A 56,395-nucleotide genomic window follows, 5' to 3' on the forward strand; every position below is an offset into this window, starting at 1 on the left:
TGCCGCCGTCGAGGAGGCCTGGCAGGAGACCAGCGAGAAGCTGACGGCGGCCGAGAAGCGCCGCGCCGGGCTGGAGCGAGAGGTCGCCCTCCTCTCGCGCCTGCGCGACGCACTGGAAGCGGCCCGGACCACGGCGCGCGACCACTACTTCCGCCCGGTGATGGCCGAATTGAAGCCCCTGCTCGGGCTGCTCTTCGAGGATGCCTCGGTCACCTTCGACGAGGAAACCCTGCTGCCGCGCACGGTCCGCCGCAACGGCCTCGAGGAGCCGGTCGGCGTGCTCAGCGGCGGCATGCGCGAACAACTCGCCGTGCTCACCCGCCTCGCCTTCGCCCGGCTGCTCGCCAAGGACGGCCAGCCGGCGCCGGTCATTCTCGACGACGCGCTGGTCTATTCCGACGACGACCGCATCGAGCGGATGTTCGATGCCCTCCACCGCCAGGCAAGCGACCAGCAGATCATCGTCTTCTCCTGCCGTCAGCGCGCCTTCTCCCAGCTCGGCGGCAACATCCTGCGGATGAAGCCGTGGATCCCGGAAGCTTGACGGCTTTCTCGCCGACAAGCTTGGAAACCATCTAAACTACTGATTTATTTTACATTTTATCCTGCACCGGGTATCACCGACCTATCTCCCCGAGGTCGTGATGTCACTTGGTCCTGTTTCCGAACCTTCGTCCGGCGGAATGCTGAAGCTGTTTTCGGACAGCCTTTCGCTCAAGGCCGGAACCTTCTTCATCGCCGAAGGCGAAAGCGTGACCGGCCCGATGCGCTCGGGGCTCAAGGTCGGCGTGATGCTGGACGGGCGCCAGACGCTGGAGCTCGACGACCGGCCGCCGGTGATGATCGAAGGCCCAGCCCTGCTCGTCGCCGCCAATGGCGGCGAGCATATTCAGCAGCGCACCGGCCTGACGGGCGGCGCGGTACGCTGCGCGCTGATGCAGTTCGAGCTGGACTTCGTCGCGCGTGAATTCGGCGCCGAACTCTCGCGACTTTTGCTGCTGTCCGGCCCTGACGATGCCGGCCTCTGGGTCCGCCCAGCGAGCGCCGAACTGCGCGCTCTTGCGCTTCAAATGGCGGAATGCCGCGTCGGCGACTCGCTCCGCAGCTTCTATCTCGCCGGCAAGGCGCTCGAACTCGGGGCGCTCGCCGTCAACGAGATCATCGGCGAGCGGCCGGTTCGGCCGGCGAAGCTCGATGCGCGCACGCGCGAGCAGATCCAGGCGGTGCGCGAGATCCTGGAGCAATCCCTGCAGGAACCGCCGAGCCTCTCGGAGCTGGCGCGTCGCACCGGCCTCAATCCGAGCAAGCTGACCTCGGCCTTCCGTGCCCAGTTCGGCACCAGCGTCTTCGGCTACCTGCAGGAATATCGGCTCCAGCAGGCGCATGAACTGATCGCCAGCGGCGAGGCCAGCATCGCCGTCGCCGCCTTCCGCGTCGGCTACAGCCCGGCGCATTTCTCGAGCGCCTTCCGCAAGCGTTTCGGCATTTCGCCGAGCGCCTTGCGTTGATCGCCGGCGGTTCCGCGCCTCGTTTTCTCTCGTTGAAGCGGTTCGAAACTGCAGCGAAAGAATTACTGCCGCGATCGAAAGCCGACTTCGTTGCCCCCAGTGCGGCGTTCCTGAAACAACCCGCACGGGTAATCCACCGCAAGGTGGCGGGGCAAAGGTCGGGTTCATGAACTTCATCATCGGCAATCGCACTGCGGCCAAGGCCTCGGTCGCGCTCGCGGCAATCATCGTCGGCTGGTCGGGCTCCGGCCAGGCCCAGAACGCGCCGGCGATCGGCCTCGACACGATCGAGGTCCAGGGCGAACGGGCGAACGGGCCGGTCGACGGCTATGTCGCGCGGCGCAGCGCGACCGCGACCAAAACCGACACGCCGCTGATCGAGACGCCGCAATCGGTCAGCGTCGTGCCGCGCGCGCAGATGGACGACCAGGGCGTGCAGAGCGTCAGCCAGGCGCTGCGCTACAGCGCGAGCGTTCTGGGTGAAACCCGACTCTCCTCAGGACGTTACGACAGCGTCTTCATCCGCGGATTCGGCGGCAGCGGCGGCAGCGCCGGCTTCATCAACAATCTCGATGGCCTGCGCCTGCAGCGCGGCGTCAACTTCCTCGTGCCGATCGCCGAGCCCTGGGGGCTGGAGCGAGTCGAGGTGCTGCGCGGTCCGTCCTCGGTGACCTTCGGCCAGGTCAAGCCGGGCGGCCTGATCAACATGGTCAGCAAGCGCCCGCAGGAGCAGGCGCATGTCGAGGTCCAGGTCCAGGTCGGCAGCTATCAGCGCCGCCAGCTCGCCTTCGACATCGGCGGGCCGGTGACGGAGGACAAGACGATCCTCTACCGCCTCGTCGGCCTCGGACGCGCCGCCGACACGCAGGTCGACTTCACCAAGGAAGAGCGGCTCTACATCGCGCCGTCGCTGACCTTCCAGCCGAATGCAGCGACCAGCCTGACCCTGCTGACCTCGTTCCAGCGCGACCCCGAAACCGGCTTCTACGGCTTCATCCCCTCGGTCGGCACGGCATTGCCGAACCGGAACGGGCGCATCCGCAGCAATCTCTTCCCGGGCGAGCCGGACTATGAGGGCTACAGCCGCAACGCGCTCAACCTCGGCTATGCCTTCGAGCACCGCTTCAACGACGTCTTCACCTTCCGCCAGAACCTGCGCTACAGCGACCTCGAATCGCGCAACCGCACCGTCGCCGTCGCCTCGCTCGCTGCCAACCAGCGCACCCTCAACCGGCGCGTCACCGCCTCGAACGAGAAGGCCCAGACCTTCGGCGTCGACAACCAGCTCCAGGCCGATTTCCGCACCGGCCCGCTGACGCACAAGCTGCTGTTCGGTGTCGACGGCTACTGGGTGGACGGCACCGCCTTCACAGGCGCCGGCGGCGTCGTGCAGCCGCTCGACGCCTTCGTCCCGGTCTATGGCCGCCGGCCCTTCGCGGTCCCGGCCATTCCCGGCACGACGCAGCTGACCGAGCAGTACGGCGTCTATCTGCAGGACCAGATCAAGCTCGACCGGCTCTCGCTCCTGGTCGGCGGCCGCTTCGACCGCGCCATGGCCCGGACGCGCAACATGACCAACGGCGCCCTCACCAAGCAGGACGACACCGCCAATACCGGGCGCGTCGCGCTGATGTACAATTTCGACAATGGCTTTGCGCCCTATGCGAGCTATTCGACCTCGTTCGAGCCGATGGCGGGAACGAGCTTCGGCGGCAGCCCGTTCAAGCCGAGCGAGGGCGAGCAGTTCGAAGTCGGCCTGAAATACGAACCGCCCGGCTACAACGCCTTCTTCCAGGCGGCGCTCTACGACCTGACTCAGACCAATGTTCCGACCGCCGACCTGAACAATGTCGGGTTCCAGATCCAGACCGGCGAGATCCGGGCTCGCGGCTTCGAATTCGAGGCGCGCGCCACGGTGCTCGAGAATCTCGATCTCGTCGCCGCCTATGCCTATACCGACGCCGAGGTGACCAAGAGCAACGGCGCCGATCTCGGCAAGCGGCCGCCGGTCGTGCCGCGCCACATGGCCTCGCTCTGGGCGCACTACACCTTCAAGACCGGCCTGTTCTCCGGCCTCGGGCTCGGCGCCGGCGTGCGCTATGTCGGCAAGGGCGCGGGCGATCCCGGGAATACCTTCTTCACCGACGACTACGCCCTGGTCGATGCCGCGATCAGCTACGATCTCAGCGCCGCCAATGCCGCGATGAAGGGCTGGAAGATCCAGGTCAACGCCCAGAACCTGTTCGACAAGGAGTATGTTGCCGGCTGCTACGGCGCCGTGCAGTGCTCCTTCGGCCTGCGCAGGACGGTGCTGGCGACGCTGTCCTATCGCTGGTGAGGACGGACGGCGTGCGCACGGCATCCGCCAGCAACAGCCCGGGCGAGCTTTCGCCCGGCACCGCGGTCGCGCTGCCGCATGCACGCCAGTTCGAGATCCACTCGGCGCAAGGGCTGCCCTATCGCCTGTTGGTCGCGGTGCCTCCCGAGGCGCCCCCCGCCGCAGGCTTCCCGGTCCTGGTGCTGGTCGATGGCGACGCGCTGTTCGCGACGGCGTTGACCAACGCCCGCCTGCAGGGTGGCCGGCCCGAAGTGAGCGGCGTTGGCCCGGCGGTGATCGTCGGGATCGGCTATCCCGGCGCAGCCCCGTTCGATGCCGAGCGGCGGCGGCAGGACCTGCTGCCGGACGTCGGCGGTGCCGACCGCTTCCTCGATCTGATCGAGACGCAATTGCTCCCGATGGTGGCAGATCTCGCGCCGATCGATCGGGCGCGGCTCGCGCTCGCCGGACATTCCTTCGGCGGGCTTTTCACCCTGCACGCCCTGTTCAACAGGCCGGGGCTGTTCCGCAGCCTCGTCGCGGGCAGCCCTTCGATCTGGTGGAACGAGCGCGCCATCCTCGCCGCTCGGGCGCAGTTCCTGCGCAGCCCGGCGCCGATCCTGCGGCCAAGGCTGTTGATCACCGTCGGCGGCGAAGAACAGAAGACCGATCCACTCCGGTTCCCCGACCGCGCGACCCGGCTGGAGAAGGCCCGCATGGTCGAGAATGCCGCCGAGATGGCAAACAGCCTCGCCGCCTCCGGCCGGCTCGACTGCGAGCATGTCGTCTTCACCGGCGAGAACCATGTCTCCGTCATTCCCGCCATGCTCTCGCGCGCCGTGGCCTTCACGCTCGCCGAGCCATCCGTTCGAGGGGATAGCGCCCGATGATCGCCCGGCTGACACGGATCGCGACGAGGCTCGTCGCTCCCCTTCTCGCGCTTGGCATGATCGCCACCCCGGCGGCGGCTCAGCCGGTGACGGTGACGGACCTCGCCGGGCGCACGGTGGCGCTGCCGGGGCCGGCGAAACGCATCGTGCTCGCCCAGGGACGCCAGCTTAACGGGCTCGGCCTCCTGCATCCCGATCCGATCAGCCTGCTCGCCGGCTGGGGCAGCGACCATAAGCGCCAGAACCCGGACGCCTATGCCCGCTATGCCGCGAAATTCCCGGCGATCGAGACCCTGCCGACGGTCGGCGATGGCGGCACGCAGGACGGCTTCTCCTTCGAGAAAGCCGTCTCGCTGGCGCCCGATCTCGTCATCCTCAGCCAGTCGCTGGCCGGCTCGCGGCACGGCCCCGGCGATCTGGTCTCGCGTTTCGAGGCGGCCGGCATCACCGTCGCCGTGGTCGACTTCTACCTGCAGCCGCTGCGCGACACGGTGCCGAGCCTGCGCGTGCTCGGCAAGCTGATCGGCCGCGAGGAGCAGGCCGAGGCCTATATCCGCTTCTATGAGGAGCGCCGCGAACGGCTGGCCAGCCGCGTTCGCGGCATCGAGCGGCCGAGCGTCTTCATGCATGCCCATGCCGGCGGCTTCGACTGCTGCCAGTCGCCCGGCAAGGGCACCTTCGATGACTTCATCACGCTCGCCGGCGGCCGCAACATTGCAGCTTCCATCCTGCCAGGCGCCACCGGCCAGATCAGCCTCGAGCAACTGCTCGCCGCCGACCCCGCGGTCTATGTCGCAACGGGCGGCGTGCATCTCGCCCGTCGGGGCGGGCTCGTGCTCGGGCTCGGCGTCTCGCCGGAGGAAGGCGCGCGCAGCTTCGCCACCCTCATTGCCAGCCCCGGCATCAGCGCGCTCAGCGCCGTCCGCAACGGCCGGGCCTATGGCCTCTGGCAGCTTTTCAACGACACCCCGCTGCACATCGTGGCGATCGAGGCGCTGGCGAAATGGATCCATCCCGAGCGCTTCGCCGATCTCGACCCGCAGGCGACGCTGAACGAGATCCAGGCGCGCTTCTCGGCGATTCCGCTCGACGGCACGCTCTGGATCGACGGGACCGCCAGAATCCGGCCTTGAGCGGCCGTCTTCGCAGGAGCAGGAAGGTTTTCCGACCATGACGATCCTTTGTGCCGAAGCGCGCTTCAGCCTCGCTGACCCCGACGCCCTGCTGCGGGCGCTCCGCGAGCACCTCGTCGAACATCATGCGACGGTGAGTGAGCGGGACGGCGCGACGCTGATCGCCCTCGATGGCAGCGAGGCTGCGCTGCGCCTGATGGCGGGCGAGCTTCTCGCCCGTGTCGAGGCGCCGAGCCTCGCCGGCCTGCAGGCGATGAAGCTTGCGATCGCGAGCCATGTCGTCGAACTCGCGCCTGCCGGCAGCGCGCCCGCGATCAGTTGGCAGGGCGATGGCAGCGGCCCCTCGCTCCTGCCCGATTTCCGGATTCTGACAGTGACCGGAACCGAGCGGCTGACGCCGCATATGCGCCGCATCCGCTTCCGCGGCGAGGATCTCGCACGCTTCGACTCGCTGGAGGCGCTGCATGTGCGCCTGTTCATCCCGCCGGCGGGCCTCGCCGAGCCGATCTGGCCGATGGTTGGCGAAGATGGGCTCGTCAACCAGCCACCGGCCGAGCAGCGCCCGGCCGTCCGCAAATACACGATCCGCGAAATCGACGCCGCCGCCGGCACACTCGCGATCGATTTCGTTCTGCACGGCGATGTCGGGCCGGGCTCGGCCTTTGCCGAGCGCGCCGCCGCCGGCGACCGGATCGGCATGGCGGGCCCCGGCGGGCGCGGCCTGCGCGAAGCCGAACGCTATCTCTTCCTCGCCGACGAGACCGGCCTGCCCGCCGTCGCCCGCATGCTGGCGAACCTGCCCGGCGATGCGCAAGGGCTCGCCTTGATCGAGGTCGCGGATGCGCAGGAGCAGCAGGCGCTCGAGGCCCCGGCCGGCGTCACCATCCGCTGGCTACATCGCGACCGGGCCAAGGCCGATGCGGCGCCGCAGCTGCTGGAGGAATTCGAGGCCCTGGACTGGGAGCAGGACGGACCGGGGACCTATGTCTGGGCCGCGATGGAGCACGACACGTTCCGGCTGCTGCGCGCCGCCGCGCGCCAGCGGCTGCGCCCGAACCTCGACCAGCACCTGATCGTAAGCTACTGGCGCAACGGCCTTTCCGAGGAGCAGCACGCCCTGGAGAAGAAGGCGGCCGCCCGCGCCGCCTGAGCGCAAGCGTTGCCGACCGACACCCGCCTCAGAACGGGTTGACGTAGTTGGTGATCGCGATCTGCCGCAGCAGGACCTTGCGGATGACATGGGCGGGCTTGACGTGCTCCGTGAAGATCGCAGCGTCGCCGGCCGCACCTGCCGGCAAGGCGCTGGCGAAGCCCTGATCGTCGAGCCGAACGCGCACGATGAACGGCGCCGCATGCACTGCCGTCGGTGAGACGGCGAGGCCCGAGGTCTGCACCTGCCCGGTCGAGATCGCCTGCAGCACGCTCTCGACCTTGCCGGTCTGGACGGTGCCCGGCGTCCGCTTGAAGGTCAGCTCGACGGGCTGGCCCACGGCGAGATAGCGCGCATCGATCTGGTTGATCTCGACGCCGATGATGGTCGCCGAAGTGTCGATGAAGGCCATGACGGGCGACAAGGGCAGACTTGAGACCCGAGCCCCCTTGCGCAAGGCCAGATTGGTGACATAGCCATCCGCCGGCGCACGCACCGTGGTCTTGTCGAGGTTCCATCTGGCGCCTTCGAGCTGCGCCCTCAGCTGATCGACCGAGGCCTGACGTTCTTCGACGTCGAAGGTCCTCCCCGTGCCATGCGTCTGCAGCTGGGTCATCTCGGCGAGACGGGTCTCCTGGAATCTGAGCTGTGCCTCGATGGCCTGGACCTGAGCCTCGAAAGGAACGGGGTCGATGCGGAACAGCACGTCACCGGCCTTGACCGGGCTGTTGGCCTGGACCGGGACGTCGATCACCTCGCCGGCGACACTGGGGACGATCGCGACCGAGTTCCTGACGACGAGCGCAGGCCCCTGCGGCGCGCCCCAGTTCATCGGGATGAACAGGCCGATCAGCAGGAGCAGCAGGACGAGAACCGGCGAGACCTTCCAGAACAGGTTGAACGGAACGATTTTCAACTTCACCAGGATGAAGAGCAGCGCGAGATAGACGTTCAGCAGGACGACGATCATCGGGCCGCCTCCACCTTCCCGGTCGCGCGATCGGCCGGCTGTGGCACGTCGACATAGGCCCAGATCAGCACGATCGGCCACAGCACGAAGCCGAGGAACAGGGTCACCCAGCCGCCGATGCTCACCGCCTCGGCCCAGGGATGGCCCCGCCGCCTTGCAACCATGCCAGGCCACATCGCCATGAAGACGATGACGAAGACCGTGCTGGCGACCAGCACGATCAGGACGATCCAGGCGAAGATGTCTAGCCCACTCATCAGGGCCTCCTACGAACGGGTCAGGCGGGATAAACGGGATTGAGTGGCGGGAGCGGCGCGCGCGCCGGTCCTAGAGGTGCAGTCTGCTGCGCGAAGGCGCTCAGCGCCTGCGCCAACTCCTCGCCCTTCTTCGGCTCCCAGCCGCTGCCGCCGCCGAACAGCGAGCTTTCAACCTCGCTGATGAAGGGAGCCAGCCTAGGATCGACACGCGCCCGTCCACGCTCGCCGGGCGACAGGCGCTCCAGCCAGACGCCGAGCGCGCGATAGGTCGCGGCCGGATCGCCGATCCGCGCTTCCTGCACCAGAGCACGGCGTGCGAAGGCTTCCGAACCCTGCCGGCGCTGCTGCCAGCCATGCCAGGCGGCGACCAGCCGGTGCCGGATGAAGATCGACGCCAGAACGATCAGCGCAACGGCAGCAGCTGCAGCGGCAATCAGCCCGAGACGCGGCGCTTTCGCTCCGCCGGCAGCATGGCTCGCCGGAGCTGCTACCGAAACCGTAAGACCCGGCAGGCTTTCGACCCGGGCCCGCTTGTCGGCGAGGCTCCACCAGGGCTGGGACAGGTCCGGCAGGACATAGCTGCCACCGCGCTCGAAGACATAGGTCGCCTTGTCGACGCGCTCTCCGTCGACGACGCCGCGATTGCTCCGGTCCTCGACGGTCGGCGGGTCGACATAGACGCGCGCGCCATCGGGCGCCGTGAAATGGAATTCGGCCATGCCAAGGGCCGGCACGCCCGCTGCCTGCCGCCGGATCGTCCGGGTGACCGCGTCCCCCGCCTTGAAACGCGTACTGCCGGGATCGGGCGTCCAGCTCTCGCTGGCCGTCACCTTGTCGGCCGCGAGCACGGGGCCGGAAACATCGAGGCCGGCAGGGACGCCAACATCGATCCGTGTCGCCTCGCCCTTGGCCGAGCCCACCGGGTCGCCGCTGCGGTCGAGCAGCGTCACCTCGGGCGCCGGGATGGCGATCTGCCCGCCGCGCCGCGGAAAGACGGTGAACGCGAAGCTCTGGCCGACATAATCCTGGTCGGAGATGCGATCGCGCATCGTCGTCGCCTGCGTTTCGAAGCGCAGAATCTGGGCGCCGGCCGCTTCCGGCACCCGAACCAGCGGGGGATGCGGCATCTCGCCCGGGAACAGCACGTCGACATTGAGCTGCACGGGCTGGCCGATCACGATGCCCTCGGCCGGCGCGACACGGGTCCGCACCAGCGGTTGGCTCGCCGGCTGCTGCGCCATGGCAGGCCCAAAGATGGCGAGGGCGAACAGAGCGACGAGCCACCTCATGGCGCCTTCTCCGCCGGCGCTGCCTGGAGCTGATAGGCGAACTTGGCGCGCAGGAAGTCGGCAGGCCTGGTCTGCACCCGCTTGAGCCAGAGCGCGCGCACCGCCTCGTCCGACATCGACTGGGCGGCCTCGACCGTCGTGTCCTCGCCGCCCTTCTTGTTCTTGTCGAACACCACCTCGTCGGGCTTGTCGTCGGTGTTGCCGGTCTCGCCGCCCTCGGTCTTCTTGCGCTCGCCGCGAATGCGGGCGATCTCGCGGTTGTTCAGCGCCGCCTCCCAGCCGGGGCGCAGCGCCAGCGCCCGATCATAGCGCTTCAGGGCGTCGTCATACTGGCCGAGCATGACCAGCGCATTGCCCTGGTCGAACGCGCCCACTGCCGTATCGCGCGCGGCGAAGGCCTGCGCGGCCTCCTTGAATTCGCCGGCCCGAAACAGCGCGACGCCGCGCCAGAGCGGGTCGCGGAACGCCTTTGCCGCGTCAGTCGCCCGGCCCTCGTCGATCAGGACGCGCCCGCGCTGGTCCGGCGTCAGCCAGAGCGCCTGCCAGCCCAGGCGATGGAAGGCGAAAAGCAGCGCCAGGGCCGCTATGCCCGCGATCACCGCATAGGGCGAACTTGCGAGCCTGCGCCTCATGGCAGCACCCATCCGCGCCTGAACCAGAGCAGGGCCAGGAGTGCGATCAGCGGCGTCAGCCAGTAGCCGGCCTCGCGCCAGTGCTGGCCCTCGCCCGCGACGCTTCCCAGCTGATCGGCGCGGTCGAGCCGCCGCACGATCTCGGTGACGTCGGCCTGATCGACCGTCGTCTCGATCAGGGTCGCATCCAAGGCCTTGGCGATCTCGGGCAGGCCACCGGCTTCCGACCCCGGCGCCAGCAGAGACAGGATCGTCACCGCGCTCCCGCCGCCGGAGTGCCCCGGCGCGGCCTGCGGCGTTGCCGTATCCGCCATGATCAGCACCGAGCCGGCGTCGTCCATACCTGCGAGCACCCGCCTTGCCAGCGCCAGCGCCCCGGCGAGATCATCGCCCTCGAGGGGCATGATCTCCGGCGAGAGGGATTTTGCGAGATCGAGCACGACCGCGCTGTCCGCCGTCGGCGGCAGGACGAGGTGGGACGAGCCGGAATAGGCGATCAGGCTCGCCGCCGCCCCTTCGCGCGCGGCCAGAATGTCGGCCAGCTTCTGGCGGGCGCGGTCGAGCCTCGTCGGCGCGAGATCTTGCGTCAGCATGGACGGCGTGACCTTGAGGACGATGGTGACCGGCGGCTTCGCCTGCGCGAAGGGCGATGGCTCGCGCTGCCAGGCAGGGCCAGCGACGGCGATCGTCACCAGCAGCCAAGCCAGCGCGAGTGCATTGGCCGGGGAGACGATCGCCGGCCGGGTCTCTCCGTCCACGAGATGCGGCAGCAAGGCCGGGTCGATGACGCGGCGCCACTTCACCAGCATGTCGGCACTGCGATGCGTGAGGAGCCAGAGCGCCGCCGCGGGGATGAGCGCCAGCAGCCAGAGCGGGCGCTCGAAATGGAACGGGGCGAGCGCCGCGATCACGACGACCTCTCCACGATCGCAGGAGCGCGGGCGGACGCATGGTCGCGCCGGTGGCGCCATGCCAGCTGCAGCCCCTGCGCGAGCAGCGTCAGGACGAGGCCGCCGGCGAGCGGGATCCAGTAGATGTCGCGCCGTGGCCGGAAGCTGACCGTGTCGATCCGGCGCGTCTCGATCTCGTCGAGGCGCTGGTAGATCTGCGCGAGCTGCGCGCGGTCGAGCGCCCGGAAGAAACCGCCGCCGGTGGTGCTCGCGACCTCCTTGAGCGCGGCCTCGTCGAGCTTGTCCTCGCCCGCGGCCGTTGGATCGCCGACCGCGACGGTGTGGATGACGATGCCCTTGTCCTTGGCGACGCGCGCCGCCTCGGCCGGCGGCACCTTGCTGACCGTATCGTTGCCGTCGGTCAGGGCAATGATCGTCCTCGCCTTGACGGTGCTGCGCGCGAACAGGCCGATGCCGAGACCGATCGCATCGCCGAAGGCGGTGCGCGGGCCGGCCATGCCGACGGCGGTGTCGCGCAGCATCGCCCGACTCAGCTCGAGGTCGGTGGTGAAGGGCACCAGGGCGAAGGGCGCATCGCCGAAGACGACGACGCCGACGCGGTCGCCTTTCCGGCGCGAGAGGAAATCGTCGAGCACCTGCTTGACCGCCGTCAGCCGGTCGACGGTCTGCCCGGACTGATCGACGAAGTCCTTGGTGTCCATCGAGCCGGAAAGGTCGACCAGCAGAAGCAGGTCGCGCGTCGGCAGATCGCGATGCAGCGGCGGGTCGATCCATTGCGGCCGCGCCAGCGCCGCCAGCGCGAGCAACCAGACCAGGGTGAGCACGGCAAACCGCGCAGCACCTCGTCGCGCGACCACGCCCCCCTCGAATGGTTTCTGCCCGCTCAGGCGCGCCAGCTGGTCGAAGAACGGCACGCGTAGGCCGGCGCGACGCTCCGCATGGGCCGGCAAGCCGAGCCAGATCAACGGCAGCGGGGCGAGCAAGGCGAGCCAGGGATAAGCGAAGGCGAGCATGGTCAGGCCTCCGCGGTCAGGCGGCCGCGCTGGCCGTGAAGCCAGGACCTCGCCTGTGCGAGTGCTTCCGCCGCAGCCGCCGGTTCGAGGGCCGTCGTCGCCGTGGCGGCGCCCTCGATCGCCGAAGCGAGGGCCGCGACCTGCCGATCACCAGGCGCCGTCTCGGCAAGAAAAGCGCCCCAGGCCCGGCCGGTCAGAGCGGCGACCCGCTCCCGGCCATGGGCGACGAGGGCAGCACGTTTCAGCACGGCCGAGATGGCTTCCGCCGTAACCGGAGCGGCGCCGAGCCCGTCGAGCTCGGCGGTCGCGGCGCGCAGATAGGCATCGGCGCGATAGCGTGACCAGCGCCGCCAGCCGAACGCGAAGAGAGCTGCCAACATGGCGCAGCCGACGATCGCGGTTCCGGCGGCCGGTGGCCAGAACGAGACCGGCGGCGGCAGGGCCAGATCGGCGAGCCTGTTGAGATCGCCGGGGTCGCTCATGGCGCGCTCCGCCCGGTCGCGCCCGCCATCTGCTGCGCGCGCCGCTTGCCGATGAGTTCCCGCAGCTGTTCGCCAGCATCGCGCTCCGTCGAGATCGGCAGGACGGGGATGGCCCGACTGCGCGAGAGCTGCGCCAGTCGCGCACGCCACTCGGTGCGCTCCCGAGAAAACTCCCGCCGGAGCGATGCGGCCGATGAATCGATCTCGATCTGGGAACCGCCCGCACTGAAGGTCGCCGGCCCGATATCGGGCAGATCCTGCTCCAGCGGATCATGGATGAAGATCGCCAGCACATCGTTATGGGCGCAAAGCCGCGTGACGAGCCGCGCCGTCTCTTCATTCTCGCCGGCGACATCCGAGATCAGGCAGATCAACCAGTCATGGGTCGCGATCCGGGCTGCCGCCCGCAAGGCCTCGTTCAGCCGGCCCGGCCCTGCGTCCCGATCGCCCGGTCTCGCGAGGGCCGCGTTCTGCCGGGCGACTTCCGAGAGCACGCGGACCGCGCCATGATCGCGCGCCTGCGGCCGCACCGTGACAAGGCCGCTATCGCCGAAGACGACGGCGCCGACCCGGTCGCCGAGCGAGGTCACCCGCCAGGCGGCGAGCGCCGCGGCTTCGGCCGCCGCCACCGATTTCATCGCCCGCCGGCTGCCGAAGAACATCGAGCTGCGCTGGTCGACCAGCAGCAGCACCGGCCGGTCGCGCTCCTCGGAATAGACCCGGACATGCGGGCTGCCGAGCCGCGCCGTCGCCAGCCAGTCGATGGTGCGGGTGTCGTCGCCCTCGAAATAGTGGCGCAGTTCCTCGAAATTCAGGCCGCGCCCACGCAAACGCGAGGCATGGCGCCCGGCGAGGAGGCTGTGCACCGGCTGGCGCGGCAGGAAGCTGAAGCCGCTGGCGCGATGCTTGAGGCGCAGGAGTTCGTCCAGGCTCACGAAGGCGCGCGCGCCGTCCGCGGCAGCGCTGCCTGCCACCCTCGCTTTCTCCCGCATCAGCGCCATGGCTTCCCGCCCTACACTGCGACCGCGACCTGCCTGACCACCTCGTCGAGAACCGTGTCCGCGTTCATGCCGTCCGCTCCGGCCTCATAGGACAGCGAGACCCGGTGCCGTAGGCAGTCATGCACCACGGCCTGAACATCCTCCGGCGTGACGAAATCGCGGCCCTGCAGCCAGGCATAGGTGCGCGAACAGCGATCGAGCGCCAGCGAGCCGCGCGGGCTGGCCCCGACCGCGATCCAATTCTTCAGCTTGTCGCCGAACTCGGCAGGACGGCGCGTCGCGGCGATCAGCGCGACCATGTAGTTCTCGACGACGTCCTTCGTCACGACGCGGTCGATCTCGGCGCGTGCGTCGAAGATCACTTGCTGCGGGATCTTGGCGGGCTCGGCTTCGGCTGCGTGCGCGGCGCTCTCGCTGCGGACCAACCGCATCACCTTCACCTCGTCGGCATCGGTCGGGTAGTCGATGCGGATATGCATCAGGAAGCGGTCCATCTGCGCTTCCGGCAGCGGATATGTGCCTTCCTGCTCGATCGGGTTCTGGGTCGCGAGCACCATGAAGAGCGGCGGCAATTCATAGCGCTTGCCGGCGACGGTGACGTGACGCTCCTCCATCGCCTCGAGCAGGGCGGACTGGACCTTGGGCGGAGCGCGGTTGATCTCGTCGGCGAGGACGAGATTGCCGAAAATCGGCCCCTTGCGGAATTCGAAGGTGCCGTCGGGGCGCAGGATCTCGCCGCCGGTCACGTCGGAGGGCAGCAGATCCGGCGTGAACTGGATGCGGCTGAAGTCCGATTCGAGATTCTTCGACAGGCTCTTGATCGCGCGGGTCTTGGCGAGGCCGGGCAGGCCCTCGAGCAGGACGTTGCCATTGGCGAGCAGCGCGACGACGATGCGTTCGACGACGCGCTCCTGGCCGATGATGTCCCGGTTGATCCGGCTCTGGAGGTCCCCGACGGCACTGCGTACGCTCGGTCCGGTTCCGTCCATCGCCCGTTCCCTTCGGCCAGCATCGGAAGATTCTGCCGAGCGAGCCGGGCAAGTCACTGCTGTAACCGTTACAGCCCCAGTTCGCGCACCCCCTCGCCTGCTCGCCCAAGCGCGGCGAGCATGAGCCGGCCCACGGCTCGGCAGTACGTCGAGCGGCCGCAGCCGGACCGCTCGACGTGCATCGGCGTCATGGGTTCTGTGGGAGCAGGTCGTTCCCGAAGAAGTCGGTCTGCCGCGTCGAACTGTTCTGATTGGCCCGGACATAGGCCGGCCCGCCGGTACGCGCCGGGTTGGGGCCGGGGTCGAGATAGCTGCGCTGCGGCGGTTGGACAGAGGCAGGCGAAGGCGCTGGCGCCAAGACCGGCGGCGCCTGCTCGGCGGTCGTGGTGCAAGCGACCAGGGGCAAGCAACACAAAAGGGCAGCCGGCAGGCGGAAGGACTTCAGCGCGTATTTCATCCGATCCTCGACAATTTAAAGACAAACCCTGGCCATGCGGCGCTGTGAGGATGCGGCCCCTTCGCCGCGAGAGCAAGGGGCCGCGTTGGTCAGCTCAGCGAACGGAACGCAGCTGTTCCTCGATCTTGGTCAGGTTGAAGGAGCCGGGCGTCTGGCTCGGCGGATAGTCCTTCATCGTTTGCAGGAACTTCGCCGCAAGCGCCTGGATCGGAACAATGACGAAGACGCGCTCCAGGAACCAGTCATTGTAGACGTTGGCATTGTGCTGCGCCTTCTCGAACGGGTCGCGGCGGAGATGGAACAGCAAGGGCACGCGCAGTTCGGTGAAGGGCTCGCGCCAGACGCCGAAGGCCTGTCCGCGGTTCTCCAGGAACACGACCTTCCAGTCCTCATAGCGGGCCGCCACGACCTGGCTGTCGTCATTGACGTACCAGAACTCCTTGCGCGGCGACTCCTTGGTCTTGCCGGTGAGATAGTCGAGCTGGTTGTAGCCATCGATGTAATTCTTGTAGGGCCGGCCGTTGAGCGTGACGCCCTTGAGAAGCTGTTCCGCGATGTCCGGCGCGCCGGCTGCGGCCGCGAAGGTCGGCAGCCAGTCCTCATGAGCGACGATGCCGTTCAGCGTCGTACCTGCCGGGAACTTTCCCGGCCAGCGAACGAAGGCCGGCACGCGATAGGCGCCTTCCCAGTTCGAGTTCTTCTCGCTGCGGAAGGGTGTGGTCGCAGCATCCGGCCAAGTGTTGTAGTGCGGGCCGTTGTCCGTCGAATACATCACGATCGTATCGTTGGCGATGCCGAGATCGTCGATGAGCTTGAGCAACTCCCCGACCATGCCGTCATGTTCGACCATGCCATCCGAATAGTCGTCCTGTCCGGACTTGCCTTTGCTCGCCGGCTTGATGTGGGTGCGGAAATGCATCCGGGTCGCATTCCACCAGGTGAAGAACGGCTTGTTGGCGCGGACCTGGCGCTGGATGAAATCCTTCGCGGCAGCCAGCGTCTCCTCGTCGATCGTCTCCATCCGCTTCTTGGTCAGCGGCCCGGTATCCTCGATTTTGCCATCGGCCGAGGCCTTGATCACGCCGCGCGGGCCGAACTTTTTGCGGAATTCGGGATCCTTCGGATAGTCGGGGTTTTCCGGCTCCTCCTCGGCATTCAGATGGTAGAGGTTGCCGAGGAACTCGTCGAAGCCATGCTGGGTCGGCAGGTGCTCGTCACGGTCGCCCTGGTGGTTCTTGCCGAACTGACCCGTGGCGTAGCCGCGTGACTTCATAACCGTCGCCATCGTGACGTCGGTCTTCTGCCAGCCCTCCTTGGCGCCCGGCAGACCGACCTTGGTCATGCCGGTCCGCACCGGGACATTCCCGCCGATGAAGGCCGCACGGCCCGCGGTGCAGCTCTGCTGACCGTAATAGTCGGTGAAAGCGATACCTTCCCGGGCGATCCGGTCGATGTTCGGCGTCATGTAGCCCATCATGCCGCGATTATTGTGGCTGATGTTCCAGGTGCCGATATCGTCGCCCCAGATAACGAGGATATTCGGCGGCCGGCCTGAGCCGCTGCTCGCCTGCGGCGTCGCAGCCGGCTGCTGCGCCTGGGCCTGGGTGCCGGCCGCGGCGGCGGCCACGAAGGCCGTTCCCGACAACAGGATCCGGCGGCGATTGAGGTCGATGTCGTCCCTTGCAGTCGCAGTCTGGTCGGTTTTGTTCGGGTCTGCTGTCATCGAACATCCTCCTTAGGCGTACGGGGCTGGACTAGTTAGGTTTCCTTCCTCACGACGCAGCGGAAGCCGACATGACTTGTCGATGTGTCGACGGGCTCGGCGTGCCGGGCGGCGGGGCGGTAGCGGCGGCAATAGCTCGGCGCGCAGAGGTGCGAGCCGCCTTTCAGAACCTTGCGCGGGATAAGGATCTCCGGCTGGCGCGGGTCGTAGCTGTCGGCCTCGGGCCCGCCGCGCGGGTTCTGCGGCACGCAGCAGGCCTTCGGCGCATCGGCCTGATGGCGCACCGACCAGAAGTCGGAGGTCCATTCCCAGACATTGCCGATCATGTCGTAGAGCCCGTAGCCGTTGGGCGGGTAGCTGCGGACGGGCGAGGTCCGTGCCCAGCCATCGTCCTTGGTGTTTTCGTGCGGGAAGCTGCCTTGCCAGGTGTTGGCCATGTGGCGGCCATCGGGGACGAGCTCGTCGCCCCAGACGAATTCGCTACCTTCGCGTCCGCCCCAGGCAGCGAACTCCCATTCTGCTTCGGTCGGCAGCGATTTTCCGACCCAGGCGGCATAGGCCTCGGCATCGCGATAGGCGACGTGGACGACTGGGTGATGGTCGAGCCCCTTGATCGAGGAGCCCGCGCCATAGGGCTTGCGCCAGGTCGCGCCGAACTTGAAGGTCCACCATTGCGACCAGTCGCGCAGGTCGACGGGATGCGTCGGCGGGTTGAACATCAGCGATCCCGCCCGCAGCATATGCGGCAAGGCGCCAGGGTAATCCTTTGGGTCCGGCGCGATCTCGGCAAAGGTCACATGCCCGGTCGCCTCGACGAAGGCCCGGAACTGGGCGTTGGTAACCGGCGTCTCATCGATCCAGAACCCGTCGACGCTGACCTGGTGGCTCGGCGCCTCCTCGGCATAGTGGACGTCGGAGCCCATGCGGAAGGTGCCGCCTTCGACGCGCCGCATGCCATTGGTGAGAACCGGCTTGTCGAGCATTTTTGGTCCCTGCCCTAGCGGCTTTCCGGAAATACTGTCTTCCAGTCCTGCTTCATATCGATGACCGTCCAGCCCTTGGCCGCGGCCTCGTCGAGCGCCTTGTCGAGCTTGCCGATCTGGGATTTGCGATCATAGGACCATTCGCGCTCGGCGTCGGTATGATGGACGATCAGCGCCAGCCGCGGACCGCTGCCGCCGGCCGTGTATTGCAGCATCTGGAGATCTCCGTCGGAATTGCCGAAGGCGAGGATCGGGCGCCGGCCGATGAAGCGGTTGATGCCGACCGGCTTACCCGGCCCGTCATCGATAAATTCGACCTTGCCTTCCTTGAACAGCTGAGGCTTTCCAGCCGCATCCATGCGGAATTTGACCACGCCCGACGAGCCGACGACCTGTTCGGGCGGGATGCCATAGACCTTCTCGGCAAAGACCCGCATGAACTCGACGCCGCCTCCTGAGACGATGAAGGTCTTGAAGCCATTGGCGCGGAGATAGGCGAGCAGTTCGAGCTGCGGCTGATAGACCATCTCGGTGTAGGGGCGCTGCTTGGTGGGATGCCGCGCCGTGGCCAGCCAGTTGGCGACCGAAGCCTCGAACGCCTCGGTGGTCATGCCGGAATGGGTCAGGGCCACGACCTGAAGCAGACCCTTGTTTCCTTCGGCCGCCAGTGCCTTGAGGTCGCGCGCCAGCACGGAACGATAAGGCTCCTTTCCCTTCAACTCGGGCTTCTCCGCCACCTGCCGCTTGATCTCGTCAAAGGCGAAAAGCAGCTGGAAGTAAGCCGGTTGCTCGGCCCAGAGCGTGCCGTCATTGTCGAAGGTGGCGATGCGCTCGGCCGGTTTGACGAAGTCCGGACCGCCCTCGCGCGTCACCTTGCCGACGAAATCGAGGATCGCCTGCTTGGCCTTGCCGTCGTTCCAGGACGGCAGCGGGTCGCTCTGGGCGAGAACGCCGCCGCCCCAGCCCAATAGTCCCGCGATCAGAAGGGCTGTGCAGAAGGCTCGTCGGTTCAACATCCACCTCTCCTTCTGAAACACACCCTGTCGAGCCGCGGCTCACGAAACCGGCTGCGGCCGCGGGAAATTCCATTTGCCGTTCAGGATCTCGGCCTTCGGGCGATAGAGCCGCACGGTGTAGTTCCAGCCGGGCATGATCGGCAGGCAATTGGCGATCTTGCCGTCGCAGCCGCCGAACTGGATGGCGATCGAGCCGTCAGGGCTCTTCGCAGCGGTGAGGTTGTTGAGCGCGTAGGCGTCGTACGGGTTCTTCTGGTAGTAGCCCTCGGCATTGTAGAGGCTGACCGACCAGAAGCCGTTCACCGGCACATCCTTGACGACGAGCTTGTAGACGGTCTTTCCGTCATTCCCGGGCGGCGTGACGTTGAGATAGACCGCATCCTTGTCCGGATTGCCGCCCCAGCCCAGCGCGGTTCCGATCAGATGCCGGATCGGGTCCACCTCCTTCTTGGTGCCAAACGCCTTCTTGAAATCCGGAATCGTCGAGCCGAGAACGAGCAGCGCGTCGCGGACCTTCTTCTGACTGGCGTGATCCCAGTTCGGCACCTCGAACTTGCCAGGGCTCTTCTGGCTGACCTTGATCGCGTCCTGCAGGGCGTGGACCTGCTGCAGGTCCTTCGGGTCCTTGGGATCGACGAGGGTACGAATGCCAACGACGGCGTAGCGCGTACCGACCCCGGACCGGGTCAGGGTATGGCTGCCGGCTCCGTAGTAGACGGCCGGCACATAGTGATCCTGATTGATCACCTGCATCGACATGAAACGCTTGCCCGCGTCGGGCAGCGAAATCGTCACCGAGCCGGCATCGAGATCGAACACGGCCGACGAATAGAGGGTATCGCGGTTGAGCCGGATGACCGTCTGGTCATCGATCGAAGCCGGCTCACGGCGATGCAGGAATTTCCCGAGGCTGCCGTCCTTGTTCAAGTTGCTCATGTAGAGGTCGGATTCGGCGCGGACGAAGTTGTCGACGCCGACCGGCGCGGCGGCTCCGCCGGCGGACTGGGCGCGAGCCGCCCCCGTCGCAGCAAGCATGATGGCGAAAGCGTTGATTACCGGCCTGATCGTCATCGAACGTCTCCTCGAAGTCAGGTTACGCGCGCCAGTTCGCCTCCCGGTACTTCACCCGGGAGACTGCCGGACGCGGATCGTGACGCTGCCATCCGCCCATGCCGGCGCCGCCGAGGCGCGCGCCGGCTCGATCTACGCGACTACTTCGTCGCCCTGCTGGCGGCCTGGTCGAGGTTGCGCATCAGCGCATCGACCATCTGGTCGACGCTGAAGCTCGCAGGCCGCTGGCTCGGCGGGTACTCCTTGAAGGTCTGCAGGAACGGCGCGACCTTCCAGACGCCGTACTGGATCAGATAGGCGTTCTTGGCGAGCCAGTCGTAATACTGGTCGGAAACGACATCCGCCCGCTCCATCGGGTCCATGCGCAGGTTGAAGACCTTGGGCGCCCGCAGGCAGGTGAACGGATTGGCCCAGACGACGAAGCCACCCGGCGCGCGCTGCTCGCAGAAGACGATCTTCCAGTCATTGTAGCGATAGGCGACGAGCTCGCCGTCGTCGTTGAAATAGTGGAACTCGTTGCGCGCGGATTTCGGCTGCTGGCCGGTGATATACGGCAGCTGGTTGTAGCCATCGAGATGGACCTTGGCCTGCTTGCCGTCGAGCGGCGTGCCCTTGGCCAGCTTGTCCTTGATCTCGGCATCGCCGGCCGCCGCGACCAGGGTCGGGAACCAGTCGAGCCCCGAGATCATCTCGTTCGAGACCTCCCCCGCCTTGACCTTGCCCGGCCAGCGGATCATCGCCGGGACGCGGAAGGCGCCCTCCCAGTTGGTGTCCTTCTCGCTGCGGAACTGGGTGGTAGCGGCGTCTGGCCAGGACCACTGGTTCGGGCCGTTGTCGGTCGTGTAGATGACGATGGTGTTGTTGGCGACACCGAGATCGTCGATTGCCTTCAAGAGCTTGCCGACATCGCCGTCATGCTCGATCATGCCGTCGGCGTAGTCATTGCCGGGCATACCGCTGATGCCCTTGTTGGCCTCGCGGATATGGGTGAACACATGCATGCGCGTCGTGTTCATCCAGGTGAAGAACGGCTTGTTGGCCCGGACCTGGCGCTGCATGAAATCGATCGCGCCGGCCGTCGTCTCGTCGTCGATCGTTTCCATCCGCTTGCGCGTCAGCGGCCCGGTATCTTCGATCTTGCCGTCGGCCGAAGTCTTCAGCACGCCTCGCGGCGAGTTCGACTTGACGAAGGCGGTATCGTTCTTCGGGTAGTAGATCCGCTCCGGCTCCTCCTCGGCGTTGAGGTGATAGAGATTGCCGAAGAACTCGTCGAAGCCGTGCCGGGTCGGCAGATATTCGTCGCGATCGCCGAGATGGTTCTTGCCGAACTGCCCCGTGGCATAGCCGAGAGGCTTCAGTGCCTGGGCGATTGTGACGTCGCGATCCTGCAGACCGACCGTCGCGCCGGGGATGCCGACCTTGCAAAGACCGGTGCGCAGGCAGGCCTGGCCGGTGATGAAGGTCGAGCGGCCGGCCGTACAGCTGTTCTCCGCATAATAGTCGGTGAACATCATGCCTTCCTTGGCGATCCGGTCGATATTGGGCGTGCGGTAGCCCATGAGACCGTGCGAATAGGCGCTGATGTTCGACTGGCCAATGTCGTCGCCGAAGATCACCAGGATGTTCGGTCTGGCGGTGTTCTGGCTCGGCGCCGGCTGGGCTTGCGCCGGCATCGCCGACAGTCCTAACCCAACCACGAGCCCCACTGCGGCGAGAAATTTCTGGCGTCCCATGAGACACTCCCGGTTCCGGATCGGCGCCAGGCGCTGGGCGTCTTCAAGACCGCAAACCTGGGCACGCGCCGCGAGAGGCTCGCATGGGGGTGGGCCCGGCATAAGCGTGTAACTGTATCAGCCTTGCTTGGGGGCGGCCGACGTCACCGAACCGCAAGGACTGCCGTGATCGATCTCGCCGCGTCCTGGGCCAGTTCATCGATCAACTCGAAACCCGCCACTGCCCTGGCGAAGTAATCGCGAAAGTCCGAAGCCAGAACCTCGCCGTTGCGCAGATCGCTGAAGCGCCAGGAATAGCGGCGGCGCTCGGCCAGCGGACGCACCGCGATGTCGAGCAGGTAGGACTCGCCGGGCTTCTCGAACAGGGCCTGGATCGAGCCCGAGGCGGCCGCCCTCTCGGCGGGCGGCACGACGAGTGTCTTAAAACGCGCCTTGCGCAGCAGCACGAGCAGCGCGTCGGTGAAGAGTTCGCCACGCAATTCGGCCTCGGGATCGGCATGACCGGAATGGTCGTGGATCACCACGGTGGCCGCCGGCGCGGCGTTGACCTCATCCGCTGTCGCAGCCTTGGCTGCGACCACGCTATCCGCGACGTCGGGCGCCCAGGCGAAGCTCGGCACATACCCCCCGCGCGGCATGGCGATCCTGATACGATCCCCTGCCCCGGCGCCCTCGTAATAGGCCGTCAGAGCCGAGCGCAGCCGCGTCGCTTCGATGCGGACGATAGGATCGACCGTCGGATCGAAACTGTCATCCCGGCCGAACACGTCAACACCAATCGAATACGCCTTGATCCGTTCGGAGCGACCTTCGATGGTCTGCGTTACGACGAATGACAGAAATCGCCGGTTGCGCTCGGACAATCGCAAAGAATCGTTCGCCAGTAGAGTTTGGAGCGATTCAAATATCTCACTAGTCGGCGGCTCAGCGCCGTGGGCCGAAACACTTTCGTCCATTGCTCCGCCTCCAAAGCCTGGACTGAAAAATCACCTTCGCCGATCCGTGTAACAATGGCGCAACGATGGCGCGATTGGCAACCCGCACCACGCGCATGAGCTCGCTGCCGGAAGCGAGGAAGTTAGGAAATCCTCTCCAGAATATCTTGCTCTGTCGCGGATGCGAGCGCGTTGTATTCCTCTGCCCGCTGCTTGCCGACCGCCGCCGCTGATTTCGCCCAGTAGGCGGCGGCTTCGCAGGCGGCCTCATAGGCCTCGCAAAGTTCCACGAGACGCTGATCGCGGGCAAATTTCTCACGTAGCTCCGTGCGCCTGTTCGGCCAGCGAAGCATGAGGCGTGCAAGCCCGCGTCTTTGCGCCTGTTCCATAGCCACGCGTTCACCATTTCGTGAGGCGTAGAGGGGGAGCATATCGGTGAAGCGCCTTCGGGTGCAGCCGTAACAGTTGCACTGCGATCTGGCTTTCAAACCCGGCCCGCTTGCGCCCTCGGCTTGACGGTTACGGCCAAAGCACCTCAGGCTTCGCCACGGCGCATGGGAGGCCGATTATGAAGCGACTCAGGGCCGCTCTGCTTGGCACATCTGCCTGCCTTCTGGGCAACCTGCTTCACACCCCGCTGGCCGCTACCGAAGGTGGGGCGAGCCTCTACGTGCCCGGATTTCACGGGCCCGGCGCCGGCATCGTTCCGCCACCGGGCTTCTACTTCGAGAATGACTTCTACTCCTATTCCGGCCGTCTTTCGGCCCGCACACAGACCCAGTTCGGCGGCGCCGTTCTCTCCAATGTCGAAGTCGAAGCGAGGATCAACTTCGCCACCCCGACCTGGGTGACCCCGTTCGAGATCTTCGGCGGCAACCTCGGCTTCGCGATCGCGATCCCGTTCGGAACCCCGAGAGTAAGCGCTGGCGCCTTGGTCGCGGCACCGCGCTTCGGTCGTGCCTTAGGCCTTAGCTTGCGCGACGCCACCTTCAACATCGGCGACCCGGTGGTGACCAGCTTCGTCGGCTGGCATGCCGGCAACTTTCACTGGCAGGTCGGCGGTGCCGTCAGCATTCCCGCGGGCGCCTATCAGGATGGCCAACTCTCCAACGTCGCATTCAATCGCTGGATTGGCGACGTCTACGCCTCCGCGACCTGGCTCGATCCCAAGATCGGCCTCGACATCTCGACGACCGTCGGCTTCGAGATCAACGGCACGAACCAGGCTACCGATTACCGGAGCGGCAACGCCTTCCATGCGGATCTGGCGATCACCCAGTATCTGACCAAGGAATTCTCGATCGGCGTCATCGCCTCGCACTACCAGCAGGTCAGCGGCGATGGCGGCGCCGGCGCCTCGCTCGGTCCCTATAAGGGCCGTGTCACGGCGGTCGGCGGAACGATCGGCTACAATATCGATGTTGCGGGAACGCCGGTCTCCACCCGCCTGAGAATCATGCGCGAAGTCAGTGTCGAAAACCGCGCGCAGGGTACAGGCGTGATGGTGAGCGTCGCCTTCCCGCTCGGGCCTGCGCCATCGCCCAAGGCCGCGCCCGAGCCAAAAATCGTCAAGCACTAGATCCGGCGGGACCAGGCAAGGGTCCGGCGCCGCTAGCGCCGGAAACCGCCGCCGTGGAAACCTCCTCCATGGAATCCCCCGCCATGGAAGCCGCCTCCGAAGCCCCCTCCACCGTGGAAGCCACCGCCGCGAAAGCCGCCGCCGGCGAAGCCTCCACCGCCGAAACCGCCGCCGCCACGGAAGTGCTCCAGGCCCTCGCCGCGGAAACGGGCCGCCTGCTCGCGGTCGAAATGCCTGAAATCGCCGCCGCCGGCATTCTGCCAACGGCCGTTCTCGTGCCTCTGCCAACCGTCGGCGCCGCGGCGCATGACCTCGCCATTTCGACCGGCATAAAGATCGTTGGCGCGCGGATGGTTCTGCCGCAGGTTCGACGCCGCCTCGCGCGTGCGAGCCCCACCGGCGAGATTGCCGCGCTCGCCGGCACGGTTCTCGAGGCGATTGCCGGCGCGGCCATCGACCCGGTTGCCGATCCGACCGTCGGTACGATTGCCGATGCGGTCATCGATCCGTGAATGCACGGAGTTGTTGGTCCAGCGATTATAGATGTTGGCCTGGTTGAAGTTGAAATTGTTGACGACGACATTGCCGCCACCATGCCAGCCCCAACCGCCCCAGCCCCAGCCGGGCCCTGCCCAGGCCCCGCCGGCCCAGGCCGCCCCGGCAACGGCGCCCAGGGTGAAACCGGTGACGGCGCCCCAGCCGAAGGCTGAGCCATAGCCATAGGTCAATGGCGCCGGGTACCAGGCCGAGCCGATCCAGGCCGGATAGGCATAGCCGGTGCCGTAGACCACGACGCCGCCGGGCGCGACGACGGTGCCGAAATAGCCCGGCGTATAGCCGACATAGACAGTGTCGGGCGTCGCCCGGTAAACCTTGGCATAGGTCACGTAATGCAGCGGCGAGTCTGCCGGGATCGCATAGATCGCAGCCGGCACCTCGGTCGCGACCAGCCAGGGGCCGGAAAGACTGGCCGAGGTGAACCAGACCCCGTTCTCGACGACATAATAGGCCTCGCCAGCCTTGATGACCGGCAGCGAAGCATTGACGACATAGTCGAGCCCGGCCCCCGGAATCGGCTTGAGCTCCGGCTTGCCGTCATAATGCACGGTGGCCTTGGCCTTCTTGCGATCGACGGCCGCCGTCTGCGGGATCTGGTTGTCGATCAGCGATTCCTGCGCCTGGACGGTTCCGCTCACCGAAGCGAGCACCTCGCCCTTGGGATGGCTTTCGGGAATCTTGGCGAAATCGGCCGGGAGCTTGTCGCTGGCGACGAACTCCCACGGCCCGTTCTGCAGCGACTTGCCGCGGAACCACCTGCCGGAGACCAGGAGGTAATTCTCCTGGCTGGCGACATCGACGGCGACCTGGCTCCCCGTGTTCTTGACGTAGAGCAGCTGCGTGCCGGGAATCGGCGCGTATTCGGGATGCCCGACCGTCTGGATCAGCTCGGCCGGTTCGAGGCTGACATGCAGCGCCGGGGTCGCGCCCGCCGCGACGGCCTCGGCGATGTCGGGCGGCGCCTCGTCCATCAGATTGGCGCGCGAGCCCGCAGCCTTCAGCGCCGCCGCGAGGCTCGCCGGCGGCTGGCTCGCGACACTCCAGCTGGCCTCCGGCGCCTTCGCCGTCCACCAACGCCCGAGCGCGCGCAGATAATAGCTCGCGCCCGCCTCGTCGAAGAGCATAAGCGCCGGCGTATTGATCACGCGCAGCAATTTGCTGCCGGTCATCTGGCGCAATTGCGGCTTGCCGTCGACCAGGACCAGCATGGCCGGGTTCTCGCTGTAGATGATCTTCGGCGGGTCGTTCCTGACCGCGACCTCTTTCACCCCGGTCTCGGCCTCGGACACGGCGAGGCTAGCCTGCAGGCGCGACAGCGAGAGGGTTCGCAGGCCGCCGCCGGCGTGCTGGCGCAAGGCTGCGGCATAGGCCTCGGCGTTGGCTGCATCGGAGGGGAAACTCGCCCGGACAACCTCGATATTGCCGAGGGTCACCAGATCGTTCTCGCGGTCGACGTCGGTGTGGGCCTTCAGCCAGACCACGCCCAACGTCGGCGACGCCGCACCCGGGCGCTCCACCGAAACAGCGGCCCGGGCCTCCAGCGTGCCGTCCTGCCAGCGCTCGATCTGCGGCTGATAGACGGTGATGTCGCGCTCGCCATCGGGCACGACGCGCGGCCAGCCGATCTCGGCTTCGTCTGCGACCGGGCTCGGGGTCGCGGCGGCACCTGGCGCTGCTGCAGGACGCGCGCTCTGCGCAAAGCCGGCTGTCGGCGGCAGGACGAGGCCGATGACCGCAACCAGCGCGACCGTTCCCGACAATCTGGCTCTCAAGCTGGCTCGCATCCCGGATCCCTCCTGTTTCGGCAGCCTGCCAGGAAACCCGATGGCACCTCAGGCCGGCTCGGCGCCCCTCATGTCACCCGTCGCAGCGGTGATAAGGCGTCTCGACCTCGGGAAACTCCGGATCGAAACGGACGAGGCCGCCATCGGGCTTGAAGCGGACCGAGACGCTCACATTCTCGAAGATGATCTCGCTCTCGCAGCCAAGCAGGAAGGTCAGCACGTCGCCCTTCTGCTTCGACGAGATCACATCGCAGCTCGCATTGGGGCTACGGATATGCTTGCCCGTCGCGATGAAGCCCGACCAACCCTCGGCCGAGTTCTTGTTGAAGACCAGCCTGCCGCTGCGCTTGGTGAAGACCTGATCGCAGGTCGCGGCATTGGTCGCCCAGGCGCCCTGCAGGCGCTCCGGCGAAGCCTGGGCCGACGCTTCCTCGGATGCCGTCGCGGCGCCGGCAAGCAGCAACACCGCCAATAGCCCTTGGCCTCGCCTCATGGTTCACCTGCCTCGCTCTCTTGACCCGAATCACGCAGCCCGCGCGGATCGCACGAAGGCCCGCATGCCCGATGGGAACAGCCTGCAATGTCTGACGGATCGTCACAAGCGGGAAGCGAGACTGGGGCCTGTAACGGTTACAGCCGGCGGAGGCCGCGCGGAACGCGATCGCGCCATTGGCGCCCTGTCGAGGCCCAGGGCTGGATCGCCGCCCCTCCAGTCGGACGCGGGCGATCCAGCTTCTTGTCAGAGCATCGGCTCTCTGCGGAGAACGGGCCCCGCTTTTCGGCGCGCGGTCCTAGAAGCCGAGCGCGATGCCATCGCCGCGCGGATCGGCGCCGCCTTCATAGGTTCCGTTTTCGTGGTCGATGCGGATCGCCTGGGCATGACCCAAGGTGCCGTCCCAACCGTCCACGATCTTCACCGGGTGCCCACGCAGGCGCAGCTCGCGCTTCACCTCGTCCGGCATGCGGGCCTCCAGCGCGAGATCGCGCGACGCCGTCCCCCAAGTCCGCCCCATCAGCCAGCGCGGCGCCTCGATCGCCTGCTGCACGTTGAAGCCGAAGTCGATGATCCGGGTGAGCAGCGCCGCCTGGGTCTGCGGCTGTCCCTCGCCGCCCATGGTGCCATAGGCCAGCGCCGGCCTGCCGTCCTTCATCAACATCGCCGGAATGATGGTGTGGAAGGTGCGCTTGCCCGGTTCGAGGCTGTTGGGATGGGAAGCATCGAGCGAGAAGAACGAGCCCCGGTTCTGCATGACGATGCCGGTGTCGCCGGCCACCACCGCCGCGCCGAAGTCGTGATAGATCGACTGGATGTTCGAGACCACGAGCCCGTCGGAATCGGCCGCGCAGAAGTAGACGGTGTCGCCCGACGGGGCCTGCCGCTTGGCCGCGCTGCCGAAGCTGATACCCGGCTCGATCGCATCGAAGGGACGGGCGGCAACGGGATCGATCAGCTTCCTGCGCTGATCAGCGTAGTCCTTGGAGAGGAGCCGTTCGAGCGGGATGTCGACATGGGCGGGGTCGCTCAGCCACTCGTCGCGATCCGCGAAGGCGACTTTGATGGCCTCGACGAGGTGGTGGTAATAGGCCGCCGTGTCGTTGCCCCAGCTCTTTACGTCATAGCCCTCGAGCAGGTTGAGGATCTGCAAGGCCGCAAAGCCCTGCGTCGAGGGCGGCAGCTGGAACACCTCGTAGCCACGATAGCCGGTCGAAATCGGCTGGGCCCAGCGTGCCCGATAGCCGGTGAGGTCATCGAGCCGCAGCGGCGAGCCCTGCGCCTCGAGCGACCTCGCCATCTCCTGCGCGATCGGCCCCTCGTAGAAGCCCTCGCGCGGACCATGCTCGGCGAGGAAGGCGAAAGTCCTGGCGAGGTCGGCCTGGACCAGCGTCTCGCCGTCGCGCTGCGGCCTGCCCTTCGGCAGGAAGATGCGCGCCATATCCTTGTCGTTGTTGAGGATGGCCTCGTCCGTCACCAGCCAGTCGGCAAGCGAGCGGGAGATCGCCATGCCGTCGCGGGCATAGGCGATCGCATCGGCGAACAGGTCCTTCCACGGCAGCTTGCCATGACGCTCATGCGCGAGACGCCAGCCATCGACGGCGCCGGGCGCAGTCAGCGCCGCAAGCGGGCCGCGCATCGGGATCTGCTCGGCATGGCCCCTGCCCCGGTAGAAGTCACGCGTCGCAAGACGCGCTGCGGGGCCGCTCGCCTCGATCGCTTCGACGCCCTTGGCGCTGCCGCCGGCGATCAGCCAGAAGGCGTCGCCGCCAAGGCCGGCCATATGGGGATAGACCACGCAGAGCGTCGCATTGATGGCGATCGCCGCGTCGACCGCGCTGCCGCCACGGCGCAGCGCGTCCTGGCCGGAGGCGGAGGCGAGGTAGTGAGGCGAGCTCACCATTCCCCTCGCCGCGTGGATTGCCGGTCGGCCGGTCCTCAGCCCGTTCGCGTTTATCATGATGTCCTTTCTTCGCTTTTCGTGGACGAAGCCGCGTCGTCAGTTGGGCTTCGGCGGGAAGAGGAGGCGCTGCAGCGGAGGGATCACCGCCGCGATGCTGAGAGCGACCATTCCGGCGGTCGAAACCAGGCGCCAGTCATTGGTCGTTCCGATGCTGATCAGCGGCAGCGCCGCGAGAAACAGCAGGAACGAAACGCTGAGATACGACAGGCGATTCTGCAGGATTCGCTTGATCATCGGTTGTCTCCGTTCACTGGGTCACGAGGACCAGGACGACCGTGGCGACGCCGGTTACGACGAAGGCCAGGATGGTCCAGGGGATCGTCTTGCGAAGGATCGCGCCCTCCTGCCCGTTGATGCCGGTGGTGCTGGCGCCCATCACCACATTGGCCGGGGCGATGGCATTGCCGATGGCGCCGCCGGCGCTCTGCGCGGCCAGGATCGTCGCTTCCGGCAGGCCCTTGGCGCGCGCCAGCGTGACCTGCAGCTCCGAGAACAGCACCTGGGACGACGTGCTGCTGGAGGTGATGAAGGCGCCGAGCACGCCGATGCCGTTCGCCAGGAAGGCGAAGACATAGGCCGGAGCGACTTCGGCGATGCCGAGCGCCAGCATCGTGTTCTGGCCCGAATGCTTCATGATCGAGGCCATGGTCAGGAAGGCGAGGATCGGCACCGAGGCCGGCACGGCGCTGGCGATCAGGCCCCAGACGACACCGGGCTGCGCCTTGCCGGTCCGCTGCGCCCACTGCGCGAAGTAGCCCTTGCCCGCAAAGATCATCCAGACGATCAGCGCCGTCAGCAGGATGGTCGCGCCCGGATGGCTGAGGAAGCGCAGGCCGGAATACTGCTCCGTCGCCGCCGTGGTGACGCCGAGCCCGGTGGCCACGGCCGGGAAGGCCCAGCCGACAGCCGGCCCATCGAGGAACTGGCGCAGCGGCTCGATCAGCGAGGTGCCCGTGGCCAGCAGGGTCAGCAGGCCATAGGGGGCGAGCGCCGTCAGGGTGCCCATGGGCGGCTCGGCACCGCGATCGTCCAGATGCGCGTCCTCGCGCATGGCCGGACGTTCGGTAATGCCCTCGACCGGCCGGCTGTAGCGCGACCAGCGCGACAGCGGGTAGAGCGCGAGCAGCGCGACCGTCGCCGGCAGGAACGCGGCCAGCACCGGGTCGATCCAGACCGTGGCGACCTGGCCGAAGCCCTGGATGGCGGCGATGATCAGGACCAGCGGCCAGCCGGCGCGCACGGCCGGCCAACGGCCATAAAGCCAGACGACGGCGAAGCCGCCGAGCACGGCCTGGATGACGATCAACAGGGCCGCCTGGACGCCGGTCGAGAACACGGTCGCCGCGTCGAGATCGACGACCTGCAGGGTCGCGAGCCAGCCAACGCCGAGCGTGCCGTAGAACTTCGCCCAGATATGCGCGATGATCGGGATCGCGACCGCATAGACCGGCTTCATGCCGAAGGCGACGAGCAGCGGGGCGACCACGGCGATCGGCGTGCCGAAGCCGTCAATGCCCTGCAGGAACGAGGTGAAGACCCAGCCGAGCGCGACGATGATGAACAGCTCGTTGCGGGACATCCGGGCGATGCCATGGCGCAGTGCGTCGTAGCCGCCGGACTGGTTCATGATCTGGTAGAGCAGCAGTGCCGGCCAGATGACGTAGAGGATCGGGATCGCATCCCAGATGCCCTTGGCCGAGGCCACCGCCAGGGTCCGAGCCGGCGTCTCGAAGGAGAAAGCGGCAACCGCGGCCGCGATGAAGATGCCAGTGGTGCCCGCCTGTTGTGCCGTCCAACCAAGGCCGACCATGAGGACAATGAGGAGCACGATGGGAACCGATGCCAGCACCCAACCCAGCAAATCAACACTCAACAATCTGTAATACCTCTCTACTTTGTGATGAGGCGAAAACTAATCTCGTACCAGTGCAGAATAATAATCATCCCCATCACGACAAAACAACAAGCATGATGCTTGAGTGATCCGAGATTGAGCGCAGCTATGCGCTGATCGTCAGCATTGGTTACGATAGCGAGGCAAGCCATGGGTTGATTCAAATCAACCAGGGAGGCAGCCATTCCTTGAGAACAACCTGACCATTGGGCAGATGGAGACGGGCGCCAGAGCCCCCTGAACGCGTCCCCTCACAGGCCCGCCGCAGTCCTTGCACCGGCAGCCCAGCCGTCGGCGCGCGCGCTCCCAAGCGTGAAGCGCGCTTCGCCAGTCACGACCGCCTACGGCCGCTTGGACTGGGCCTTGCTGGAGATTTCCTGATAATCAGCCCAGGCGGCGCGCAGGGCCTTTGGCATGACGACTCCGAAGGAGGCGCGGGCTACCTTCATCTCCGTCGGGCGAGGCGGGAACTCCGCTCTCCTCTCAGCCTGCCGCGGCTGGAATCAGCAATGGACGAGCTACGACTGACGCATAAGGCAAGCCATGCCTGTGCTTCGAAGGCAAAGCATCGGGGGCAGGTCTGCTAGCAATTTCAGTTAGTTAGAAACGACAGCCAAAAGAATGGCTGGGGGACTAGGATTCGAACCTAGACAACCAGAGTCAGAGTCTGGGGTCCTACCGTTAGACGATCCCCCAACGGGCGCGCTGTGCGTCGCGTCGGATGGCGCGGGTCTAAACAACCTCGGCGCCGGTTGCAAGCCTTGTGTGACAGATTTCGACAAGTCACGTGACAGGGACGGACAAGCCCCACGTCAAACGGTGAGAAACGGCGGTGACTGACAGCGCCAGGCAGCGGGGTTCCGGCACCGGGGGTTGCGGAAGGCGATCCACAGCGCCTGCTCGGCAGGGCTCGCCGCTGCCTGCCGAAGGGTGTGCAACGGGCGCGCGCAAGAGAAGCCGATGTGCGGGGCGCCTCCCCCGAGCCTGCTTCGAAGCGCTCGCCTGCGGCCTTGCGCAACCGAGAGGAAGCGCGTCCAGGCGGCTTACGCGCCTGGTTGCGGGAGATCGCGCGAGACTGCGCGCAAAGCCCCCTGCCCGGCCCTGAACTGTGGCGCATCGACCCGGGTTCCGCGCGGCCGAGCAGCGGCGATGGCCGCCTCATGCCGAGCGGCAAGAATCAGCTGGCGCTCAGCGTCCGGCGCACCGCATCGCGCCAGCCGGCGACGGCCGAGCGGCGTGCAGTCTCGGCCAGCTCGGGCGAGAAGCGCCGCTCCAGCCGCCAGCGATCGCCGAACTGCGCCGGCTCCGGCAGCAGGCCGGCGTCGAGCCCGGCGAGATAGGCGGCGCCCAGCGCCGTGGTCTCGAGAACCTCCGGCCGGTCGACCGAGGCCGCGAGGATGTCGGCGAGACGCTGCATCGTCCAGTCGGAGGCGACCATGCCGCCATCGACGCGCAGCACCGTGCCGGCGCCCTCGGCTTCCGGCCAGTCGGCGCGCATCGCCTCGAGCAGGTCGAGGGTCTGGAAACAGACCGAATCGAGGGCGGCGCGGGCGAATTCGCGCGGGCCGGTGTTTCGGGTCAGGCCGAACATCGCGCCGCGCGCATTGGCGTCCCAATGCGGCGCGCCGAGCCCGGTGAAGGCCGGAACGAGATAGACATGCTGGCCGGGGTCGGCATTGGCCGCGAGCTGCCCGCTTTGCGAGGCCCGCTCGATGATCCCGAGGCCGTCCCTGAGCCATTGCACGGCCGCGCCGGCGATGAAGATCGACCCTTCCAGCGCATAGCAGCGCTCGCCGCCGAGCTGATAGGCGATGGTGGTCAAGAGCCGATTCTTCGAGGCGACCGCCTTGCTGCCGGTGTTGAGCAGGGCGAAGCAGCCGGTGCCATAGGTCGATTTCAGCATGCCCGGCGAGAAGCAGGCCTGGCCGACGGTGGCGGCCTGCTGGTCACCAGCGATGCCGCGAATCGGGATCGCGCCGCCGAACAGCTCGGGCTCGCTCTCGCCGAAGAGGGTGGCGCAATCGCGGACCTCGGGCAGCAGCGAGGCGGGGATATCGAGCAGGGTGAGCAAGTCCGCGTCCCAGCATCCCTTGTGGATGTCGAACAGCATGGTGCGCGAGGCATTGGTGGCGTCGGTGGCGTGGACGCGCCCACCGGTCAGCCGCCAGAGCAGGAAGGAATCGACCGTGCCGAAGGCAAGCTCGCCGCGGTCCGCCCGTTCGCGTGCGCCGGGGACATTGTCGAGAATCCAGGCGATCTTGCTGCCGGAGAAATAGGGGTCGAGCCGCAGGCCGGTGCGGGCGGCAACGAGATCGCCATGGCCTTGCGCCTCCAGCGCGGCGCAGCGCTCCGAGGTCCGCCGGTCCTGCCAGACGATGGCCCGGTGGATAGCCTCGCCGGTGCGCCGGTCCCAGACGAGCGTGGTCTCGCGCTGGTTGGTGATGCCGATGGCCGCGACCTCGGCCGCGCTCACCTGCGCCTTGGCGAGGGCCTGGCGGCAGACGGCGAGCGTACTCTCCCAAAGATCCTCCGGCTCGTGCTCGACCCAGCCGGAGGCGGGAAAGTGCTGTGCGAACTCCTGCTGGGCATTGGAGACGGGGTGAAGGTGATCGTCGAAGAGAATGGCACGCGATGAAGTGGTGCCCTGGTCGATCGCCAGGATCATGCGCCGCGCCGCCATACCGTCTCTCCCTAGCTATTCCCGCCGCGATGCTGATGCCCGGCGCTGCGGGAGCTTTGCCGCCAAGCCGGCTTCCAGGCAAGCCGGCAGCTTCCCCGCCTACAATGCTTTGCTTTCGCAGGTTCTGCTTGGCAGGCGCGAGGCGCTGTTGTTACGCTGCCCGAGAATGGAAACGTTCCGGCCTCGTGCCGGGCTCCCGGCAGGCTGCCGCGACGGCCTGACCGGCGAAGGATTGCAAAGTGACGGTCGAGGACCGCCAGGAATCGGACCGACCCGCCGTGGCAGCGGTCGCTGCGACGACGGATCGCGCCGCGACCACACCCGGTGGATTCGCCACTCCGGCGTTCCAGCGCCGCAGTTCCGCGACCTATGCAGCCCTCGACCTCGGCACCAATAATTGCCGGCTGCTGATCGCGCGACCGGCCCAGCACGGCTTTCGCGTCGTCGACGCCTTCTCGCGAATCGTCCGGCTGGGCGAAGGGCTTTCGGCGAGCGGCCGGCTCTGCGAGGGCGCGATGGAACGCGCCGTCGAGGCGCTGAAGATCTGCAAGAGCAAGATGGACCATCGCGGCGTCACCCGCGCCCGGCTGATCACCACCGAGGCCTGTCGATCCGCGGCCAACGGGGTCGATTTCGTGCAGCGTGTCGGCCGCGAGGCGGAACTCGAGCTGGAGATCGTCGACCAGCGTACTGAGGCCTCGCTCGCGGTCACCGGCTGTGCCGCCCTGGCAGCACCGGAAGCGAATGCGGTCATCGTCTTCGACATCGGCGGCGGCTCGACCGAGATCGTCTGGCTCGGCGGACGCGAATCCGGCCGCGATCCGGCCTCCCGAATCCGCGAATGGGCCTCGCTGCCGATCGGCGTGGTCTCGGTTGCCGAGCGCTATGGCGGCGTCGAGGTCGGGCGCGACCTGTTCGAGCGCATGGTCACCGATTGCAGCGCCGCGCTGAAACCCTTCGCCGACAAGGCGGCAGCGGCGCGCCAGGCACCCGGCTTCCACCTGCTCGGCACCTCTGGCACCGTCACCACCGTCGCCGGCATCCATCTGCGCCTGCCGCGCTATGACCGGCGCCAGGTCGATGGGCTCTGGATGCGCGAAGCGGACGTGCTGAGCGTGATCGATGAGCTTGTCGCGATGGACTACGCGCAAAGACAGGCCAATGCCTGCATCGGCCGCGACCGCGCCGATCTCGTGCTGGCGGGCTGTGCCATCTTCGAGGCGATCCGGCGCGCCTTCCCGAGCCCGATGGTGCGCATCGCCGATCGCGGCCTGCGCGAAGGCATCCTCCTGCGCATGATGCATGAAGACCGGGCTTGGTGGCGACGCCGGCAATGAGCTAAGTCGAAGCCATGAACCCGTCAAAACCGAGCGGTGGCGCCCGCGACCTGCGCGTCAAGGTCAAGAAGCCGGCCAAGCGCAGCCATTCCTCGCAGCTCTGGCTCGAACGCCAGCTCAACGACCCCTATGTGAAGCGCGCCCGCGAGATGGGCTATCGCTCGCGGGCCGCCTTCAAGCTCGCCGAGATGGACGAGCGCTTCAAATTCCTGAAGCCCGGCCAGAAGCTGATCGATCTCGGCTGCGCGCCGGGCGGCTGGTGCCAGGTCGCATCTGCGAAGATCGGCCTCGACAAGGGCAAGGGCCGGATCGTCGGCATCGACCTGCTGGCCGTCGACCCGATCCCGGGCGTCGAGCTGATCCAGCTCGACTTCATGGCGGAGGAAGCCCCGGCCATCCTCACCGAGAAGCTCGGCGGCAAGGCCGATGGCGTGATGTCGGACATGGCGGCCAACACCACCGGCCACAAGAAGACCGACCACCTCAAGATCATCGCGCTGGCGGAGGCCGCACTCGAATTCGCCAACGACGTGCTGGCGCCGGGCGGGTTCTTCCTCGCCAAGCTGTTCCAGGGCGGCGACAGCGCCGAACTGCTCGGCCAGCTGAAGCGCGACTTCAGCAGCGTGCGCAATCTCAAGCCGGCGGCGAGTCGGGCGGATTCCTCCGAACTCTACGTGCTAGCGACGGGCTTCCGCCGCAAAAGCGAGCCTGCGGCGGAAGACTGAGCGGCGCAGCGCGCCTCAGCTCTCGGCCAGCCGGCCGTCGACGAGATGGATGCGCCGGGTCGCCCTCGCGGCCATCTCGGTGTCGTGGGTCACGGCGATCACCGTCTTGCCGCGCTCGCGCACCAGAGCATCGAGGATCGCGAAGACCTGCTCGGAGTTCCGACTGTCAAGGCTGCCGGTGGGCTCGTCCGCCAGCACGAGCGGCGGATCGTTCGCGAGCGACCGGGCAACCGCGACACGCTGGCGCTGGCCTCCGGAGAGCTGGTCGGGCCGCTTGTCGAGATGGCCGGCGAGACCGAGTGCCTCGAGCAGTTGCGTCGAGCGCTCGCGCATCGCGCCTGCACCGAGGCGGCCGAGCCGCCGCATCGGGATCTCGACATTCTCGCGCACGGTGAACTCCGGCAGCAGGAAGTGGAACTGGAAGACGAAGCCGAGCGTCGCCAGCCTGATCTGCGCCCGCTCGCGCTCGCTCAGGTCGGCCGTGTCGCGCCCGCCGATGCGCAGCCCGCCGGCGCTCGGCCGGTCCAGCAGACCGAGCAGGTAAAGCAGCGAGGATTTGCCGGAACCGGACGGGCCGGTGATCGCGACGAACTCGCCCTCGCCGATCGACAGCGTCACATCCTGGACCAGGGTCACCGGCACAGCGGCAGGCAGGATGCGGGTCAGCCCCTTGGTCTCGACGAGCGAACTCATGTCGCCCCCCGGATGATGTCGACCGGGTTGAGCCGCGCCGCCTGCCGGGCCGGCAGGTAGCCGGCGATGCCGGCCGAGGTCAGCGCGAAGCCGGCGGCGATCAGATAGTGCCAGATGCTCCAGGCCAGAGGCAGGCGCGTGATCTCCTGCGCGACCGCCGCGCCCGACAACTCGAAGCGTACGAGCGAGAGCGCAAAGCAGAGTCCGAAGCCGACGGCCCAGCCGATCAGCGAGCCGCAGGCCCCCAGCGCCAGCCCTTCCAGCAGGAAAAGCCGGCGCATATCGGCCTCTGTGAACCCCAGCGATTTGAGAATGGCGATGTCGCGCGCCTTCTCATGGGTGATCGTCGAGATGATGTTGAAGATGCCGAAGCCGGCGACGAGGAGGATGGCTCCGACAACGGTGTACATGATGACGTTTCGGATCACCAAAGCCTCGAGCAGAGATTCGTTCGCCTCCTGCCACGCCGCGGCCTTGTAGCCGACCTGCGCCTCGGCCCGTCGCGCCACCTGCGGCGCAGCGTTCGGATCGTCGAGCTTCAGCCTGATCTCGTTGATCGCGTTCGGCCGCTCGCTCAGGATCTGGGCGTTCTTGAGCAGCACATAGCCCTCGCCCTCGTCGCGGGCGGTCGTGCCGGTGTGGAACAGGCCGACGATCTTGAAGGCGCGGCTCTGACCGGTCGCCGAGACGACCGTGACCGTCGTGCCCAGCCCGGCGCCGAGACGCTGGGCCAGCCGGCTACCGACGACGATGTTGTTGCCGCCCGCGATCAGCGAGGCGAAGCTGCCCTCGCGAAAATCCTTGGTCAGCGAGGATATCTGCATCTCGGCCAGCGGTTCCACGCCGATGATGCTGATGCCGACATCACGCCCGGCATAGCGCACCACGCCCTGCGTCTTCAGGCTGAGCGCCATCTTGCCGGGCACCCAGGCGCGCAGCATCGCGGTCGCTTCGGTCGGATTCAGGATGCCGCGCCGATCGTCCCTCGGCCGCAAACCGGCGATGTGAAGCGTCGCGAACGCGTCCTCTGCCGGCTGCCGGCGCGCCGCGCGGCGCTCGTCGGTAATGTCGACATGCGGCATGGTGTCGACGAGCTTGGCGACGAAGTCGTCCTCGCCGCCCTGCATCAGCGAGGCCATGGCGATCGAGAAGCCGACGCCGAGCGCGACGCCGAGCACGGCGACCAGCGTCTGCCGGCCCCGCCCCAGGATATGCGTCAGCGCAAGTGTCAGGATCAGCCGCATGGCTCAGCCATCCCGCAGCCGGATGCGGCTACCGTCGCCGAGCTTGTCCGGATAGGGCGCGATGACGCGCGCGCCTTCGGGCAAGCCCGACAGGACCTCGACCTCGCCGGTGCCGCGAATGCCGATCGCGAGCTCGCGACGCCGCGCGACATCGCCCTCGGCGAGAACGACGGCATTGCCCTGGACCGCGTTGACCGGCAGCAGCAGCGCGTTGCGCGCGACGCGCACGATGATGTTGAGTTCGGCGGTCATGCCTATCAGCAGCGGCGTGTCGTCAGGCAAGGCGAGATAGACGCGGTAATTCTTGGCGACCGGGTCGCCCTTGGGCGTGATGCTGTCGACGGTCGCCTCCAGCGTCCGTCCGGGAAACGCGTCGGCGCGGATCAGGGCGCGCTGGCCCGGCCTGACCTGCGGGATATCCTCCTCGTTCACCTCGGCGACGATCCGCAGAGGCTTCGCCTCGCCGATCCAGAACAGCACCGTACCGGGTTCGGCGATCTCGCCGACTTCGCCATCGCGGCGCAGGACAGTGCCGCTCATCGGCGCCCGCAGGATGTAGTTCTCCAGCCGGGCGGTCTGGCCGGCAACCAGCGCGGCGGCCTGCCCGACCTCGCTGCGGACCCGGTCCAGCGCCTGCTGGCTCATGACATTGCGCTCGACCAGAACGGCCTGGCGCTCATGCTCGGCGGCGGCCAGCTTGTGGCGCGCCTTGAGTTCGGCAAGGGCGGTCTCGGCGAGGACGCTGTCCAGCCTCGCCAGAATCTCGCCCTTCTCGACCCGGCGGCCCTCGCAATCGCAGCGCTCGACGATGCGCTCGCGCACGAGCGGCGTAACCTTGGCCCAGTTGCGAGGCTCGACCACGCCTGTCGCGTAGACGATATCGGCGGCGTCGCCGCGCTTGGCGGTCACGGTCGCGACAGCCGCGGGCCTGCTATAGGACCAGAAGGCCGCGCCCGCCCCTGACAGCGCGACGAGCACGACGAGGCTGCGAACGATCTTCACGGCATACTCCTCGCGGGCATCGACCTCAGCCTGACGAAATCGTGCTTCCAGACAGGTCCGTCGATGCCGCATCGCCGTTGCATCGGGCCCTGTCTCAGACCTATCTTATATCAGACCGACCGTCGGTCATTTTACAGACCGACGGTCGGTCGTCAAGAAAATGCGAGATCGGAGCTCTATGCCGCGCATCGTCAAACATCCGGAGGATCGCAGAAGCGAGCTACTCGACTGCGCGCAGGCGCTGTTCTTCGAGCAGGGCTATGAGCGCACGACGATCAATGACGTCATCGCGAAGGCGGGCATTTCGAAGGGCGGCTTCTACCACCACTTCGCCTCGAAAGAGGAGCTGCTGGAGGCGCTCGCCGTCCGTCTGGCTCACGAGGCGGTCGCCCGGGTCCGCGACGTGCTCGACGACCCCGCCCTTGGCGCCCTCGCCCGTCTGAACAGCTTCCTCGCCCGCTCGCGCCAGACCAATCTCGAGGATACGCCGAAGCTGCGGGCAGCGTTCGACGTCGTCTTCCGCCCGGAGAACATCGTGCTCTACCAACGGGTCAACGCCGCCTCGATCGCGGTGTTACTGCCGGTACTCGCCGGCATCATTGCGGAGGGGGCAGCCGAGGGCGTGTTCGCCGTGTCGGAGCCGGAGGATGCGGCCGAGACGATCCTGCATCTGGGCGCCAGCGCCCATGATGCCTGGGCGCGCGCTATCGCGGTCTCGGGTACCGCGGAGGAGGAAGCGGCGATCGAAGCGCTGGAGCGGCGCTTCGAATTTCTGGGTCTCGCCGTCAACCGGATTCTCGGCCTGCCGGACGGCAGCGTGATCTTCGTCGAGCCGGGCTTCATGCGGGCGGTTATGACGGCGCGCTGAACCCGCCGTCATCACCGCAACCCGCATCTCAGTCGAGGTTGAACTTCGCGAATTCGCGATGCTCGCCATAGATCCGGCGGACGGTGCCGGTGATCGAGCGGTAGACGATCGTCTCGGTCTCGATCACCTCGGGCCCGAAGCGCACGCCCGAGAGCATGCCGCCATCGGTGACGCCGGTGGCGCAGACGATGACGTCGCCGGAGGCCATCTCGGCCATGTCGTACTTCTTGTTGGGATCCTTGACGCCCATGGTCGCGGCGCGGGCCCGCTTCTCCTCGGTGTCGAGGATCAGGCGGCCCTGCATCTGGCCGCCGACGCAGCGCAGTGCCGCCGCAGCGAGGACACCTTCCGGGGCGCCACCGATGCCGAGATAGAGGTCGATGCCGGTTTTCTCCGGCTCGGTGCAGAAGATTACGCCGGCGACGTCGCCATCGGTGATCAGGCGGATCGAGGCGCCGGTCTTGCGGACTTCGGCGATCAGCTTCTCATGGCGCGGGCGGTCCATGATCAGCGTGTTGATCTCATGCGGCTTCACGCCCTTGGCCTTGGCCAGTGCGTTGATGTTGTCCGCGGCCGAGGCGTCGAGGTCGACGACACCGGTCGGGTAGCCCGGGCCGATGGCGATCTTGTCCATGTAGACGTCGGGCGCATAGAGCAGATGGCCGGCGCCGGCCATCGCCATCACCGCGATCGAGCCGGGCATGTCTTTGGCACAAAGCGTCGTGCCTTCCAGCGGATCGACGGCGATATGGACCTTCGGGCCCTGCTTGTTGCCGACCTTCTCGCCGATAAAGAGCATCGGCGCCTCGTCGCGCTCGCCCTCGCCGATGACGATCTCGCCGTCGATCGGCAGGCGGTTTAGCTCGCGACGCATCGCGTCGACGGCGGCCTGGTCGGCGGCCTTCTCGTCGCCATGGCCGCGCAGGCGGGCGGCGGCGACGGCGGCGCGCTCGGTGACGCGCACGAGTTCCATCGAGAGATAGCGCTCGATGATCTGGTCGGGCGAGATGCGAAGATCGACGGACATGGGCTTTCCTCTGTTTCGGCAGGCGGCAACCGGGCGATCGGCAGCGGGGCGCCCCGCCGCCGGCCGGCCACGACCCTATTCGCGTTCGATGCGGATGACCTGCGGCGCTTCCGAAATATGCCCGTCGGCGCCAACCTTCTCCAGCGCGCCGCGGATCGCCTGCTCGCTGGTCGCATAGGTGATCAGGACGACCGGGACCGGAGCACCGGAACGCCCACCCGGATCACGCGCCGCCGCGGCTTCCGAACGGCGTTGGACGATGCTCTCCAGCGAGATGTTCGCCTCCGCCATGCGGGTCGCGATGGCTGCGGCGGCGCCGGGCCGGTCGGCGACGGCGAGCCGGATATAGTAGCCACCCTCATGACGCTGCATCGGCGCCCGCGTCGGCTGCTCGAGCCGGGCGACCGGCATGCCGAAGGGCAGGCCGGCGGTGCCGCGGGCGATGTCGGCGATATCGGCGATCACGGCCGAAGCGGTCGGGCCGCCACCGGCGCCGGGGCCGACCAGGGTGATCTCGCGGACCGCATCGGCATCGATGGTGACGGCGTTGGTCACGCCCATGACCTGGGCGATCGCAGACGACTTCGGCACCATGGTCGGGTGCACGCGCTGCTCGATGCCGGTCTTGGTGCGCTCGGCGACACCGAGCAGCTTGATCCGGTAGCCCAGCTCGTCGGCCATCTTCAGATCGAGCGGCGTGATCGAGGAAATGCCTTCGACATGAATCGCTTCGGCGTCGATCTTCGTACCGAAGGCGAGACTGGTCAGGATGGCGAGCTTGTGTGCGGTGTCGAAGCCCTCGACGTCGAAGGTCGGGTCTGCCTCGGCATAGCCGAGTCGCTGGGCGTCCTTCAGGCAGGCCTCGAAGGTCAGACCTTCCAGCTCCATCCGCGAGAGGATGTAATTGCAGGTGCCGTTGAGGATGCCGTAGAGCCGGCTGACATTGTTGCCCGAAAGCGCCTCGCGCAGCGTCTTCACCACCGGGATGCCGCCGGCCGAGGAGGCTTCGAAGGCGAGCGCCGCGCCCTTGCTCTCGGCGAGTTCGGCGAGCGCGACGCCATGGGCGGCGAGCAGCGCCTTGTTGGCGGTGACAACATGCTTGCCGGCGGAAAGCGCCGCCTCGACCGCCTGCTTCGCCGGCCCGTCAGAACCGCCGATCAATTCGATCAGGCAATCGATCTCGGGGGAAGCTGCCAGCGCGACCGGATCGTCGAACCAGCTCATGCCGGAGATATCGATACCGCGATCGCGGTTGCGGTCCCGTGCCGAAACGGCGGTAACCCGCACCGGCCGGCCGCAGCGGGCGGCGAGCGCGTTCTCCTGACGCTTCAGGATGGTGGCGACCGCCGCACCGACGGTGCCGAGGCCGGCGATACCGACGCGAAGGGGCCGGGAGTCAGGGGGCGGAGCGTGCATGGTCATGCCGCGCGGGGTCGCATGGGGCGTGCCCCGAGTCAACGGCGCAACCGCATGCGAACTCAGTCGAAGCGGCAGATCACCTCGGCCGCGAGCCGCTTGAGCTTGCCCTCTTCGAAGCCCAGGAAGACGCGCAGCACCTGATTGCCGAAGGCCGTGATCTTGATGGTGCGCAGCGCCTCGAGACTGTCACCGTTCGAGACGATCGAGTTCTCGTTGACAGGCTTCCAGAACCAGGGCTTCGGCGGATTGATCACCGTCTCCGCCAGAATCTTTTCGGCTTCGGCCTGCCCGATCCCGATCGGCAGATAGCGCGCAACGATCTCGGTGGCGTCGCGGCCGCATTCGCGTGCCTTGGTCGCGCTCAACAACTCGCCCACCAGCGGCGAAGCCGATTCGGTCGCGCGTCCGCGCGAGAAATCATAGGTCGCAAACAGGCAGACCAGGGCGAAGAGACCGAAGATGACTCCGATCACGCGGCCTTTCGAGACCATATCCGCCCGCCTCTCCTCAGCCGGCCACTCCGGCAGCCCCCGGTTCACATGTTTTAGGGGAGCGGTCCAGCCCCGTCACCTTCCGGGCGCGGTTAGGTCGCACCGGTTTGGCCGTGCCAGACAGATCCCGGAGCGGCGCAGGGCGCCGCTCCGTTGCCTCGAAGGCCAGAAGCGCCCTGCCCTCAGCCAGCCTTCGGAATCTGGATCACGTTGTGCAGTGTCTGGTCGGCCGTCTTGAGGAAGCGCCCGATATTGCGCGCAGCCTGGCGGATGCGCTGCTCGTTCTCGACAATGGCGATGCGGACGAAATCGTCGCCATGCTCGCCAAAGCCGATGCCCGGGGCGACCGCGACCTCGGCCTTCTCGATCAGCAGCTTCGAGAATTCGAGCGAGCCGAGATGGCGGAACTTCTCCGGAATCGGCACCCAGGCGAACATCGAGGCCTGCGGCGCCGGGAAGTCCCAGCCCGCCTTGGTGAAGCTCTCGACCAGCGCGTCGCGGCGCTTGCGATAGGTCTCGCGCATCTCACGGATGCAGTCGTCGGGGCCGTTGAGCGCCGCCGCGGCCGCGACCTGGATCGGCGTGTAGGCGCCATAGTCGAGATAGGACTTCACGCGCGCGAGGGCGGCGAGCAGGCGCTCGTTGCCGACGGCGAAGCCCATACGCCAGCCGGCCATGGAGAAGGTCTTCGACATCGAGGTGAACTCGACGGTGACGTCCATCGCGCCCTGGACCTGCAGCATCGAGGGCGGCGGGTTCTTCTCGTCGAAATAGACCTCGGCATAGGCGAGATCTGAGAGCAGGATCAGCTCATGCTTCTTCGCGAAGGCGACGAGGTCGCGATAGAAATCGAGCGAGGCGGTATAGGCGGTCGGGTTCGCCGGGTAGCAGGTGACGAGCGCGATCGGCTTCGGCACCGAATGCGCCATTGCCCGCTCGAGCGCCGGGAAGAAGGCGGGCGTCGGCTCGGCCGGAACCGAGCGGATGACGCCGCCGGCCATCAGGAAGCCGAAGGCATGGATCGGGTAGCTCGGATTGGGCACGAGCACGACATCGCCCGGCCCGGTGATCGCCTGCGCCATGTTGGCGAAGCCTTCCTTCGAGCCAAGCGTCGCGACCACCTGGGTGTCGGGATTGAGCTTCACCCCGAAGCGGCGCTCGTAATAGTTCGCCTGGGCGCGGCGCAGGCCGGCAATGCCCTTGGAGGCGGAGTAACGGTCGGTCCGCGCCTTGCCGGCGGTCTCCACCAGCTTCTCGATGACGTGCTTGGGAGCCGGCAGGTCGGGATTGCCCATGCCGAGATCGATGATGTCGACGCCCTTGGCGCGTTCGGCTGCCTTGATCTTGTTGACCTGCTCGAAAACGTAAGGCGGCAAACGCTTGATGCGGTGAAAGTCGGTCATCTTACTAATCGGTCCCTGGCCGAGCCGGCATTGAGGCGCCAGAAATGCGGCAAATCACATTCCTTGCGTCGGGATGCTCTAGCATCGCAGCTTCCGTCATGACAGGCCCAAAAACGCAAGATTCATCGAACAGGAACGCAGGCCGCGGGCTTGCATCCGCCTCGCCGAAGCCACGGTAGCGACGCGGGCAATATCGTTGCCGCAAAGCCTGTCGGCTGCGGCCGGCGCCTGACCGAAGATTAACCCCTTGGCCAACGTCCCGATATCTGCAGGCGCCTACCAATCCGGATGGTGGGGAAGGCTCGCAGACTGCACAGTCACAGATCTGGCATCGTTCAGGCGCAGTTCGGCGACACCCTGCCGGGGATAGCCATGCGAGGAACGACCGGCATGAGATTATCCGACCGGATCCTGGACTGGTGCGGATACCGGCTCTCCGGGTTTCTCCTGCGCGAGAGACCCGGCCGAGAGCCCTTCGTTCCATCCGATCCCGACGAGCTGCGCCGCACGCTGCGACCCGGCGATGTCGTGCTGGTGGCGGGCTCCAACAGGGTTTCGACCGCGATCAAATATCTGACGCATTCGACCTGGTCGCATGCAGCGCTCTATGTCGGGCCCATTCCGGGGGCGGCGGACGGTCCCGAACCGCATACGCTCATCGAGGTCGTTCTGGACGCGGGCTGCCGGTCCTTTCCGCTGTCCCGCCTCGACCACTTTCACACGCGCATCTGCCGGCCCATCGGCCTGACCGACGCCGACCGCAGCAAGCTGGTCGACTTCATGATCTCGCGAATCGGCATCCGCTACGACACGCGCAACATCGTCGATCTCGCGCGCTATCTGCTGCCGACACTACCCGTGCCTTCGCACTGGCGGCGGCATATGATCGCACTCGGATCGGGAGAGCCGACCCGGGCGATCTGCTCGACCCTGATCGCGCAGGCGTTCGAGCGCGTCGGGTATCCGATCCTGCCGCGCATCGAGCTGCGCCCGGCAGCGGAGCGCGGCGCCAATGACTGGCGCCACCGGGAACTGCTGCACATCCGGCACTTCAGCCTCTATGCACCGGCCGATTTCGACATCTCGCCCTATTTCCAGATCGTCAAGCCGACCCTTGAGGAGGGTTTCAACTACAAGGCCCTGACCTGGAGCGACGAGCCCTGACGGCAAGAGGCGGCAACCCTGCCCTCGCCTGACCCGTCCGCGCCGCCCCGGCTGTCTGCCCAGAGGGACCGTCCCCAAATCAGGTCAGTTGGTCGGCTGGGCCTGCGCAGGAGCCGGCGGCGGCGTCTTGCCGAGGCTCTGAGCCTGCGTGCCGGCAGCCTCGTTCGAGATCCGCTTCGCCTCGAGCTCGGCCTCGAGCTTCTTGAATTCGTCGACGGTCTTGCGCTTCGCATCGCGCTTTATGGTGGATCCGACGGGGACATAGTTCGGATTCTGCGGCCTCGTCTCGAGGACGAAGGGCTTCGGCTCGGCCGGCTTGGTGGCCATGTCTGTGAACTCCGCGACGCCGCGTGCGGCCTCGCAGCCACCCAGCAGCATGCCGAGCAGCGCCGCTGCGCAAACGACCTTCGGCGAGGTCCGGATCAGGGCTTGAGGCATTGCCGGGGCTTTCACGATTTTCCTTTGTCTCTCTTATCGGTTAGGTCCTTAATAGGTCCGAAATGGGGAGTTCAACTCCCGCTGGCAAGCAATAGCTAGGGAGCAATACCATGAGCCCACCTGCCGGCAGCAAGGCCAAGGGCGCACAAGGCCCGGCGGAGCCGCCGGTCTTCGATGCGCCTGCGCTGCCGGATTTCGACGCGATGGCGCAGAACATGGGCAGGCTGGTCGAACAGGCCGGCAAGGTGACCGCCGCCTATCTGAAGCCGATCGAGCGCGGTGAAGCCAAGACCGGCGCCGCCGACGAGGCGAGCGAGATGGTCAAGGTGCTGGGCCGGGTGGCCGAGCGCTGGGTCAGCGATCCCCAGAAGATCATCGAGGCGCAGGCCTCGCTCACCACCGACTTCCTGAGCCTGTGGAGCGCGACGCTGAAGCGCCTCGGCGGCGAGCCGGCCGAACCGGTGATCGAGCCGGAAAAGCGCGACGCCCGCTTCGCCGATCCCGAATGGGAGAGCCATCCGGTCTTCGATTTCGTCAAGCAGGCCTATCTGCTGTCTTCCCGCTGGGCGGAGAGCATGGTCGAGCAGGCGGAAGACCTCGACCCCCATACGCGCGACAGGGCCCGCTTCTACGTCAAGCAGATCGCCGGAGCCCTCTCCCCCTCCAATTTCGTCGCGACCAACCCCGAACTGCTCCGCGAGACGCTGGCGCAGAACGGCGAGAACCTTGTGCGCGGCATGAAGATGCTGGCGGAAGATATCGAGGCCGGCGGCGGCGAGCTGAAGATCCGCCAGTCCGACAACCGCGCCTTCGAGATCGGCGTGAACATCGCGACGACCCCCGGCAAGGTCATCTATCGCAACGACATCATCGAGCTGATCCAGTACGCGCCTTCGACCGAGAAGGTGCTGAAGCGGCCGCTGCTGATCGTGCCGCCCTGGATCAACAAGTTCTACATCCTCGACCTCAACCCCGAGAAGAGCTTCATCCGCTGGTGTGTCGCACAGGGGCTGACGGTCTTCTGCATCTCCTGGGTCAACCCCGACCATCGCCACGCCCTCAAGGACTTCGAGAGCTACATGCGCGAGGGCATCTTCGCGGCACTCGAAGCGATCGAGCAGGCGACGGGCGAGAAGCAGGTCTCGGCGATCGGCTATTGCGTCGGCGGCACCCTGCTCGGCGTCACCCTCGCCTATATGGCGGCGACGCAGGACAAGCGCATCGCCAGCGCCACCTTCTTCACCACCCAGGTCGACTTCTCCAAGGCCGGCGAGCTCTCGGTCTTCGTCGACGAGCAGCAGATCCGCACCCTCGAGGAGCAGATGGCCGAGCGCGGCTATCTCGACGGGGCGCGCATGGCAGGCGCCTTCAACATGCTGCGGCCGAACGACCTGATCTGGTCCTATGCGGTCAACAACTACCTGAAGGGCAAGGCCCCGACCGCGTTCGACCTGCTCTACTGGAACTCGGATTCGACGCGGATGCCGGCGGCGAACCACTCCTTCTATCTGCGCAACTGCTATCTCGACAACAAGCTGACCAAGGGCGAGATGCGCATCGGCGGCAAGCTGCTCGATCTCGGCAAGGTCACCATTCCCATCTACAATCTGGCGACGCGCGAGGACCATATCGCGCCGGCGAATTCGGTCTTCATCGGCTCGCAGTCCTTTGGCGGGCCGGTCTCCTACGTCATGGCCGGCTCCGGGCACATCGCCGGCGTGGTCAACCCGCCGAGCAAGGTAAAATACCAGTACTGGACCGGGGCGAAGCCGGAAGGCGCCTTCGAGAACTGGGTGAAGCGCGCCGAGGAGCATCCCGGCTCATGGTGGCCGCACTGGGTCGCCTGGCTTCAGGAACAGGCGCCGAAGCAGGTGAAGGCGCGCATCCCCGGCGACGGCAAGCTCAAGCCGCTGGAGGACGCACCGGGCAGCTATGTGAAGGTGAAGGCCTGAGCGCAGCCCCCGCCAAGGCCTGCCCGACCATCGCACCGCCTGCCTGAACGCGTCCCGCGGAGGCCACCGTGTAGGCGGCCTCCGCGGGCTTTTCCAAGCACTCACGCGTAACGAAAAAAGCCGGCCCGAAGGCCGGCTTTCGCGTCTCGCCTAGGCGAAGATCAGTACTTGCGGACGACCGGGCGAACCGGGACCGTCTCCACCGGGTTGTCCCAGCGATAGGTGAGTCCGGCCGAGACGATGTGAACGAAAGGCTCGGCCTCGGCGGTGTAGGAAATCGCCCGCAAGGCCGGGTTCACGACCTGCTGCGGATGATTGCCGGTGTAGTTCACCTTGGCGTTGTTGACGTGGATATAGGTGTAGCCGACGTCGATTTTCAGCTTCTCGGTGAGCTGGTAGCTCGCACCGGCGCTGAGCCACAGACGATCGTTATCCGAAATGAAGATCTGGCGATTGTAATCGTTCACCGCCGAGAGCTCGTAGGCGATACCGGCGCGCAGCGTCAGGTCGCGATTGTACTTATACTCGGCGCCGGCCGAGAAAAACCAGCTGTCGTCATACTGGAAATTCAGGCTCGTGACCGGCGCTCCGTTGAGCTGGCTGACCACCGGAATGTTGCGGAAGCGGCTCCAATTGGTCCACTCCACACCGAGATGGGCCTGCCACTGGTCGTTGATGACCTGCGAGACACCGAAGACCACGGAATCGGGCAGGTTCAGGTTGGCCTTGACCGGGAAGGCGGCCGTCGGCGTCGGCCCTGTCGAGACACGCATGGTGCCGTCCAGGGTCTGCCGAACCGAGGAGCGATAGCCCAGACCGATCGTGGTGCCGTCGAACGGCGTCAGCGTGACACCAAGGCGATAGCCGAAGTCGATCGTGTCGCCTTCGATTATGATCGGCGCGGCATTCGCGGCGATGCCGTTCGCCTGCTTCAGGCTGGCGTTGAACCACTGGATCTGCATGGCAGCACCGATGGAGAGCCAGTCATTGACCTTGTAGCCGATCGTCGGCGCGACGTTGACGGTCTGCACCTTCGCCGAACGGCCGAAGGCCTGCGCCGCGTTGACCTGGTTGTCGGGCTTCGAGCGCAGCCCGAAGGGCGCGCCGGTGGTCATACCGATCCAGAGCCGGTCGGTGAGCTGCCAAGCGGAATAGGAAGCGGGGATGAAGCCGCCGTCGCCGCCGATATTGCCGGTTCCGAGCGGGCTACCTCCAGCCGCCTGGATCGGCACGGGGCCGCGCGGCGTCATGACCGTGGTCGGCGAGGTCGGCTGATAGTCGCCGCTGGCATAGAGATAGGTGAAATTCCAGTTGCTGTGGCGACCGGGAAACATGGTGATCGTTGCCGGGTTCCAGGCCATCGAGGCCATGCCGATGCCGCCGGCGGCGGCACCCGCATAGGCCATGCCGAGACCTTCGGCGCCCTGCCCGCTGCGGATCGCGAAGGAGCTGGCGGAGGCGGCGCCGGCCGTCAGCAAGGCCGCGAGCGAGACCGTGGCGGCGGCAGTGAGTTTCCGGAAGCTCGTCATCGCGGCGTCTTTCCCCAGGGTGAGGTTCTCGTTGGCGCCCATCTCGGCTAGGGCCGGACGGAATCTTCCAGCACAATGCCGACAGGTCATCTTTGCCGCAATCCCGCCGCGATCGCCCATTTTTGGCCATGCTTGGCAAGGCTTCCGCAAGGTTAACGTCGGAATCGAGAGATTTATCGCCTTTTTTCGCGGGCGAGCCTTAACGGCGCGCCGGAAAAGATCGTTTACATGAGAACTATCGCCGATTTCTCATTGTGCATCGCAACATAGGACGTTCGGTCACCTCCGATGCCAACTGTTCTTTGCTGAACAGCGTTGCAAAAGCGTCACAGCCCCAGGCTCCCGGCGAAGCAGGCATGCCATGCGCACACACGGGCTTGCGCAGGAGACGCCATCCGCACAGGATCGGCACGGCCCTCGGCCGATGCCGGCCGTCCTTTTGAAACGTTTGAATTGGGGGAAACGCAGTGAAATTGGTTCGTTATGGCGCGTTCGGTCAAGAGAAGCCTGGTCTGATCGACTCCGCCGGCAAGCTGCGCGATCTCTCCGCGCATGTTCCCGACATCGCCGGCGCGGCGCTGACCTCGGCTTCGCTTGCGAAGCTGAAGGCCCTCTCCCCCGAATCGCTGCCGCTCGTCTCCGGTGATCCGCGCATCGGCGCCTGCGTCGGCGACGTCCGCAACTTCATCGCCGTCGGCCTGAACTTCGCCGACCATGCGGAAGAGACCGGCTCGCCGATCCCGAAAGAGCCGATCCTGTTCAACAAGGCGCCGAACTGCATCGTCGGCCCGAACGACGACGTCATTATCCCGAAGGGCTCCGAGAAGACCGACTGGGAAGTCGAGCTCGCGATCGTCATCGGCAATGGCGGCTCCTATATCGAGGAGAAGGACGCGATGGCGGCGATCGCCGGCTTCTGCGTCTGCAACGACGTCTCCGAGCGCGCCTTCCAGATCGAGCGCGGCGGCCAGTGGGCCAAGGGCAAGGGCTGCCCGACCTTCGGCCCGCTCGGCCCCTGGCTGGTGACGCCGGACGAGATCGCCGACGTGCAGAACCTCGCCATGTGGCTCGAAGTCGATGGCGAGCGCGTCCAGAACGGCTCGTCGAAGACGATGATCTTCGGCGCCGCCTACCTCGTCCACTACATCAGCCAGTTCATGCGGCTCGATGCCGGTGACGTCATCACCACCGGTACCCCTCCGGGCGTCGGCCTCGGCTTCAAGCCGCCGCGCTTCCTGAAGGGTGGCGAGACCGTCACCCTCGGCATCGAAGGCCTCGGCACGCAGAAGCAGAAGTTCAAGGCCTACGCAGGCTGATAAAAAAGCGCCGCCAGGGCTGTTCGACCCAGCCCGGGCGGCGCTCGTCCCGACCGCGCCTGGCGCGGCGGCGACAGTTCCGTTCGCGGCGCTATTGCCGCTCCAACCAATCGACGACCTGGGCCACCGCGGCACGCGGCGTGTCCTGGTGCCCGGCCTCGACGACGATGCGCGTGCCCGAATAGGCGGCGCGGTCGTTCATCGCCGGGCGGTCGCCGGTCCCGACCACCCAGAGCGTCGCGCTGCGCACGCCACTCGCCTGCGCAGCCTGCGCGGCGGGGCCCGAGGGGTCGAAGAAACTGAGATAGGCATCAGCGGTCGTCGTGACCGGGAAGACCTTGCCCTGGTTGAAATCGAGGAAACGGGCCTTCTGGCCGCCCTGCCCGGCTGCCGCCATCGCCTTGGCCTCGGAGATGCTGCCGCCGGTCTGGCTGGCGATGAAATCCGGCCGGTGCCCCGGGGCGAGCGCCACCACCGCATCGACGCCGCCGACACGCGCGGCATATCCCATCGAGATATTGGCGCCGAGGCTGTGACCGGCGAGCACGATATGTCTGGCGCCGTTCGCCTTGAGGCGTGAGACCGCGGCCTGCACCTCGCCCAGCGTCTGGTCGTAGGTGCGATAGCCTCCGGTCCAGGACATGCGCGGCATCAGAACGGTCGCGCCGCGCGCCTTGAGCGCCTGCGCCAAGGGCTGCAAGGGCCCCTGCCCTCCAGCCTTGCCATGGATCAGCACAACACCCGTGCTGCGCAGATCGAAGGCGGCCGCGCCAGATGCAAGCAGGCATGCCGCTCCGGCCAACGCCAATCCGCTCATGAACCTGCCAACATGCAGATTCGCTCCTATATCGCCCCAGGTAGTCACCGGCCCTGCCTCGCCAACGGAATCGCCCGTACGAGACGAGCTATGACGCATCGGCAAGACCCTGCTCATCCCCCATTTGGGGGGAATCGCGTAAAAAAAGTTCGCGGGCGAACTTCCGCTGCACATTTGAAGTGGCGCGCACACAAATGAAAAAGGCCCGGCTACCTGCCGGGCCTCATGGCATTGCCTGGCGGAGAGATCAGGCCTCGGGCAGGCCGAGCATCAGGCGGATGTTCTGAACGGCGGCGCCGGACGCTCCCTTGCCGAGATTGTCGAGCCGCGCGACGAGCACGGCCTGTCCCAGATCCTCATTACCGAAGACGCGCAGCTCGAGCTTGTTGGTGTCGTTCAGCGCCTCCGGCTCAAGCTTGCCGTCGCCGGTCGCAGGCAGCACGGAGACGAAGCTCGAGCCGGCATAGCGTGCCGCCAGAGCCTCATGCAGGTCGGCCGGCTTCGGCTTTCCCGGCAGCGTCTCCAGATGCAGCGGCACGCTGACCAGCATGCCCTGCCGGAAATTGCCGACCGAGGGCACGAAGATCGGCCGCCGCTCCAGCCGCGAATAGAGCTGCAGCTCCGGCAGGTGCTTGTGCTTCAGGCCGAGGCCGTAGAGCTCGAAATCCGGGGCGGTGCCGGCCTCATAGGCCTCGATCATCGCCTTGCCGCCCCCGGAGTAGCCGGAAACGGCATTGACCGTGATCGGATGGTCGGAAGGCAGCAGGCCGGCATCGACGAGCGGGCGCAGGAGCGCGATGCCGCCGGTCGGATAGCAGCCGGGATTGGAGACGCGGTTGGCGTTGGCGACCTTCTGCGCGAAGCCGGGCTCCAGCTCGGCGAAGCCGTAGGTCCAGTCCGGCGCGACGCGATGCGCGGTCGAGGCATCGACGATCTTCGGGGCCTGGGCGCCGAGCTCGTCTGCGAGAGCGACCGATTCCTTCGCGGCATCGTCTGGCAGGCAGAGCACGACGAGGTCGACGCCGGCCATCATCTCCTTGCGGGCGCCCGGGTCCTTGCGCTTCTCCGGGGCGATGCTCTTGACCACCACCTCCGGCACCGCGGCCAGGCGATCGCGGATGCCGAGCCCGGTGGTGCCGGCCTCGCCGTCGATGAAGATGGATTTCAGGTTCTGGCTCATCGGACCCTCGCAAGGTGTCTGGTGGGCGCCGGCCGAAACTCCTTGGCCGGCTTCGGGCATAAAAAAACCGCGCTCTCCGGCGCGGTCGCGGGCGTTCGGGCTTCTAGCCGAGCGTCATCGCGGGCGCGCCGGGGCGGCCGTGACAGTGCGACGTCGGATCGGGTTCTTGACCATGCGTCGGTATATGTTCGCTGCCCGGCCCGCTGTCAATGCGCAGGCCTGCGCGCCCCGCTGCCGGCCACCATGCATGCAGCGAAGGCAAGCATGGCAGCCGGGGATTCCGCAATGATCGGAGTCTCCTGCGCAGCGTCGTTGCCATGATGATTCCGGAGCTTCAGAACCCGATTCAGCGCGCCGCCTTCCTCAGCGCCAGCGCCTGGATGTAGTGCTGCGCCACCGCTGCCCCGGCGATTGCGGTCGCATCGGCATGGTCGTAGGGCGGCGAGACCTCGACGATGTCCATGCCGCGGAAGTCGAGATCCCGGATCGCCCAGACCATCTGCAACGCCTGCGCCGAGGAGAGGCCGCCAGCGACGGGCGTGCCGGTGCCGGGCGCGAAGGCCGGGTCGACCGCATCGATGTCGAAGGTGAGATAGGCCGGCCCCTGCCCGACCCGCGCCTTGATCCGGGCCGCGACGCCTTCAACGCCCAGCGCATGGGCCTGATAGCCATCGAGCACCTCGATGCCGCAATCGCGCGGCGCGACGGTGCGGATACCGATCTGGATCGAGCGCTCGACGTCGATCAGGTCCTCGCGCACCGCCTCGAGCACGAAGGTGCCGTGGCTGATCGCGCCGACGCCGTCATCCCAGGTGTCCTGATGCGCGTCGAACTGGACCAGAGCGAGCTTGCCGTGCCGGGCGACATGGGCGCGCAGCAGCGGCAGGGTGATGAAGTGGTCGCCGCCGAGCGTGACCAGATGGGCGCCGGTCGCGATGATCGCAGCGGACTCGTTCTCGATCGCCCTTGCGCAGCCCTGAAGGTCGCTGCGCGGCAGGAGGCAGTCGCCATAGTCGACAGCCGCCAGGATCTCGAACGGGTCGATGCGCGAGGGGTACTGCGCATCGCCGTCGAAGATCGAACTGACGCGGCGCATCGCCTGCGGCCCGAAGCGGGTGCCCGGCCGGTTCGAGACGGCGAGGTCGAAGGGAACGCCCCAGATCGCGAGGTCGCAGCCGGCAACGTCCTTGCTGTAGCGCCGGCGCATGAAGGAGAGCGCACCGGCATAGGTCGGGTCATGGGCCGGTCCCTTGCGGCCGCCGGTGAAGGCGTGGTCGATCGTCGGGGTTTCGGCGGGTTCGGTCATGGTCGGTTCCTGAAGGAGGCTCAGCGGCGGCCGCTCAGCCAGACATGAAGGCACCAGGGCAGGATCAGGGCGAGCCCGGTGAGAACGAGGCGAAGGGTCGTCCAGGCGATCGGGTATTGCAGTGCCCGGCCGTCGAGCTCGGGCACGCCATGGATCAGCCCGAGCGCGAAGGCCGGCGCCAGGAAGATCACCAGCGCATTGAATATCCGCCGCCCACGCGGCAGGTCGGTGCGTGCCAGAGCGAGCAGCGCCGGCGCGGCGACCATGCCGAAAGCGATCAGGACGAGCAGGACGCGCATGGGCTGCCTTCGGCCAGGGGAACGAGCAGCCGCTTTAGCACGCCGGCCGTCCGGTTCCAGCCATGAACGGCTTGGCGCGTGGCCTAAACGGCCCTCACATCCGGGCTAGCGCCCGCCGCCGACCCGGATGATCGAGCCGACCATGTAGGAAGCCGCCTCCGAAAGCGCGAAGAGCACGGCCTCGGCGATTTCCTCGGGCTGCGCGACGCGCTTCAGCGGGATCGTCGGCGCGATGCGGGCGACGCGACCGGGATCGCCGGTGGAGACGGCGTGGATATCGGTCTCGGTCATGCCCGGCGCGACCGCATTGACGCGGATGCCCTGCGGCGCGAGCTCCTTGGCGAGCCCGACGGTGAGGGAATCGACCGCTGCCTTCGAGGCCGCGTACCAGACATATTCGTCGGGTGAGCCGAGACCGGCGGCGATCGAGGAGATGTTGACGATCGCGCGGTTCTTAGCGCCCTCGTTCGCGAGCAGGGCGCGGGCGGCCTCGCGGGCGACCAGGATAGCACCGGTGACGTTGAGATCGATGCAGGCGCGGATGATCTCCGCCTCAGCCGCGACGAGTGGGCTCGACTTGCCGGTGATCGCGGCATTGTTGACGACGGCGGTCAGCGGCCCGAGCGCAGCCTTCGCCTCGGCGAAGACGCGGACGATATCGGTCTCTTTCGCCATGTCGCCCTGCAGCGCGATGGCCTTTGCCCCTGCCCGCTCGCAAGCGGCGACGACCTCCGCCGCAGCCGCCGCATTGCCCTGATAGTTGACGGCAACGTCATAGCCGCGTTCGGCGGCGAAGCGGCAGATTGCGGCGCCGATGCCGCGGCTGCCGCCAGTGACGAGAAGGACGGGACGGGACATGGGGGCTCCTTGGCGCGGTCGCTTGTTCAGAGGCCGCGCGTCATCGTGAGTGGCAAGCCATCAAAATGAAAAAGGGCGGCTCTTGCGAGCCGCCCTGATGCATGGCCGACAGGAAGCCGGCGAGTGCCAAGATATCAGCGCTTCGAGAACTGGAAGCTGCGGCGGGCCTTGGCCTTACCGAACTTCTTGCGCTCGACGACGCGCGCGTCGCGGGTCAAGAAGCCTTCCTTCTTGAGCGGGCCGCGCAGCTCGGGCTCGTAGAAGGTCAGAGCCTTGGAGATGCCGTGGCGAACCGCGCCGGCCTGGCCGGAGAGGCCGCCGCCCTTGACCGTGACGATGACGTCGTACTGGGTCATGCGATCGACCAGCATCAGCGGCTGCTGCAGGATAAGGCGCAGCACCGGGCGGGCGAAATAGACTTCCTGATCACGGGTGTTGACCGTGATCTTGCCGGAGCCGGGCTTGATCCAGACGCGGGCAATGGCGTTCTTGCGCTTGCCGGTGGCATAGGCGCGGCCGTGGGCATCGACCTTCTTGACGTGCACGGGGGCGTCGGGCTGGGTGCCCTTGGCGACCTGGCCGAGCTGATCGAGCGACTGCAGGACTTCGGCCATCGTCAAACCCTCGCATTCTTGCGGTTGAGCGCCGAGACATCGAGAGCCTCAGGCGACTGGGCGGCGTGCGGATGCTCCGAACCCTTGTAGACACGCAGGTTCCCGAGGATCTGGCGGAACAGCGGGCCACGCGGCAGCATGCGCTCGACGGCCTTCTCGACGATGCGCTCCGGGAAGCGACCCTCGAGGATGAAGCGCGCGGAGCGCTCCTTGATGCCGCCCGGATAACCGGTGTGGTGATAGTAGTTCTTCTGCTCGCGCTTGCGCCCGGTTAGGACCACCTTCTCGGCATTGATGACGATGATGTTGTCGCCGCAGTCGACATGCGGGGTGTAGGCGGCCTTGTGCTTGCCGCGCAGACGCATCGCCACAACGGAGGCGAGACGGCCGACGACGAGCCCGGAGGCGTCGATCACAACCCACTTCTTTTCGACATCGGCGGGCTTGAGCGAGATGGTCTTCATCGCGGCACCCTTCGGCTGCTTGAAAAAAGGACAAGCCGCCGGAAGGCCGGCGGCGGTGTGTGGCGGTGGATAGGTGGCAGGCCTTACGATGTCAAGCGACGATAACGCCGATCATTGCCAAAAAACGCATTGTTTTCAGCGCAGTGCCAGAAACGGTATTTAGATACCGCACTTATTGTTTCAATGTCGTGGTCGGGCTTTGCCAGGCCACCCCTGCAACCAGGAAAATCCGGCCAGGAGATTCTCGGGTCTCCGCTGCGCTCCGCCCAGATTGACGTCAGTCAGCGCTCGGCCGGAATCGAATAGGTCCCCGTGGCGTGGCAGACGATCTCGCTCTCGCCCTGCGAGTAGAGCGAGACCTCGCCGATGGCGAGCCGCTTGCCGAGCTTGAGCAGCCTCGCCTGCGCGATCAGAGCCGCCTGACCGGGCTTGCGCAGGAAATTATAGTTCAGGCTGGTGGTCACGGCGAGCGCAACCGGGCCGATCTGCCCGAGGATCGCGACATAGAGCGCGAGATCGGCGAGCGCCATCATGGTCGGGCCGGAGATCGTGCCTCCTGGCCTCAGGTGCCGCTCATGATAGTCGCAGCGCATGCGGGCGCTGAGCGGCCCGACCTCCTCGACGAAATAGGTCCGCCCGCCATAGTGGAGCTGCGGGAAGATCCGGTCGAGGTAGGCCTCGATCTCCGAGGCGCTCATACGTGTCGTCATCGTGCGAAAAACCGAAGGCTGGCAGGACGCTACTCCCCTTGCAGCATGGCCGCGGCACTCCGACAATAGGTGGAACTTCGAAAGGCCCATGCCATGAACGCCCATATCCGGCCCGATGCCGCGCCGGT

General features: G+C 66.9%; 53 protein-coding genes and 1 tRNA gene (1 of these 54 cut by a window edge). 14 read left to right on the forward strand and 40 right to left on the reverse strand.

The genetic code is table 11. From position 1 onward, the window contains the following. The 6 genes from RKE40_RS08795 to RKE40_RS08820 all read left to right on the forward strand — a co-directional run. Positions 1-544 (forward strand): ATP-binding protein (locus RKE40_RS08795; protein ID WP_390893293.1); only part of this gene is annotated, 544 nt, incomplete at its 5' end. 100 nt (positions 545-644) lie between these two features. Then, on the forward strand, positions 645-1,508 hold the full coding sequence (locus tag RKE40_RS08800; protein ID WP_316017858.1) for a helix-turn-helix transcriptional regulator: 864 nt from the start codon (positions 645-647) through the stop codon (positions 1,506-1,508). Between the two features lie 166 nt (positions 1,509-1,674). Then, the gene (locus tag RKE40_RS08805) at positions 1,675-3,846 is read left to right on the forward strand and encodes a TonB-dependent siderophore receptor (RefSeq protein ID WP_316017859.1); all 2,172 of its coding nucleotides are present in this window, start codon (positions 1,675-1,677) and stop codon (positions 3,844-3,846) included. An 11-nt stretch (positions 3,847-3,857) separates the two neighbouring features. Then, a complete protein-coding gene (locus RKE40_RS08810) occupies positions 3,858-4,715 on the forward strand; it encodes an alpha/beta hydrolase (RefSeq protein WP_316017860.1) in 858 nt (285 codons plus the stop codon). Continuing rightward, positions 4,712-5,848 carry an ABC transporter substrate-binding protein gene (locus RKE40_RS08815; protein ID WP_316017861.1) on the forward strand — a complete coding sequence of 379 codons (1,137 nt, stop codon included), beginning with the start codon at positions 4,712-4,714 and terminating at the stop codon, positions 5,846-5,848. Before RKE40_RS08810 ends, RKE40_RS08815 begins: the two co-directional genes overlap by 4 nt. 37 nt (positions 5,849-5,885) lie before the next feature. Then, a complete protein-coding gene (locus RKE40_RS08820) occupies positions 5,886-6,998 on the forward strand; it encodes a DUF2218 domain-containing protein (RefSeq protein ID WP_316017862.1) in 1,113 nt (370 codons plus the stop codon). 28 nt (positions 6,999-7,026) lie between these two features. Here the strand turns inward: RKE40_RS08820 and RKE40_RS08825 are convergent, their stop codons facing one another. From RKE40_RS08825 to RKE40_RS08900, 16 genes are all read right to left on the reverse strand, one after another. Then, on the reverse strand, positions 7,027-7,968 hold the full coding sequence (locus tag RKE40_RS08825; RefSeq protein WP_316017863.1) for an HlyD family secretion protein: 942 nt from the start codon (positions 7,966-7,968) through the stop codon (positions 7,027-7,029). Further along, the gene (locus tag RKE40_RS08830) at positions 7,965-8,225 is read right to left on the reverse strand and encodes a DUF3302 domain-containing protein (RefSeq protein ID WP_316017864.1); all 261 of its coding nucleotides are present in this window, start codon (positions 8,223-8,225) and stop codon (positions 7,965-7,967) included. Before RKE40_RS08830 ends, RKE40_RS08825 begins: the two co-directional genes overlap by 4 nt. 20 nt (positions 8,226-8,245) lie before the next feature. Next, positions 8,246-9,514 carry a hypothetical protein gene (locus RKE40_RS08835; RefSeq protein WP_316017865.1) on the reverse strand — a complete coding sequence of 423 codons (1,269 nt, stop codon included), beginning with the start codon at positions 9,512-9,514 and terminating at the stop codon, positions 8,246-8,248. Continuing rightward, on the reverse strand, positions 9,511-10,146 hold the full coding sequence (locus RKE40_RS08840) for a tetratricopeptide repeat protein (protein ID WP_316017866.1): 636 nt from the start codon (positions 10,144-10,146) through the stop codon (positions 9,511-9,513). The genes RKE40_RS08835 and RKE40_RS08840 overlap by 4 nt, the downstream gene beginning before the upstream one ends. After that, positions 10,143-11,057 carry a VWA domain-containing protein gene (locus RKE40_RS08845; RefSeq protein WP_316017867.1) on the reverse strand — a complete coding sequence of 305 codons (915 nt, stop codon included), beginning with the start codon at positions 11,055-11,057 and terminating at the stop codon, positions 10,143-10,145. Before RKE40_RS08845 ends, RKE40_RS08840 begins: the two co-directional genes overlap by 4 nt. Further along, positions 11,054-12,070: a VWA domain-containing protein gene (locus RKE40_RS08850; protein ID WP_316017868.1), complete on the reverse strand. Its 1,017-nt coding sequence runs from the start codon at positions 12,068-12,070 to the stop codon at positions 11,054-11,056. The genes RKE40_RS08845 and RKE40_RS08850 overlap by 4 nt, the downstream gene beginning before the upstream one ends. Positions 12,071-12,072: 2 nt before the next feature. Next, positions 12,073-12,552: a DUF4381 domain-containing protein gene (locus RKE40_RS08855; protein WP_316017869.1), complete on the reverse strand. Its 480-nt coding sequence runs from the start codon at positions 12,550-12,552 to the stop codon at positions 12,073-12,075. Continuing rightward, positions 12,549-13,526 carry a DUF58 domain-containing protein gene (locus tag RKE40_RS08860; RefSeq protein ID WP_316017870.1) on the reverse strand — a complete coding sequence of 326 codons (978 nt, stop codon included), beginning with the start codon at positions 13,524-13,526 and terminating at the stop codon, positions 12,549-12,551. The genes RKE40_RS08855 and RKE40_RS08860 overlap by 4 nt, the downstream gene beginning before the upstream one ends. Positions 13,527-13,564: 38 nt before the next feature. After that, a complete protein-coding gene (locus RKE40_RS08865) occupies positions 13,565-14,542 on the reverse strand; it encodes an AAA family ATPase (RefSeq protein WP_316017871.1) in 978 nt (325 codons plus the stop codon). A gap of 551 nt (positions 14,543-15,093) precedes the next feature. Further along, entirely contained in the window at positions 15,094-16,722 is a 1,629-nt protein-coding gene (locus RKE40_RS08870; RefSeq protein WP_316017872.1) for an arylsulfatase, read from the reverse strand. A 35-nt stretch (positions 16,723-16,757) separates the two neighbouring features. Beyond that, complete coding sequence (locus RKE40_RS08875; RefSeq protein WP_316017873.1) at positions 16,758-17,705, reverse strand: formylglycine-generating enzyme family protein; 948 nt, start codon at positions 17,703-17,705, stop codon at positions 16,758-16,760. Positions 17,706-17,719: 14 nt separating this feature from the next. Further along, complete coding sequence (locus tag RKE40_RS08880) at positions 17,720-18,721, reverse strand: HAD family hydrolase (RefSeq protein ID WP_316017874.1); 1,002 nt, start codon at positions 18,719-18,721, stop codon at positions 17,720-17,722. 39 nt (positions 18,722-18,760) lie between these two features. After that, on the reverse strand, positions 18,761-19,792 hold the full coding sequence (locus tag RKE40_RS08885; RefSeq protein ID WP_316017875.1) for a DUF1254 domain-containing protein: 1,032 nt from the start codon (positions 19,790-19,792) through the stop codon (positions 18,761-18,763). 140 nt (positions 19,793-19,932) lie between these two features. Then, the gene (locus tag RKE40_RS08890) at positions 19,933-21,525 is read right to left on the reverse strand and encodes an arylsulfatase (RefSeq protein ID WP_390893294.1); all 1,593 of its coding nucleotides are present in this window, start codon (positions 21,523-21,525) and stop codon (positions 19,933-19,935) included. A 143-nt stretch (positions 21,526-21,668) separates the two neighbouring features. Continuing rightward, positions 21,669-22,481 (reverse strand): hypothetical protein, encoded by an 813-nt coding sequence (locus tag RKE40_RS08895; RefSeq protein WP_316017876.1) that lies wholly within the window; start codon positions 22,479-22,481, stop codon positions 21,669-21,671. A 122-nt stretch (positions 22,482-22,603) separates the two neighbouring features. Then, positions 22,604-22,891 (reverse strand): hypothetical protein, encoded by a 288-nt coding sequence (locus RKE40_RS08900; RefSeq protein ID WP_316017877.1) that lies wholly within the window; start codon positions 22,889-22,891, stop codon positions 22,604-22,606. A 137-nt stretch (positions 22,892-23,028) separates the two neighbouring features. On the opposite strand from RKE40_RS08900, the gene RKE40_RS08905 reads away from it, so the two are divergent. Further along, positions 23,029-24,039, forward strand: a complete 1,011-nt coding sequence (locus RKE40_RS08905) for a SphA family protein (protein ID WP_316017878.1) — start codon at positions 23,029-23,031, stop codon at positions 24,037-24,039. A 32-nt stretch (positions 24,040-24,071) separates the two neighbouring features. On the opposite strand, the gene RKE40_RS08910 is transcribed toward RKE40_RS08905, so the two are convergent. From RKE40_RS08910 to glpK, 7 genes are all read right to left on the reverse strand, one after another. Then, positions 24,072-26,357 (reverse strand): hypothetical protein, encoded by a 2,286-nt coding sequence (locus RKE40_RS08910; protein WP_316017879.1) that lies wholly within the window; start codon positions 26,355-26,357, stop codon positions 24,072-24,074. 97 nt (positions 26,358-26,454) lie between these two features. Continuing rightward, positions 26,455-26,874, reverse strand: coding sequence for a hypothetical protein (locus RKE40_RS08915; RefSeq protein WP_316017880.1), 420 nt, complete (start codon positions 26,872-26,874; stop codon positions 26,455-26,457). Positions 26,875-27,172: 298 nt separating this feature from the next. After that, positions 27,173-28,777 carry a gamma-glutamyltransferase gene (ggt, locus tag RKE40_RS08920; RefSeq protein WP_316017881.1) on the reverse strand — a complete coding sequence of 535 codons (1,605 nt, stop codon included), beginning with the start codon at positions 28,775-28,777 and terminating at the stop codon, positions 27,173-27,175. A 96-nt stretch (positions 28,778-28,873) separates the two neighbouring features. Beyond that, positions 28,874-29,071 carry a hypothetical protein gene (locus tag RKE40_RS08925; protein WP_316017882.1) on the reverse strand — a complete coding sequence of 66 codons (198 nt, stop codon included), beginning with the start codon at positions 29,069-29,071 and terminating at the stop codon, positions 28,874-28,876. Between the two features lie 13 nt (positions 29,072-29,084). Next, positions 29,085-30,686: an L-lactate permease gene (locus RKE40_RS08930; protein ID WP_316017983.1), complete on the reverse strand. Its 1,602-nt coding sequence runs from the start codon at positions 30,684-30,686 to the stop codon at positions 29,085-29,087. 667 nt (positions 30,687-31,353) lie between these two features. Then, positions 31,354-31,427: transfer RNA gene (locus RKE40_RS08935), tRNA-Gln, on the reverse strand. Positions 31,428-31,908: 481 nt separating this feature from the next. Beyond that, positions 31,909-33,411 carry a glycerol kinase GlpK gene (glpK, locus tag RKE40_RS08940; protein ID WP_316017883.1) on the reverse strand — a complete coding sequence of 501 codons (1,503 nt, stop codon included), beginning with the start codon at positions 33,409-33,411 and terminating at the stop codon, positions 31,909-31,911. A gap of 278 nt (positions 33,412-33,689) precedes the next feature. Here glpK and RKE40_RS08945 point away from each other — a divergent pair, with 278 nt between their 5' ends. Further along, the gene (locus RKE40_RS08945) at positions 33,690-34,748 is read left to right on the forward strand and encodes a Ppx/GppA phosphatase family protein (protein ID WP_390893300.1); all 1,059 of its coding nucleotides are present in this window, start codon (positions 33,690-33,692) and stop codon (positions 34,746-34,748) included. 14 nt (positions 34,749-34,762) lie between these two features. Then, a complete protein-coding gene (locus RKE40_RS08950; protein ID WP_316017885.1) occupies positions 34,763-35,473 on the forward strand; it encodes an RlmE family RNA methyltransferase in 711 nt (236 codons plus the stop codon). Positions 35,474-35,488: 15 nt separating this feature from the next. Here RKE40_RS08950 and RKE40_RS08955 read toward each other — a convergent pair whose 3' ends face one another. Genes RKE40_RS08955 through RKE40_RS08965 form a run of 3 tightly spaced genes read right to left on the reverse strand, consistent with a single transcriptional unit; the run spans position 35,489 to position 38,412 of the window. Continuing rightward, on the reverse strand, positions 35,489-36,166 hold the full coding sequence (locus tag RKE40_RS08955) for an ABC transporter ATP-binding protein (protein ID WP_316017886.1): 678 nt from the start codon (positions 36,164-36,166) through the stop codon (positions 35,489-35,491). Continuing rightward, positions 36,163-37,410 carry an ABC transporter permease gene (locus tag RKE40_RS08960; RefSeq protein WP_316017887.1) on the reverse strand — a complete coding sequence of 416 codons (1,248 nt, stop codon included), beginning with the start codon at positions 37,408-37,410 and terminating at the stop codon, positions 36,163-36,165. Before RKE40_RS08960 ends, RKE40_RS08955 begins: the two co-directional genes overlap by 4 nt. A 3-nt stretch (positions 37,411-37,413) precedes the next feature. After that, positions 37,414-38,412 (reverse strand): efflux RND transporter periplasmic adaptor subunit, encoded by a 999-nt coding sequence (locus tag RKE40_RS08965; RefSeq protein WP_316017888.1) that lies wholly within the window; start codon positions 38,410-38,412, stop codon positions 37,414-37,416. Positions 38,413-38,590: 178 nt separating this feature from the next. Here RKE40_RS08965 and RKE40_RS08970 point away from each other — a divergent pair, with 178 nt between their 5' ends. Continuing rightward, positions 38,591-39,280: a TetR/AcrR family transcriptional regulator gene (locus tag RKE40_RS08970; RefSeq protein ID WP_316017889.1), complete on the forward strand. Its 690-nt coding sequence runs from the start codon at positions 38,591-38,593 to the stop codon at positions 39,278-39,280. 28 nt (positions 39,281-39,308) lie between these two features. Here the strand turns inward: RKE40_RS08970 and glpX are convergent, their stop codons facing one another. From glpX to RKE40_RS08990, 4 genes are all read right to left on the reverse strand, one after another. Next, positions 39,309-40,307 (reverse strand): class II fructose-bisphosphatase, encoded by a 999-nt coding sequence (gene glpX / locus RKE40_RS08975; RefSeq protein WP_316017890.1) that lies wholly within the window; start codon positions 40,305-40,307, stop codon positions 39,309-39,311. A 75-nt stretch (positions 40,308-40,382) separates the two neighbouring features. Beyond that, positions 40,383-41,723 (reverse strand): homoserine dehydrogenase, encoded by a 1,341-nt coding sequence (locus RKE40_RS08980; RefSeq protein ID WP_316017984.1) that lies wholly within the window; start codon positions 41,721-41,723, stop codon positions 40,383-40,385. A gap of 62 nt (positions 41,724-41,785) precedes the next feature. After that, positions 41,786-42,199, reverse strand: coding sequence for a hypothetical protein (locus RKE40_RS08985; RefSeq protein WP_316017891.1), 414 nt, complete (start codon positions 42,197-42,199; stop codon positions 41,786-41,788). A gap of 200 nt (positions 42,200-42,399) precedes the next feature. Then, the gene (locus RKE40_RS08990) at positions 42,400-43,620 is read right to left on the reverse strand and encodes an LL-diaminopimelate aminotransferase (protein ID WP_316017892.1); all 1,221 of its coding nucleotides are present in this window, start codon (positions 43,618-43,620) and stop codon (positions 42,400-42,402) included. Between the two features lie 390 nt (positions 43,621-44,010). On the opposite strand from RKE40_RS08990, the gene RKE40_RS08995 reads away from it, so the two are divergent. Continuing rightward, entirely contained in the window at positions 44,011-44,784 is a 774-nt protein-coding gene (locus RKE40_RS08995) for a C40 family peptidase (protein WP_316017893.1), read from the forward strand. A gap of 84 nt (positions 44,785-44,868) precedes the next feature. Here the strand turns inward: RKE40_RS08995 and RKE40_RS09000 are convergent, their stop codons facing one another. Continuing rightward, positions 44,869-45,222 carry a hypothetical protein gene (locus tag RKE40_RS09000; protein ID WP_316017894.1) on the reverse strand — a complete coding sequence of 118 codons (354 nt, stop codon included), beginning with the start codon at positions 45,220-45,222 and terminating at the stop codon, positions 44,869-44,871. A gap of 110 nt (positions 45,223-45,332) precedes the next feature. On the opposite strand from RKE40_RS09000, the gene phaC reads away from it, so the two are divergent. Continuing rightward, complete coding sequence (gene phaC / locus RKE40_RS09005; RefSeq protein WP_390893295.1) at positions 45,333-47,174, forward strand: class I poly(R)-hydroxyalkanoic acid synthase; 1,842 nt, start codon at positions 45,333-45,335, stop codon at positions 47,172-47,174. Between the two features lie 161 nt (positions 47,175-47,335). Here phaC and RKE40_RS09010 read toward each other — a convergent pair whose 3' ends face one another. Further along, on the reverse strand, positions 47,336-48,703 hold the full coding sequence (locus RKE40_RS09010; RefSeq protein WP_316017895.1) for an OmpP1/FadL family transporter: 1,368 nt from the start codon (positions 48,701-48,703) through the stop codon (positions 47,336-47,338). Positions 48,704-49,170: 467 nt separating this feature from the next. Between RKE40_RS09010 and RKE40_RS09015 the strand changes: the two genes are divergently transcribed. Then, positions 49,171-50,019: a fumarylacetoacetate hydrolase family protein gene (locus RKE40_RS09015; RefSeq protein ID WP_316017896.1), complete on the forward strand. Its 849-nt coding sequence runs from the start codon at positions 49,171-49,173 to the stop codon at positions 50,017-50,019. Positions 50,020-50,110: 91 nt separating this feature from the next. On the opposite strand, the gene RKE40_RS09020 is transcribed toward RKE40_RS09015, so the two are convergent. The 8 genes from RKE40_RS09020 to RKE40_RS09055 all read right to left on the reverse strand — a co-directional run bounded on the left by RKE40_RS09020 (position 50,111) and on the right by RKE40_RS09055 (position 56,267). Then, positions 50,111-50,821: an alpha/beta fold hydrolase gene (locus tag RKE40_RS09020; RefSeq protein WP_316017897.1), complete on the reverse strand. Its 711-nt coding sequence runs from the start codon at positions 50,819-50,821 to the stop codon at positions 50,111-50,113. A gap of 262 nt (positions 50,822-51,083) precedes the next feature. Beyond that, a complete protein-coding gene (argC, locus tag RKE40_RS09025; protein ID WP_316017898.1) occupies positions 51,084-52,016 on the reverse strand; it encodes an N-acetyl-gamma-glutamyl-phosphate reductase in 933 nt (310 codons plus the stop codon). A gap of 346 nt (positions 52,017-52,362) precedes the next feature. Next, positions 52,363-53,322 carry an agmatinase gene (speB, locus tag RKE40_RS09030; RefSeq protein ID WP_316017899.1) on the reverse strand — a complete coding sequence of 320 codons (960 nt, stop codon included), beginning with the start codon at positions 53,320-53,322 and terminating at the stop codon, positions 52,363-52,365. Positions 53,323-53,342: 20 nt separating this feature from the next. Beyond that, complete coding sequence (locus RKE40_RS09035; protein ID WP_316017900.1) at positions 53,343-53,621, reverse strand: hypothetical protein; 279 nt, start codon at positions 53,619-53,621, stop codon at positions 53,343-53,345. Between the two features lie 105 nt (positions 53,622-53,726). After that, positions 53,727-54,479 (reverse strand): SDR family oxidoreductase, encoded by a 753-nt coding sequence (locus RKE40_RS09040; RefSeq protein ID WP_316017901.1) that lies wholly within the window; start codon positions 54,477-54,479, stop codon positions 53,727-53,729. A gap of 134 nt (positions 54,480-54,613) precedes the next feature. Then, on the reverse strand, positions 54,614-55,093 hold the full coding sequence (gene rpsI / locus RKE40_RS09045) for a 30S ribosomal protein S9 (protein WP_316017902.1): 480 nt from the start codon (positions 55,091-55,093) through the stop codon (positions 54,614-54,616). A gap of 2 nt (positions 55,094-55,095) precedes the next feature. Next, positions 55,096-55,557, reverse strand: coding sequence for a 50S ribosomal protein L13 (gene rplM / locus RKE40_RS09050; RefSeq protein ID WP_066474843.1), 462 nt, complete (start codon positions 55,555-55,557; stop codon positions 55,096-55,098). 281 nt (positions 55,558-55,838) lie between these two features. Further along, the gene (locus RKE40_RS09055) at positions 55,839-56,267 is read right to left on the reverse strand and encodes a PaaI family thioesterase (RefSeq protein ID WP_066474589.1); all 429 of its coding nucleotides are present in this window, start codon (positions 56,265-56,267) and stop codon (positions 55,839-55,841) included. Between the two features lie 93 nt (positions 56,268-56,360). Here RKE40_RS09055 and RKE40_RS09060 point away from each other — a divergent pair, with 93 nt between their 5' ends. Beyond that, positions 56,361-56,395 carry the 5' portion of an enoyl-CoA hydratase gene (locus RKE40_RS09060; protein ID WP_316017903.1) on the forward strand. 781 nt of this gene lie beyond the right edge of the window, so 35 of the gene's 816 nt are visible here — the first part of the coding sequence; the start codon lies at positions 56,361-56,363; its stop codon lies off the right edge, out of view.

The sequence above is a fragment of the Allobosea rubneri genome (assembly GCF_032464875.1).
GTDB lineage: Bacteria > Pseudomonadota > Alphaproteobacteria > Rhizobiales > Beijerinckiaceae > Allobosea > Allobosea rubneri.

Excerpts from the sequence above, each read along its gene's own strand:
- RKE40_RS08800 (WP_316017858.1), top strand. The coding sequence starts at position 645 with ATGTCACTTGGTCCTGTTTCCGAACCTTCGTCCGGCGGAATGCTGAAG.
- RKE40_RS08805 (WP_316017859.1), top strand. The coding sequence starts at position 1,675 with ATGAACTTCATCATCGGCAATCGCACTGCGGCCAAGGCCTCGGTCGCG.
- RKE40_RS08815 (WP_316017861.1), top strand. The coding sequence starts at position 4,712 with ATGATCGCCCGGCTGACACGGATCGCGACGAGGCTCGTCGCTCCCCTT.
- RKE40_RS08820 (WP_316017862.1), top strand. The coding sequence starts at position 5,886 with ATGACGATCCTTTGTGCCGAAGCGCGCTTCAGCCTCGCTGACCCCGAC.
- RKE40_RS08825 (WP_316017863.1), bottom strand. The coding sequence starts at position 7,968 with ATGATCGTCGTCCTGCTGAACGTCTATCTCGCGCTGCTCTTCATCCTG.
- RKE40_RS08830 (WP_316017864.1), bottom strand. The coding sequence starts at position 8,225 with ATGAGTGGGCTAGACATCTTCGCCTGGATCGTCCTGATCGTGCTGGTC.
- RKE40_RS08835 (WP_316017865.1), bottom strand. The coding sequence starts at position 9,514 with ATGAGGTGGCTCGTCGCTCTGTTCGCCCTCGCCATCTTTGGGCCTGCC.
- RKE40_RS08840 (WP_316017866.1), bottom strand. The coding sequence starts at position 10,146 with ATGAGGCGCAGGCTCGCAAGTTCGCCCTATGCGGTGATCGCGGGCATA.
- RKE40_RS08850 (WP_316017868.1), bottom strand. The coding sequence starts at position 12,070 with ATGCTCGCCTTCGCTTATCCCTGGCTCGCCTTGCTCGCCCCGCTGCCG.
- RKE40_RS08855 (WP_316017869.1), bottom strand. The coding sequence starts at position 12,552 with ATGAGCGACCCCGGCGATCTCAACAGGCTCGCCGATCTGGCCCTGCCG.
- RKE40_RS08865 (WP_316017871.1), bottom strand. The coding sequence starts at position 14,542 with ATGGACGGAACCGGACCGAGCGTACGCAGTGCCGTCGGGGACCTCCAG.
- RKE40_RS08870 (WP_316017872.1), bottom strand. The coding sequence starts at position 16,722 with ATGACAGCAGACCCGAACAAAACCGACCAGACTGCGACTGCAAGGGAC.
- RKE40_RS08875 (WP_316017873.1), bottom strand. The coding sequence starts at position 17,705 with ATGCTCGACAAGCCGGTTCTCACCAATGGCATGCGGCGCGTCGAAGGC.
- RKE40_RS08880 (WP_316017874.1), bottom strand. The coding sequence starts at position 18,721 with ATGTTGAACCGACGAGCCTTCTGCACAGCCCTTCTGATCGCGGGACTA.
- RKE40_RS08885 (WP_316017875.1), bottom strand. The coding sequence starts at position 19,792 with ATGACGATCAGGCCGGTAATCAACGCTTTCGCCATCATGCTTGCTGCG.
- RKE40_RS08890 (WP_390893294.1), bottom strand. The coding sequence starts at position 21,525 with ATGGGACGCCAGAAATTTCTCGCCGCAGTGGGGCTCGTGGTTGGGTTA.
- RKE40_RS08895 (WP_316017876.1), bottom strand. The coding sequence starts at position 22,481 with ATGGACGAAAGTGTTTCGGCCCACGGCGCTGAGCCGCCGACTAGTGAG.
- RKE40_RS08900 (WP_316017877.1), bottom strand. The coding sequence starts at position 22,891 with ATGCTCCCCCTCTACGCCTCACGAAATGGTGAACGCGTGGCTATGGAA.
- RKE40_RS08905 (WP_316017878.1), top strand. The coding sequence starts at position 23,029 with ATGAAGCGACTCAGGGCCGCTCTGCTTGGCACATCTGCCTGCCTTCTG.
- RKE40_RS08915 (WP_316017880.1), bottom strand. The coding sequence starts at position 26,874 with ATGAGGCGAGGCCAAGGGCTATTGGCGGTGTTGCTGCTTGCCGGCGCC.
- ggt (WP_316017881.1), bottom strand. The coding sequence starts at position 28,777 with ATGGTGAGCTCGCCTCACTACCTCGCCTCCGCCTCCGGCCAGGACGCG.
- RKE40_RS08925 (WP_316017882.1), bottom strand. The coding sequence starts at position 29,071 with ATGATCAAGCGAATCCTGCAGAATCGCCTGTCGTATCTCAGCGTTTCG.
- glpK (WP_316017883.1), bottom strand. The coding sequence starts at position 33,411 with ATGGCGGCGCGGCGCATGATCCTGGCGATCGACCAGGGCACCACTTCA.
- RKE40_RS08950 (WP_316017885.1), top strand. The coding sequence starts at position 34,763 with ATGAACCCGTCAAAACCGAGCGGTGGCGCCCGCGACCTGCGCGTCAAG.
- RKE40_RS08955 (WP_316017886.1), bottom strand. The coding sequence starts at position 36,166 with ATGAGTTCGCTCGTCGAGACCAAGGGGCTGACCCGCATCCTGCCTGCC.
- RKE40_RS08960 (WP_316017887.1), bottom strand. The coding sequence starts at position 37,410 with ATGCGGCTGATCCTGACACTTGCGCTGACGCATATCCTGGGGCGGGGC.
- RKE40_RS08970 (WP_316017889.1), top strand. The coding sequence starts at position 38,591 with ATGCCGCGCATCGTCAAACATCCGGAGGATCGCAGAAGCGAGCTACTC.
- glpX (WP_316017890.1), bottom strand. The coding sequence starts at position 40,307 with ATGTCCGTCGATCTTCGCATCTCGCCCGACCAGATCATCGAGCGCTAT.
- RKE40_RS08980 (WP_316017984.1), bottom strand. The coding sequence starts at position 41,723 with ATGCACGCTCCGCCCCCTGACTCCCGGCCCCTTCGCGTCGGTATCGCC.
- RKE40_RS08990 (WP_316017892.1), bottom strand. The coding sequence starts at position 43,620 with ATGACCGACTTTCACCGCATCAAGCGTTTGCCGCCTTACGTTTTCGAG.
- RKE40_RS08995 (WP_316017893.1), top strand. The coding sequence starts at position 44,011 with ATGAGATTATCCGACCGGATCCTGGACTGGTGCGGATACCGGCTCTCC.
- RKE40_RS09000 (WP_316017894.1), bottom strand. The coding sequence starts at position 45,222 with ATGCCTCAAGCCCTGATCCGGACCTCGCCGAAGGTCGTTTGCGCAGCG.
- phaC (WP_390893295.1), top strand. The coding sequence starts at position 45,333 with ATGAGCCCACCTGCCGGCAGCAAGGCCAAGGGCGCACAAGGCCCGGCG.
- RKE40_RS09010 (WP_316017895.1), bottom strand. The coding sequence starts at position 48,703 with ATGACGAGCTTCCGGAAACTCACTGCCGCCGCCACGGTCTCGCTCGCG.
- argC (WP_316017898.1), bottom strand. The coding sequence starts at position 52,016 with ATGAGCCAGAACCTGAAATCCATCTTCATCGACGGCGAGGCCGGCACC.
- speB (WP_316017899.1), bottom strand. The coding sequence starts at position 53,322 with ATGACCGAACCCGCCGAAACCCCGACGATCGACCACGCCTTCACCGGC.
- RKE40_RS09035 (WP_316017900.1), bottom strand. The coding sequence starts at position 53,621 with ATGCGCGTCCTGCTCGTCCTGATCGCTTTCGGCATGGTCGCCGCGCCG.
- RKE40_RS09040 (WP_316017901.1), bottom strand. The coding sequence starts at position 54,479 with ATGTCCCGTCCCGTCCTTCTCGTCACTGGCGGCAGCCGCGGCATCGGC.
- rpsI (WP_316017902.1), bottom strand. The coding sequence starts at position 55,093 with ATGGCCGAAGTCCTGCAGTCGCTCGATCAGCTCGGCCAGGTCGCCAAG.
- rplM (WP_066474843.1), bottom strand. The coding sequence starts at position 55,557 with ATGAAGACCATCTCGCTCAAGCCCGCCGATGTCGAAAAGAAGTGGGTT.
- RKE40_RS09055 (WP_066474589.1), bottom strand. The coding sequence starts at position 56,267 with ATGACGACACGTATGAGCGCCTCGGAGATCGAGGCCTACCTCGACCGG.